This window comes from Methylobacterium sp. E-066 (assembly GCF_022829635.1).
GTDB lineage: Bacteria > Pseudomonadota > Alphaproteobacteria > Rhizobiales > Beijerinckiaceae > Methylobacterium.
Genome location: NZ_JAKSYO010000165.1, coordinates 1 through 57,021 on the forward strand (window position 1 = coordinate 1; position 57,021 = coordinate 57,021).

Annotated in this window: 49 protein-coding genes and 3 pseudogenes (1 of these 52 only partly in view); 32 read left to right on the forward strand and 20 right to left on the reverse strand. The window is 67.5% G+C overall.

Features of this window, described 5'->3' with window-relative positions; all coding sequences use genetic code 11:
• The 3 genes from MKL20_RS22470 to kdgD form a co-directional block, all read right to left on the reverse strand.
• The coding region (locus MKL20_RS22470) for an enolase C-terminal domain-like protein (protein WP_244038525.1) at positions 1–1,223 on the reverse strand (1,223 nt) is incomplete at its 3' end.
• Positions 1,224–1,326: 103 nt separating this feature from the next.
• Positions 1,327–2,685: an MFS transporter gene (locus MKL20_RS22475; RefSeq protein WP_279594936.1), complete on the reverse strand. Its 1,359-nt coding sequence runs from the start codon at positions 2,683–2,685 to the stop codon at positions 1,327–1,329.
• A 98-nt stretch (positions 2,686–2,783) separates the two neighbouring features.
• Positions 2,784–3,698: a 5-dehydro-4-deoxyglucarate dehydratase gene (gene kdgD / locus MKL20_RS22480; RefSeq protein WP_244038526.1), complete on the reverse strand. Its 915-nt coding sequence runs from the start codon at positions 3,696–3,698 to the stop codon at positions 2,784–2,786.
• 107 nt (positions 3,699–3,805) lie between these two features.
• Between kdgD and MKL20_RS22485 the strand changes: the two genes are divergently transcribed.
• Together MKL20_RS22485 and MKL20_RS22490 are read left to right on the forward strand one after the other, a co-directional pair.
• The gene (locus MKL20_RS22485) at positions 3,806–4,708 is read left to right on the forward strand and encodes a LysR family transcriptional regulator (RefSeq protein ID WP_244038527.1); all 903 of its coding nucleotides are present in this window, start codon (positions 3,806–3,808) and stop codon (positions 4,706–4,708) included.
• 43 nt (positions 4,709–4,751) lie between these two features.
• A pseudogene (locus MKL20_RS22490) lies at positions 4,752–5,054 on the forward strand (transposase); the annotation flags it as partial.
• A gap of 278 nt (positions 5,055–5,332) precedes the next feature.
• Here MKL20_RS22490 and MKL20_RS22495 read toward each other — a convergent pair.
• Together MKL20_RS22495 and MKL20_RS22500 are read right to left on the reverse strand one after the other, a co-directional pair.
• Positions 5,333–9,577 carry a diguanylate cyclase domain-containing protein gene (locus MKL20_RS22495; RefSeq protein WP_244038528.1) on the reverse strand — a complete coding sequence of 1,415 codons (4,245 nt, stop codon included), beginning with the start codon at positions 9,575–9,577 and terminating at the stop codon, positions 5,333–5,335.
• 501 nt (positions 9,578–10,078) lie between these two features.
• Complete coding sequence (locus tag MKL20_RS22500; protein WP_244038529.1) at positions 10,079–10,537, reverse strand: MucR family transcriptional regulator; 459 nt, start codon at positions 10,535–10,537, stop codon at positions 10,079–10,081.
• A 697-nt stretch (positions 10,538–11,234) separates the two neighbouring features.
• Here MKL20_RS22500 and MKL20_RS22505 point away from each other — a divergent pair.
• Complete coding sequence (locus tag MKL20_RS22505) at positions 11,235–12,194, forward strand: helix-turn-helix domain-containing protein (RefSeq protein ID WP_244038530.1); 960 nt, start codon at positions 11,235–11,237, stop codon at positions 12,192–12,194.
• Positions 12,195–12,577: 383 nt separating this feature from the next.
• Positions 12,578–13,489 (forward strand): LLM class oxidoreductase, encoded by a 912-nt coding sequence (locus tag MKL20_RS22510; RefSeq protein WP_244038592.1) that lies wholly within the window; start codon positions 12,578–12,580, stop codon positions 13,487–13,489.
• On the opposite strand, the gene MKL20_RS22515 is transcribed toward MKL20_RS22510, so the two are convergent.
• Complete coding sequence (locus MKL20_RS22515; RefSeq protein ID WP_244038531.1) at positions 13,486–14,190, reverse strand: helix-turn-helix domain-containing protein; 705 nt, start codon at positions 14,188–14,190, stop codon at positions 13,486–13,488. The genes MKL20_RS22510 and MKL20_RS22515 overlap by 4 nt on opposite strands.
• A gap of 648 nt (positions 14,191–14,838) precedes the next feature.
• Between MKL20_RS22515 and MKL20_RS22520 the strand changes: the two genes are divergently transcribed.
• Both MKL20_RS22520 and MKL20_RS22525 read left to right on the forward strand, forming a co-directional pair.
• Complete coding sequence (locus MKL20_RS22520; RefSeq protein WP_244038532.1) at positions 14,839–15,351, forward strand: redoxin domain-containing protein; 513 nt, start codon at positions 14,839–14,841, stop codon at positions 15,349–15,351.
• The gene (locus MKL20_RS22525; RefSeq protein ID WP_244038533.1) at positions 15,317–15,847 is read left to right on the forward strand and encodes a DsbA family protein; all 531 of its coding nucleotides are present in this window, start codon (positions 15,317–15,319) and stop codon (positions 15,845–15,847) included. The genes MKL20_RS22520 and MKL20_RS22525 overlap by 35 nt, the downstream gene beginning before the upstream one ends.
• A 201-nt stretch (positions 15,848–16,048) precedes the next feature.
• Here the strand turns inward: MKL20_RS22525 and MKL20_RS22530 are convergent, their stop codons facing one another.
• Positions 16,049–16,192 carry a hypothetical protein gene (locus MKL20_RS22530; protein ID WP_244038534.1) on the reverse strand — a complete coding sequence of 48 codons (144 nt, stop codon included), beginning with the start codon at positions 16,190–16,192 and terminating at the stop codon, positions 16,049–16,051.
• A 15-nt stretch (positions 16,193–16,207) separates the two neighbouring features.
• Here MKL20_RS22530 and dnaK point away from each other — a divergent pair, with 15 nt between their 5' ends.
• The 17 genes from dnaK (at position 16,208) to MKL20_RS22615 (ending at position 34,092) form a co-directional block, all read left to right on the forward strand.
• Positions 16,208–18,118, forward strand: coding sequence for a molecular chaperone DnaK (gene dnaK / locus MKL20_RS22535; RefSeq protein ID WP_244038535.1), 1,911 nt, complete (start codon positions 16,208–16,210; stop codon positions 18,116–18,118).
• 199 nt (positions 18,119–18,317) lie between these two features.
• On the forward strand, positions 18,318–20,906 hold the full coding sequence (gene clpB, locus MKL20_RS22540; protein WP_244038536.1) for an ATP-dependent chaperone ClpB: 2,589 nt from the start codon (positions 18,318–18,320) through the stop codon (positions 20,904–20,906).
• Between the two features lie 28 nt (positions 20,907–20,934).
• Positions 20,935–21,540: a nucleotide exchange factor GrpE gene (locus tag MKL20_RS22545; RefSeq protein ID WP_244038537.1), complete on the forward strand. Its 606-nt coding sequence runs from the start codon at positions 20,935–20,937 to the stop codon at positions 21,538–21,540.
• A 56-nt stretch (positions 21,541–21,596) separates the two neighbouring features.
• Entirely contained in the window at positions 21,597–22,472 is an 876-nt protein-coding gene (locus MKL20_RS22550) for a DnaJ C-terminal domain-containing protein (RefSeq protein WP_244038538.1), read from the forward strand.
• Between the two features lie 11 nt (positions 22,473–22,483).
• The gene (locus tag MKL20_RS22555) at positions 22,484–22,807 is read left to right on the forward strand and encodes a chaperone modulator CbpM (protein ID WP_244038539.1); all 324 of its coding nucleotides are present in this window, start codon (positions 22,484–22,486) and stop codon (positions 22,805–22,807) included.
• A 317-nt stretch (positions 22,808–23,124) separates the two neighbouring features.
• Positions 23,125–23,424: a putative quinol monooxygenase gene (locus MKL20_RS22560; RefSeq protein ID WP_244038540.1), complete on the forward strand. Its 300-nt coding sequence runs from the start codon at positions 23,125–23,127 to the stop codon at positions 23,422–23,424.
• 68 nt (positions 23,425–23,492) lie between these two features.
• Positions 23,493–24,692, forward strand: coding sequence for an alcohol dehydrogenase catalytic domain-containing protein (locus MKL20_RS22565; protein ID WP_244038541.1), 1,200 nt, complete (start codon positions 23,493–23,495; stop codon positions 24,690–24,692).
• A 332-nt stretch (positions 24,693–25,024) separates the two neighbouring features.
• A complete protein-coding gene (locus tag MKL20_RS22570) occupies positions 25,025–25,921 on the forward strand; it encodes a LysR family transcriptional regulator (RefSeq protein ID WP_244038542.1) in 897 nt (298 codons plus the stop codon).
• Between the two features lie 110 nt (positions 25,922–26,031).
• Entirely contained in the window at positions 26,032–26,838 is an 807-nt protein-coding gene (locus MKL20_RS22575) for a putative hydro-lyase (RefSeq protein ID WP_244038593.1), read from the forward strand.
• Between the two features lie 40 nt (positions 26,839–26,878).
• Positions 26,879–28,123: an ABC transporter substrate-binding protein gene (locus MKL20_RS22580; RefSeq protein WP_244038543.1), complete on the forward strand. Its 1,245-nt coding sequence runs from the start codon at positions 26,879–26,881 to the stop codon at positions 28,121–28,123.
• A gap of 40 nt (positions 28,124–28,163) precedes the next feature.
• Positions 28,164–29,042: a branched-chain amino acid ABC transporter permease gene (locus MKL20_RS22585; protein WP_244038544.1), complete on the forward strand. Its 879-nt coding sequence runs from the start codon at positions 28,164–28,166 to the stop codon at positions 29,040–29,042.
• A 1-nt stretch (position 29,043) separates the two neighbouring features.
• Positions 29,044–30,084, forward strand: coding sequence for a branched-chain amino acid ABC transporter permease (locus MKL20_RS22590; RefSeq protein WP_244038545.1), 1,041 nt, complete (start codon positions 29,044–29,046; stop codon positions 30,082–30,084).
• A gap of 3 nt (positions 30,085–30,087) precedes the next feature.
• Positions 30,088–30,831 carry an ABC transporter ATP-binding protein gene (locus MKL20_RS22595; RefSeq protein WP_244038546.1) on the forward strand — a complete coding sequence of 248 codons (744 nt, stop codon included), beginning with the start codon at positions 30,088–30,090 and terminating at the stop codon, positions 30,829–30,831.
• Positions 30,821–31,528 carry an ABC transporter ATP-binding protein gene (locus MKL20_RS22600; RefSeq protein WP_409568186.1) on the forward strand — a complete coding sequence of 236 codons (708 nt, stop codon included), beginning with the start codon at positions 30,821–30,823 and terminating at the stop codon, positions 31,526–31,528. Before MKL20_RS22595 ends, MKL20_RS22600 begins: the two co-directional genes overlap by 11 nt.
• A 52-nt stretch (positions 31,529–31,580) precedes the next feature.
• Positions 31,581–32,342 carry a 5-oxoprolinase subunit PxpA gene (locus tag MKL20_RS22605; protein WP_244038547.1) on the forward strand — a complete coding sequence of 254 codons (762 nt, stop codon included), beginning with the start codon at positions 31,581–31,583 and terminating at the stop codon, positions 32,340–32,342.
• Positions 32,339–33,061 (forward strand): 5-oxoprolinase subunit B family protein, encoded by a 723-nt coding sequence (locus tag MKL20_RS22610; protein ID WP_244038548.1) that lies wholly within the window; start codon positions 32,339–32,341, stop codon positions 33,059–33,061. Before MKL20_RS22605 ends, MKL20_RS22610 begins: the two co-directional genes overlap by 4 nt.
• Positions 33,058–34,092 (forward strand): biotin-dependent carboxyltransferase family protein, encoded by a 1,035-nt coding sequence (locus MKL20_RS22615; RefSeq protein WP_244038549.1) that lies wholly within the window; start codon positions 33,058–33,060, stop codon positions 34,090–34,092. Before MKL20_RS22610 ends, MKL20_RS22615 begins: the two co-directional genes overlap by 4 nt.
• Positions 34,093–34,219: 127 nt before the next feature.
• Here the strand turns inward: MKL20_RS22615 and MKL20_RS22620 are convergent, their stop codons facing one another.
• The 6 genes from MKL20_RS22620 to MKL20_RS22645 are packed head-to-tail and all read right to left on the reverse strand — an operon-like array spanning position 34,220 to position 40,092.
• Complete coding sequence (locus MKL20_RS22620) at positions 34,220–35,521, reverse strand: LLM class flavin-dependent oxidoreductase (RefSeq protein ID WP_244038550.1); 1,302 nt, start codon at positions 35,519–35,521, stop codon at positions 34,220–34,222.
• Between the two features lie 37 nt (positions 35,522–35,558).
• Positions 35,559–36,893 (reverse strand): MmgE/PrpD family protein, encoded by a 1,335-nt coding sequence (locus MKL20_RS22625; RefSeq protein ID WP_244038551.1) that lies wholly within the window; start codon positions 36,891–36,893, stop codon positions 35,559–35,561.
• Positions 36,893–37,687: an amino acid ABC transporter ATP-binding protein gene (locus MKL20_RS22630; RefSeq protein ID WP_243966476.1), complete on the reverse strand. Its 795-nt coding sequence runs from the start codon at positions 37,685–37,687 to the stop codon at positions 36,893–36,895. The genes MKL20_RS22625 and MKL20_RS22630 overlap by 1 nt, the downstream gene beginning before the upstream one ends.
• Positions 37,688–37,704: 17 nt before the next feature.
• Positions 37,705–38,427 (reverse strand): amino acid ABC transporter permease, encoded by a 723-nt coding sequence (locus tag MKL20_RS22635; protein WP_243966509.1) that lies wholly within the window; start codon positions 38,425–38,427, stop codon positions 37,705–37,707.
• A 56-nt stretch (positions 38,428–38,483) separates the two neighbouring features.
• Positions 38,484–39,227, reverse strand: coding sequence for an amino acid ABC transporter permease (locus MKL20_RS22640; protein ID WP_244038552.1), 744 nt, complete (start codon positions 39,225–39,227; stop codon positions 38,484–38,486).
• Positions 39,228–39,243: 16 nt separating this feature from the next.
• Entirely contained in the window at positions 39,244–40,092 is an 849-nt protein-coding gene (locus tag MKL20_RS22645; protein ID WP_244038553.1) for a transporter substrate-binding domain-containing protein, read from the reverse strand.
• 478 nt (positions 40,093–40,570) lie between these two features.
• Between MKL20_RS22645 and MKL20_RS22650 the strand changes: the two are divergent.
• Positions 40,571–40,980: pseudogene (locus MKL20_RS22650) on the forward strand (DUF1236 domain-containing protein).
• 397 nt (positions 40,981–41,377) lie between these two features.
• Positions 41,378–41,776, forward strand: coding sequence for a hypothetical protein (locus MKL20_RS22655; RefSeq protein ID WP_244038554.1), 399 nt, complete (start codon positions 41,378–41,380; stop codon positions 41,774–41,776).
• Between the two features lie 544 nt (positions 41,777–42,320).
• Here MKL20_RS22655 and atzF read toward each other — a convergent pair.
• Both atzF and MKL20_RS22665 read right to left on the reverse strand, forming a co-directional pair.
• Positions 42,321–44,144, reverse strand: a complete 1,824-nt coding sequence (gene atzF / locus MKL20_RS22660) for an allophanate hydrolase (RefSeq protein WP_244038555.1) — start codon at positions 44,142–44,144, stop codon at positions 42,321–42,323.
• An 80-nt stretch (positions 44,145–44,224) separates the two neighbouring features.
• Positions 44,225–45,577 carry a nucleobase:cation symporter-2 family protein gene (locus MKL20_RS22665; protein WP_244038556.1) on the reverse strand — a complete coding sequence of 451 codons (1,353 nt, stop codon included), beginning with the start codon at positions 45,575–45,577 and terminating at the stop codon, positions 44,225–44,227.
• Positions 45,578–45,739: 162 nt separating this feature from the next.
• Between MKL20_RS22665 and MKL20_RS22670 the strand changes: the two genes are divergently transcribed.
• Positions 45,740–46,399 carry a GntR family transcriptional regulator gene (locus MKL20_RS22670; protein WP_244038557.1) on the forward strand — a complete coding sequence of 220 codons (660 nt, stop codon included), beginning with the start codon at positions 45,740–45,742 and terminating at the stop codon, positions 46,397–46,399.
• Positions 46,400–46,551: 152 nt separating this feature from the next.
• Here the strand turns inward: MKL20_RS22670 and MKL20_RS22675 are convergent, their stop codons facing one another.
• From MKL20_RS22675 to MKL20_RS22690, 4 genes and pseudogenes are all read right to left on the reverse strand, one after another.
• Positions 46,552–46,794, reverse strand: coding sequence for a hypothetical protein (locus MKL20_RS22675; RefSeq protein ID WP_244038558.1), 243 nt, complete (start codon positions 46,792–46,794; stop codon positions 46,552–46,554).
• Between the two features lie 81 nt (positions 46,795–46,875).
• Positions 46,876–48,216 (reverse strand): guanine deaminase, encoded by a 1,341-nt coding sequence (gene guaD / locus MKL20_RS22680; RefSeq protein ID WP_244038559.1) that lies wholly within the window; start codon positions 48,214–48,216, stop codon positions 46,876–46,878.
• 7 nt (positions 48,217–48,223) lie between these two features.
• Positions 48,224–49,572: pseudogene (locus MKL20_RS22685) on the reverse strand (NCS2 family permease).
• 302 nt (positions 49,573–49,874) lie between these two features.
• Positions 49,875–50,576, reverse strand: coding sequence for a cysteine hydrolase family protein (locus MKL20_RS22690; RefSeq protein ID WP_244038560.1), 702 nt, complete (start codon positions 50,574–50,576; stop codon positions 49,875–49,877).
• 204 nt (positions 50,577–50,780) lie between these two features.
• Here MKL20_RS22690 and MKL20_RS22695 point away from each other — a divergent pair, with 204 nt between their 5' ends.
• The 5 genes from MKL20_RS22695 to MKL20_RS22715 are packed head-to-tail and all read left to right on the forward strand — an operon-like array spanning position 50,781 to position 56,551.
• A complete protein-coding gene (locus tag MKL20_RS22695; RefSeq protein WP_244038561.1) occupies positions 50,781–51,788 on the forward strand; it encodes a hypothetical protein in 1,008 nt (335 codons plus the stop codon).
• 30 nt (positions 51,789–51,818) lie between these two features.
• Entirely contained in the window at positions 51,819–53,441 is a 1,623-nt protein-coding gene (locus MKL20_RS22700) for an ABC transporter ATP-binding protein (RefSeq protein WP_244038562.1), read from the forward strand.
• 15 nt (positions 53,442–53,456) lie between these two features.
• Positions 53,457–54,533 carry an ABC transporter permease gene (locus MKL20_RS22705; RefSeq protein WP_244038563.1) on the forward strand — a complete coding sequence of 359 codons (1,077 nt, stop codon included), beginning with the start codon at positions 53,457–53,459 and terminating at the stop codon, positions 54,531–54,533.
• Positions 54,530–55,456, forward strand: a complete 927-nt coding sequence (locus tag MKL20_RS22710) for an ABC transporter permease (protein ID WP_243966461.1) — start codon at positions 54,530–54,532, stop codon at positions 55,454–55,456. Before MKL20_RS22705 ends, MKL20_RS22710 begins: the two co-directional genes overlap by 4 nt.
• A 33-nt stretch (positions 55,457–55,489) precedes the next feature.
• Positions 55,490–56,551, forward strand: a complete 1,062-nt coding sequence (locus tag MKL20_RS22715; protein ID WP_244038564.1) for a BMP family ABC transporter substrate-binding protein — start codon at positions 55,490–55,492, stop codon at positions 56,549–56,551.
• A gap of 68 nt (positions 56,552–56,619) precedes the next feature.
• On the opposite strand, the gene MKL20_RS22720 is transcribed toward MKL20_RS22715, so the two are convergent.
• On the reverse strand, positions 56,620–56,886 hold the full coding sequence (locus MKL20_RS22720; protein ID WP_244038565.1) for a hypothetical protein: 267 nt from the start codon (positions 56,884–56,886) through the stop codon (positions 56,620–56,622).
• A 92-nt stretch (positions 56,887–56,978) separates the two neighbouring features.
• Between MKL20_RS22720 and MKL20_RS22725 the strand changes: the two genes are divergently transcribed.
• On the forward strand, positions 56,979–57,021 hold the start of the coding sequence (locus MKL20_RS22725) for a hypothetical protein (RefSeq protein ID WP_244038566.1). Its footprint extends 182 nt past the window's final position; 43 of the gene's 225 nt are visible here — the first part of the coding sequence; its start codon is at positions 56,979–56,981; the stop codon falls past the right edge of the window.

Sequence of the window (57,021 nt, forward strand, 5' to 3'; positions counted from 1 at the left end):
GACCAGTCGAGCTCGATCCCGAGGCCCGGCCGTTCCGGCACCTGCACGAGGCCGCCGCGGATCGCCAGCGGCTCCCGGGTCAGGGCCTCCCCGTCCTGCCAGATCCAGTGGGTGTCGATCGCCGTGACCTTGCCCGGGGCCGCCGCGGCCGCGTGGGTGAACATGGCGAGCGACACGTCGAAGTGGTTGTTCGAGTGCGAGCCCCAGGTCAGGTCGTGATCGCGGCAGAGCTGGGCCACCCGGACCGAGCCGGCGAGCGTCCAGAAATGCGGGTCGGCCAGCGGGATGTCGACGGCGCCGAGCTGGATGGCGTGGTTCATCTGCCGCCAGTCGGTGGCGATCATGTTGGTCGCCGTGGGCAGACCGGTGGCGCGGCGGAACTCGGCCATGATCTCGCGTCCGGAGAACCCGCCTTCGGCCCCGCAGGGATCCTCGGCATAGGCCAGCACGTGGCCCTGGCCCTTGCAGAGCCGGATCGCCTCGTCGAGGGACCAGGCGCCGTTCGGGTCGAGGGTCACCCGCGCCTTCGGGAAGCGCTCGTGGATGGCGGTGACGGCGGCGATCTCGTCCTCGCCGCGCAGCACGCCGCCCTTCAGCTTGAAGTCGTTGAAGCCGTATTGCGCATAGGCCGCCTCCGCGAGTCGGGCCACGGCCTCCGGCGTCAGCGCCTCCTCGTCGCGCAGGCGGAACCAGCCGTCGCGGGCACTCGGCGCCCGGTAGGCGAGGTCCGTGCGCGTGCGGTCGCCGACGTAGAACAGGTAGCCCAGCATCTCGACGGCGTCGCGCTGCTGCCCCTCGCCGAGGAGGGCGGCCACCGGCACCCCGAGGAACTGGCCGAGCAGATCGAGGAACGCCGTCTCGACGGCCGTGACCGCGTGGATGGTGATGCGCAGGTCGAAGGTCTGCAGACCGCGCCCGCCCGCGTCCCGGTCGGCGAAGCGCGTCCGCATGGCGTTGAGGACCGCGTTCCAGGCCCCGAGCGGCCGGCCGATCACGAGGTCCCGGGCATCCTCCAGCGTCTTGCGGATGGCCTCGCCGCCGGGGACTTCACCGAGGCCGGTGGCGCCGGTCGAGTCGGTGAGGATCACAAGGTTGCGGGTGAAGAACGGGCCGTGCGCGCCCGAGAGATTGAGGAGCATGCTGTCGTGGCCGGCGACCGGCACGACCTTCATGTCGGTCACCATCGGCGTGTTGCGCGCGGCGTGGCCCTGGTCGTTCAGCATGGCGTTCCTCCTCGATGCATGGGGTGGTCGAGCCGCGCGGCCGGTCTCCGCCGAGCGCACGCGGTTCTGTCGGAGCGGGACCGGATCGATCCGGTCTCGGAGGTCAGCTCGCCTTGAGCTCGACGCGGCGGATCTCGCCGACAACCACAAGGTAGCAGAAGCAGGCCACGAGGGCGTTCAGGCCGACGAAGACCAGGGCGCCGTTGAACGATCCCGTGCTCTGCACGATGTAGCCGATCACGATCGGCGTGGTGATGCCGGCGGTGTTGCCGAAGGTGTTGAACAGGCCGCCCGAGAGGCCGCCGCTCTCCCGCGGCGAGGTGTCGGCGACGACCGCCCAGCCCAGCGCGCCGATGCCCTTGCCGAAGAAGGCCAGCGCCATCAGCCCGACGACGACCGCATCCGTCTGGACATAGTTGCAGCCGATGATGCTCATCGAGAGCAGCATGCCGCCCACGATCGGGATCTTCCGGGCCGCGGTCAGCGAGAAGCCGCGGCGCAGCAGCATGTCGGAGATCACGCCGCCGAGGATTCCGCCGATGAAGCCGCAGAGCGCCGGCAGCACCGCCGCGAAGCCGGCCTGCAGGATCGACAGGCCGCGCTCCTTGACGAGGTAGACCGGGAACCAGGTCAGGAAGAAGTAGGTCAGCACGGTGATGCAGTACTGGCCGACATAGATGCCGAGCAGCATCCGGTTGGCGAGGAGTTCGCGCAGCGTCTTGCCGGCATGGCCCTGGGTCTGGGTGCCCTGGCCGTCCATGTCGAGCAGCGCGCCGCCGGCCTCGATGTAGTCCCGCTCCGCCTGATTCATGGACGGGTGGTTCTTCGGGCTATCGACCACGCGCAGCCAGATGACCGCGAAGGCGATGCCGAGCAGGCCCATGCTGGTGAAGACGTGGTGCCAGCCGAAATTGTGGACGATCCAGGCCATCAGCGGCGTGAACAGCACCGTCGCGAAGTACTGGGCCGAGTTGAAGAACGCCGAGGCCATGCCGCGTTCGCGGGTGGGGAACCACGCCGCGACGATCCGGGCGTTGGCCGGGAAGACCGGGGCCTCGGTGAGGCCGACTGCCAGGCGCAGGGCGAACAGCATGACGACGGCGGTGAGGCCGGTGAAGAAGCCCACCGCCCCCTGGGCCAGGGTGAAGCCGGACCAGAGGGCCACGGCCGCCGCGTAGACCCATTTGACGCTGTAGCGGTCGAGGAGCCAGCCGCCGGGGATCTGCGCGAGGACGTAGGACCACGCGAAGGCCGAGAAGACGTAGCCCATCTGCACGGGCGTCAGGCCGAGCTCCTTGGCCATATCGGGCCCGGCGATCGAGATGGTGGCGCGGTCGGCGTAATTGATCGTGGTGGCGGCAAACAGCATCACCACGATGAGCAGGCGGACGCGGGTACGGCGCGCCGCATCGGCAGCGTCGAGCATGGTGGTGCTCGCCGTGCCGCTCGTGAGGGCACTCATGGACGTTCTCCCAGGATGGATGCCGCCCGATTGCGCCCGGGCGGCGGGTCGGGCCGCCGTTGGTTCGGCAGCTCCGGTCTTGGCGAGGGTGGAGGGTCTCAGCGGCGATCGCCGATCAGCGCCTTCAGCTCAGCGTGTTCGGCGGCGTCGAGTTCGGTGAGCGGCGGCCGAACCGGACCGGCATGGCGGCCCACGGCGGTCATGCCCGCCTTGACGATCGAGACGGCGTAGCCGCGCTTGCGGTTGCGGATCGCGATGTAGGGCAGGACGAAGTCGCGCAGCTCCCGGTAGACCGCGTCGCGGTCGCGCCGGCGCACCGCCTCGTAGAAGGACAGCGCCCATTCGGGCAGGAAGTTGAAGATCGCCGAGGAGTAGGTGGTGACGCCCATCTCCAGATACGGCAGCGCGAAAGTCTCGGCGGTCGGCAGGCCGCCGACATAGGTGAGGCGGTCCCCCAGGCCGGCATAGATCCGCGTCATCAGCTCGACGTCGCCGACGCCGTCCTTGAAGCCGACGAGGTTCGGGCAGCGGTCGCACAGGCCGGCCAGGGTGTGCTCGTTGAGCTGGGCGTTGGCCCGGTTGTAGACGATGACGCCGAGCGCGGTAGCGCGGCAGACCGCCTCGATATGGGCGGCGAGGCCCGCCTGCTCGGAGCCGACGAGATAGGGCGGCAGCAGCAGCAGGCCGTCCGCGCCGGCGGCCTCGGCCGCCTGGGCGAGCTCAACCGCGAGGGCGGTGCCTTGGCCGGCCGGAGCGATGACCGGCACGCGGCCGCGGGTCTCCTCGACGGCAGCGCGCAGCACGCGGTCGATCTCGGTGGGCGTGAGCGAGAAGAACTCGCCGGTGCCGCCCGCCGCGAACAGGCCCGAAACCTTGTAATCGGCCAAGCGGCTGAGATTGTCCCGGTAGGCGGTCTCATCGAAGGCGAGGTCGTCGCGGAAATGGGTGACCGGGAAGGAGAGCAGGCCGGAGCCCAGCGCGTGGGCCATCTCGGCCGGGGTCATTCTGGACATCCGCTTCACTCCCTGATCTGCGCCATTCAGCGTTGCATCAGGGGTAGATCGGCGATTTAAATGCGTCCAACGCTCATTATAGCTGGATTATCCCGGATCCTGCATCAATGTTCGATCTTGGCCACGCCCGCAGCTTCATAGCCGTCGCCGAGGAGATGCATTTCGGCCGGGCTGCGGCGAAGCTCAACCTGACCCAGTCGCCGCTGTCGCGGCAGATCCAGATGCTGGAGCAGACGCTCGGGGTGACGCTGCTCGATCGCACCACCCGGGCGGTCCGGCTAACCCCGGCCGGACGCACGTTCCTGGCGGAAGCCTACCGGGTCCTGGCGGCGGCCGAGAGCGCCGCGCGCATCACGCAACGCGCGGCCCGGGGCGAAAGCGGCGTGATCCGGCTCAGCTTCACGGCGGCCTCGGCCTATCGCACGCTGCCACATGTCGTGGCCCATGTCCGGGCGAGGCTGCCCGAGGTCGATCTCGTGCTGGCGGAGATGGTCTCCGACGAGCAGATCCTGGCGCTTGAGGAGAACCGCACCGATCTCGCGATCCTGCGGCCGGCCCCGATCCTTCAGGATCCCAAATCGTCGATCGCGACGGCACCGCTGGTGAGCGAGCGGCTCCTGCTCGCGGTGCCCCGCGGCCACCGCTTGGCGACGGGCCGCGTGCCAACGCTTCAGGATCTCGACGGCGAGGCGTTCGTGACCTGGTCGCCGAAGGGCGGCCGATACTTCATCGATCTGCTCGACACGCTGTTCGAGACCGGCGGGGTGACGCCGCGGATCGTGCAGCGGGTGAACCAGGTCCACGCCATGCTGGCCCTCGTCGGAGCCGGCATCGGGATCGCGCTCGTGCCGGCGAGCACCCGGGGCAACAGCATGGCGGACATCCGATTGCGGCCGATCTCGCTCCCCGCAACCGCCCGGCCGGAGCTTTTGCTCGCGTGGCGCCGTGACAATGCCAATCCCTGCCTGGTTTCAGTCAGGACGATCGCACTTGAGACCGTCGAGGGCTAATAAATACATTTGCCACTGCGTCTTCGCGTGTGAGACGGGAATTGCCTGCCTCCGCTGCGCGCTCAAGCCCCGCTGCACGCCGGCGGAGACGCGCTGTGTGCACGAGGGCGTGTTCGATGCGATGCGGGAGCGGCTCGACCGGAGGCCGGACGCCATGAAGATCCGTCACCAGACCGTGGAGCACCTGTTTGGCACGCTGAAGGCCTGGATGGGAGCAACGTAGTTCCTGAACCGGAACTTGGCCAAGGTCAGGACCGAAATGAGCCTGCAAGTTCTGGCCTACAACATGAAGCGGATGATTCAGATCTTCGAGGTCGGTCCGCTGATGGCGGCGATCCGGGCCTGAGGCCCGCGACTTCGATCTGCGACGCTACTCCGCGCGTTCCCTCAAACCCTGAATGATCTGCGTTCTCACACGGCTTGGTTGGATTTCCGCCGGTCAGCTATCGGGAAGCTACATCGAGAAACCGGACGCTCGCTGGACTAGCGACGCATGACAGCTTCGCGCCCAATTCTGCAGTAGCAGGCAGGGCATCCCGTCCCCGATAACGGACGAACAGGAAGTCACCCAAAGCAGTCCTTCCCACGACCAAGCGAATTGATTTCAGCTGCGGAGATAAGCCTTCACGTTGAGCTGATCGCGACCCGCCGGCCGACGCAAGCGTCGGGGTTCCAGGTCTCCAATAGCCATGGCACGCGCGAGCCAGGCATCGGCTTGGCGTAGAGGTAGCCCTGAGCGTCGTCGCAGCCCATCGCCGCAAGGTGCTGCGCCTGCTCCACCGTCTCGACGCCTTCCGCCGTGACTTTCATCCCGAGGTTCCGGCCGAGGCCGATCACGGCCGCGACGATCGCCGCGTTGTCCGGGTCCCGTTCCAGATCGCGCACGAAGCTCTGGTCCACCTTGATGTGGTCGACGGGGAACTGCTTCAGGTGCGTGAGCGAGGCGAAGCCGGTCCCGAAATCATCGAGCGCGATGCTCACGCCGCGGGCGTGCAGCCGTGCCAGCGTCGCGGGCACGGTCTCCGCCCCCGCACCGAGGAACACCGTCTCGGTGACCTCGACCTCGAACTGCGTCGCCGGGACCCCGAAGCGGCTCAGGACATCGAGGATCATGCCGGCCAGATCGGGCTTGCGGAACTCGGCCGCGGCGAAGTTCACCGCCACGCGCCCGAAGTCGATGCCGCGCACGGTCCAGGCGCGCATGTCGGCCGCCGCCGTTTCGAGAATCCTGTCGCCGATCGCGGTGGACAGCTCCGGATCCTCGAAGGCCGAACCGAAATAGCCCGGCGTCAGCAGCCCCCGCTCGGGGTGCCGCCAGCGGGCCAGCGCCTCGAAGCCGACGATCCGGCCCGTCGTGAGGCAGACCTTCGGCTGGTAATACGGCACGATCTGCCCGGCCGCGAGGGCGGCGCGCATCTCCGCGGCGATCCTCAGCCGGCGCAGGGCATCGACCCGCATCGCGGCCGAGAACACGACGACGCGGTCCCGGCCCCGCGCCTTGGCCTGGGACAGCGCGATGTCGGCGTCCTTGAGAAGCTCGCGCAGGTCGCTGTGGTGATCCGGGCAGGCCGCCACGCCGATGCTGGCCTTGCAGGTCAGCGTCTGGTCCCGGATCTGCAACGGCTGGCGCAGGCGCTCGATCAGCGCTTCCGCATGCTGGACGGCGTTGGGCAGGCGCAGCGGGTCGACGAGGATGAGGGCGAACTCGTCGCCCGTGAGCCTCGCCAGCGTATCGCAGGGCCGCAGACCCTCCCGCAGACGATCGGCGACCTCGTAGATCACGGCATCGCCGACGTCGTGGCCGAGGGTGTCGTTCACGTCCCTGAGATGATCGAGGTCGATCAGAAGCAGGCTCACGCAGGTGCCGTCCAGCTCCGCCGTCGCGAGCGCCGCCTCCACGCGCCCACGGAACAGTTGCCGGTTCGGCAGACCCGTGAGCGCGTCGAGGTTGGCCGTCTGCCACAGCTTCTCCTGCGCCAGCTTGCGGTCCGTGATGTCGAAGGTGATCCCCACGATCCGATCCGCATCGACCCGCTCGACCGACGAACACAGCCATTGCATGCGTCCGGCGGGTGAGACGTACCGGAACTCGCGCTCCTCGCGCGCGCCGCAGGTTCGAATGAAGTCCGCCATCTGAGCGCGATCGTCCGGGTGTACGAGATCCAGGAACTCCGATCGCAATTCCGCCGCCAGACCGAGGATGTGGGGGGCATTCTCGGTTTGGGTAACCCGACCCGTCTTGAGGTTGCGCTCCCACGCCACCATCCGGCCGGCGCGCAGGGCGAGACGCAGGCGCTCCTCGCTGGTGCGCAGCGCGGCGATCGCCCGCCGCTGCTCGGTCACGTCGCGCACCGCACCGACCATGCGGACGGGCCGCCCCCGCGCGTCGCGGACGACGAAGGCCTGGTCGATCACCTCCTTGTAGCCCCCGGCACCGCTGCGGTAGCGGTACTCGGCCTGCCACCGATCGTCCGTGCCGGCGACGGAAGCGGCGAAGCTGGCCATCACGCGCGCGCGGTCCTCGGGATGGATCCGGGCCGCCCAGCGCGACCACGACGGCTTGCTCTCATCATCCGTGTAGGTGCGCACCTCGCCGGTCGCCTTGATCCAGGCGACATCATCCGACGCCACGTCCCAGTCCCAGATGCCGTCCTGCGTGGCGCGCACCGCCAGGCGATACCGCTCCTCCTGAATCCGGATGGTCTCGGCGGCCTCGTGACGCTCGTGGATGTCCGTGATCGTGCCGACCCACTCCCGGACCCGGCCCGTCTCATCCTTCAGCGGCACGGTCCGGCCCAGAACCCACCGGTACCTGTCCTGTGCATGGCGGACCCGGTAGGTGGCGCTGCCCGCCTGCCCGGTCGCCATGGTCGCCTGCCAGATTGCGGTGATCGTCTCCCGGTCCTCCGGGTGCACAACCTTCAGCCAGCCATCGCCGAGATAGGCGTCCGTGGCCTGACCCGTGTATGACGCCCATCCGCGGAACTCGATGATGCTGCCGGCAGCGTCCGCGCGCCAGACCATGGTGCCGGTGGCTTCGATCAGGGCCTGATAGCGCCGCACCGTCGTTTGCAGGTCGGCATCCAGCGCGACCTGTTCGGTGATGTCGCGGGACACGGCCAGAATGCGCTCGGGGCCGTGTCGGCCGCCCGCGAGCGGGCTGAGGTTGACCGCCCACCATTTCGGCTGCCCCGAGGGCGTCGGGCAGAAGCCGCGGAAGCTGGCGCCGCGCCCGGCCCTTGCGTTCGCGAGCGCGGCCTGAGCCGCTTCGTGATCCGCCCCGTGCCAGAACCCGAGCCAGGATCGTCCGAGGAGCGGCTGGCTGTCGTCGATCTCCATCAGCGCCTGACCGCCGGCGCTCATGAACAGGAGGTCGCCCCCCGGATCGACGAGGGTCACACAGTCCGTGCTGCTCTGGAGAAGGCCGCCGAAGAGCGCGTCGAACAGCCCGTGCTCGGTCGGATCCAGACGTGCGAGGTCCGTCGTCGGATCGAGGGCTTTCTCTTCCGCGAGTCCGGGAGGCCCAACCTCCTCGGTCCCGTAGATGTGATAGCCGCCCCGCCCGGCGGCCTTGGCGCGATAGAGCGCCTGATCCGCGAGCCAGAACAGGCGGTCGGGGTCGAGCCCATCGTCCGGCGCGCGCGCGATTCCGATGCTGAGGCCGATGCGCGCCGGATAGCCGCCGAGATCGACCGGCGCTGCGACCGCCGCGAGGAGCCGCTCGGCCAGTGCGCCCGCTTCCTCGACGCAGCCCGTCCCGGTCTGGATGATGACGAACTCGTCGCCCCCGAGGCGTGCCACCATATCCTCGGCGCGCACGACGTCGTTCAGCCGCTGCGCCACCGCGCACAGCACGCTGTCGCCGGCCTGGTGGCCGAGGGTGTCGTTGATCGGCTTGAACTGATCCAGGTCGAGGCAGAACAGCGCGAAGCCGCCGCCCCGCTGGGTCCGCGCGATCTCCCGCGCAAGCTGCTCGCGGAAGAGGAGCCGGTTCGGGAGGCCCGTGAGCGGATCGTGACGCGCCATATGCGCCACCTGCCGCTCCGCCTCCTTGCGCTGAGAGATGTCCCGGATCACGGCGACGTAGCCGTCCGACGCCCCCGTTGCCGGGTCGGTGGTCAGATTGAACGAGACCTCGACCCAGACCCACGCGCCGTCCTTGCGGCGGTACCGTTGCTGGCTGACGGCTTGCTTGAGCGTGCCGCATCCCACCTGTTTGAGCAGACGTGCGAAGGCTCTGGCGTCCTGCGGATGGACGGAGTCGATCGGCTTCGTGCCGACGAGCTCCTCCGGCTCGAAGCCGAGCAGCCGTCTTGCTGCGGGCGACACGTAGCGACGCGTCCCATCGAGGTCACAGCGGACGATCACATCGGTCGTGTTGTCGGCCAGCAGCCGGTACAGGGCTGCGCTCTCACGAGCCTCGCGCTCGGCCCTGCTCATGCGCAGCAAGGTGACGGCGATCTGCGCCAAGCTCCGAAGCTGGCCCTGCTGCTCGGCCGAGAAGGTGCGTGGCACCCGGTCGATGATGCACAAGGCGCCGAGGTGGATGCCTGGGGCGAGCACGAGCGGCGCGCCGGCATAGAAGCGGATGTGCGGTTCGCCCGTGACCAGCGGATTTGCGACAAACCGCTCATCACGCGTGGCGTCCTCGACCACCATCACCGCGTCGGACAGGATGGTATAGGTACAGAAGGAGACCTCGCGCGGGGTGCTGAGCGTGTCCAGGCCGCATCGACCCTTGAACCGCTGCTCCCTGTCGCCGATGACGCTGACGAGAGCGATCGGAACTCCGAACATCGCCTGCGCCGTCTGGCAGAGCGCGTCGAACTGCGGCTCGGCGGATGAGCCGAAGACGTTGAGATCATGCAAGGCCTCAAGACGCCTGACCTCATTCGGATGAACCGGGTACATGTCTGATCCACTTGGGTCCGCTTGCACCCCCCGGGGTGCCCCATCTCGCTCAACTCGACGATCAGACTATCGAGCATATTTCGATCGATCGGGCTATTGGATGCCTTTACCAATTGTATCGAATGCAATCTATATTCACAAGAGAAGAATTAATCCAAGAAACGGGCGGAAATGTTTCAGATATGATTGCAATACTGTCAACTCGCATGATGCTCGGATTATAAGAAGCAGCGATCATTGAGCTGGCTGCTCGGAGGAGATGGTCTCCGTCAATCTCGAGAGCGCCCTAGCGTTCGCGGTGCGGTTGACATGAACTTGACTGTATTGCGCCCGGTAAACATCGCGCCCCTCTCGCCCGCTGGGATCCGGACGATCCGGGACGGGGCCCACAGCCGCCAACCGCGTCCGGAGACGCGGGTTCGCCGGCAAGCGGCTGCAGCGGCCCCATCGTTTCCGTCATCACCGACCGCCGCGCATATCCGTCTTGCGTGTCTCGACCGGCGCTCTCGGCGTTCCGAGGCCGATGGCTTTGGCAATCTGGGAGCGTTGCTCGGCGTAGCCCGGGGCGACCATCGGGTAGTCGGCAGGCAATCCGTAGCGCGCGCGGTAGCTGCGCGGGTCTAGCCCGTGGCCCGCCAGATGCCGCTTCAGCGTCTTGTAAGCTTTGCCATCGATGAAGCTGATCAGCGTATCCGACGTGATCGACTTACGGATCTGCGCAGGTGTCGCCTTCCGATCGCTTTCGATAGGCGTGTTGGCTGCAACTCCGTTCAGAAGTCCGCTGACCGCCGCATGAATGCGACCTATGAGTTGCGGAAGCTCGGATATGGGAACCGCATTGTTCGAGACATAGGCCACGACGATATTGCCAGCCAACCCAACCGAATTAACGGGACGCCACCCGTCGCCTTCTAACATAAGCTCTCTCTCCGCGATGAGCCGGACATCGATAGTCCGACTGAGGCCGTTGCAGGACTTATAGTAAGTCTTAGTATTATAGACTCCGGCACTAGCCGCCGCCCCAGCTCAAGCCGCCAGAGACGTAATTTTTGCTCATTGTCTGGTTCAGGCGCATCATTATTGGGACGACGTGATCGATATTTAGCTCTTCATTATTATTTTAACGACGAGCCGTAACTAATTATCCATTATTACAAAGAAAATATGGAAATTTAAGAATTAAATAATCTCTCAGCATTCGTTTTAAAATCGCGATGGTTTAAAGATTTACTTCGCGCATTCAGTTTTTGTCGAGCGCCGGCTCAAACGTGGCTCGGATCGTCGTGTTTCGGACGCGATCCCCCCCTCTGTCCCTCATCTCCACTGCCATTGCGATTGCATTCGGTCGCGACACCTTCAGCACAAAGACCTTGTCGATCGTTCACGGCGACTCGGCGCGGGAGCGGTTGAATTCGGTAGGTCCTGCCAGGCCATGTCCCGTGAATACCCGATCTTCGTATGCGTTGAAGGAGTCGCGTCGCATGCGATTTCTCAAGGCGTGATCTGGCGGAGCCGGGTGCCTTCGGCCTACTGGGGTACAGTAAACCACGACGGTGCGGCTTCGAATCGGCTATGGCAGCGCTTATCGTCGGCTATTCGAACGGGCGAGGGCCAGGTGAAAACCGTTTTCACGACAGAACACGTCCACCCGCGCGATCGGTTCGATTTCTGGCACGACGTTGCCCGAAAGGATGTCGTCGATCACGCCTCCACGCCGCGATGCCGGAACACATTTCGCGCTCAGCTTCGCTCAGGGTCGGTCGGCTCCATTGGGCTTGTTTCGTTCCAGAATTCGGAGATGTCGGTCACTCACACACGCCATCACATCGCGCACGCGAACACCGACGAGCTCTTCGTCTGTCGGCAATTCGGTGGTCGGATCGCTCTGGAGCAAGACGGCCGCCAAGTCGTACTCGAGCCGGGGGACATCACGCTGATTGACCCAAGCTTGCAATACCAGGGACGGTTTTCCGAAGCGTCAGAGGTGCTTGTGTTGAAGGTTCCACGGCAGCTCATGGAGGCCCGGCTCGGGCAGACTCGGGAGATGACGGCGCGCACGATCAAGCCCGGCACGGCCGAGACCGGTCTGCTCTCGGCAAGCCTTGCGATGCTGCCGTTCCACACGCCGGAGGCGGGCTCGACCGCGGAAGCGCTCCTGGAGCCGCACCTGCTTGATCTGATCACCCTGTCGGTCGGTCAGACGATGGGGCAGGACAGGGGGCGGACGTCGTCGTCCCGCTCACTCGTCCGCGTGCGACTGCGGGCCGTGATCGAAGCGCGCTTGGCTGACCGAACGCTCGATGCCGGCTCGGTCGCAAGCGCAGCCGGGGTCAGCGTGCGATACGCCAATGCGGTGCTGGCCGACGAGAGCACGTCGATCGTGCAGCTCATCCAGGCGCGGCGCCTCGCGCGTTGCCGGCAGGCGCTGGAAGACCCCATGCAGAAAGGCCGAACCGTCAGCGAGATCGCCTATGGCTGGGGGTTTTCGGACATGACCCATTTCGGCCGCCGGTTCAAAGCCGCCTATGACGTCTTGCCCAGCGAGCATCGTCGGCGCGCAGCACGGAGCGACTGAAGGTCGGTCTCGCGCTTCGAAACGCATCCCCCGGACGAGCCCCTGTCAGGCCGCAGCAGACGTCTCGGTCTGGCGCCGGCGGAGGTGGTGTCTCGTCAGGTCGGTGGGCTCGGCCCTGCGGCCCAGCTTCGACGGCGACGCCCGCGAGAGCGGGAGCGGCGGCAGGAGCGACAGGGCGCAGGGCGGCCCTCCTTCAGGCCATCGGTTCAGGCTGTTCGTCTGCGCGCCACGAAAAGCGCTCGGATCCGGCTGATATGCGTCAGGGCTCAAGGGCTCGGAACGTGATTGCTGAACGAAGCAAGACGACGGCCGACCTCCGGAGTTTTCTCATGCTTCAGCCCTCCGGCGCAGTGGACCCGAGCGGCACCCCTGGGTTCCGGCGCATGTTCGCCCCGGGCCGCCTGACGGTCGGCGTCTTCTTCCCCATCGAGGCCTTCCAACGCGACCAGCCGACCATGCGCGATCAGGAGCGTCTGGCGGTTCGGGCGGAGGAACTGGGCTACGCGGCGCTCTGGACCCGCGACGTGCCCTTGCGGGATCCCAACTTCGGAGACCTCGGGCAGGTCTACGACCCATGGGTCTGGCTCGGCTGGATCGCCGCGCAAACACGCGCGATTGCCCTGGCGACGGGGTCGATCGTCCTGCCTCTCCGCCACCCGATCCATACCGCCAAGGCCGCCGCCTCCGTGGACCGCCTGTCCGGAGGCCGGCTCGTCATGGGGGTGGCCTCTGGTGACCGGCCAATCGAATTTCCGGCCTTCGGCGTACCCGCGGACGAGCGCGACGTCTTGTTTCGCGAGAGCTTCGCCGTCATCCGGACACTCCTCGAAGAGTCATTCCCAACTCTGCGCTCGCGCTTCGGAGATATGCTCGGCACCGTCGACCTGGTGCCGAAGCCGATCGGACGGCTGCCCCTCCTCGTCACCGGATCGAGCCGGCAGAGTCCGGAGTGGATCGCCGAACACGCGGACGGCTGGATCACCTACCCCCGCTCGATCGAGCGCCAAGCCGAACTTGCGGCGCGATGGCGGGCCACCGCGGCAGAGGTGGCGCCGGGCACCTTCAAGCCCTTCGCTCAATCCCTCTACGTCGATCTGCACACCGATCCGGATCACCCTCCGCAACCCATCCACCTCGGGTTCCGCAGCGGTCGCAAAGTCCTGCTCGACTTTCTCGTCGCGCTCCGCTCGATCGGCGTCCACCACGTCATCCTGAACCTCAAGTACGGCGCCCGCAGCGCGAGCGAGGTCCTTGAAGAGATCGGCCTCGAGGTGTTGCCGCAGCTGAAGGCCTAGCTCGGCCCGCGCATCAGACCGCCGCTCATGCGCTGAAGGGCGCCCGGATTCAGGAGGGTCACGTAGCGACCCTGCGTGGTGATCAGCCCGTCGCGGCGCAGCGTGGTGAATGTCCGACTCACGGTCTCGCTCGAGAGGCCGAGATAGTCCCCGATGTCGGTGCGCGACATCGGCAGATCGATCGATCGCGTGGTGGAAACTCTGCCCATGAAGTCGAGCAGGAAGTACGCGAGCTTCTGAGCGGCGCTGGCGCGACCGATCACTGAAAGATCCTCAGCCCGCTCGGCCATCCGCAGAAGCCATGACCAGAGCGCGTTCGCGATCTGTGAGTCCGATGCCGCAAGCGCGTCCAACTGGGAACGGGAACAGCGTACGGCCCGCGTGTCGCTGACCGCCTCGGCGGACGAGGCATGCCGTTGGGCGCGCTCCATCCCGAAGAACTCCCCGGAGAGATGGAAGCCGCGCACGACCCGATTGCCATCGCGGCTGACATTGATCGTGCGGACCATGCCGGCAACCACGCAGTAGACGAAATCTCCGACATCGCCTTCGGCGTAGAGGGTCGCGCCAGGGGAGAAATGGTCGACCCGCCCGAGCGACGCGATGCGAGCGAGTGTGAGATCGCCGGTGCCCCAAGCCAACGCGGGTGGCCAAGTGCCGTGAGGGCCGGGAGCGGGCAATACGTGACCATACTGCAGCATGATGCTCCCCTGTGGTGGCATTCATAGATCGAGCATTGTCACATTTCGCACAATGCGGAGAACACCTAGGGACTATCCCGGACCCGACCGCATCACCGTGAGCGCCACGCTCTTCGCTGGCGCCCCGGTCCGAGCCGCATGCACCCGAAACGGCAAGGGACTGACGCCCGTCAGGGCGACGCGCGCGGACCGGAGCAACATTCCCCGCGTCTTCGCCCTTCCTGGCAAGGACAGCCCAGTGATCAACGAGCGGATGTCGGATGCAAAGCGCCGGAGCCGTGGCATTCCGGGTGTCGCGCAGCGCCATGTTGAAGCCCGGCAGCAACCTTGCCATCGCAGCCCTGGTCGGGGCGACCGCGCGCGCTCGCACGCCGTCGAACGCCGCGGCGTCGACGTGCCTGCAAGGGCGCTGAAGAAGGGGCTTGAATCCCCTGACCGCGTCCGAACTTCGCGCCGAAACGGCGTAGCTTGCGCCGGTTCAGACGTATCCGAAGGCGCCGGAACTGATGCGTGTCAGTGTTGTGATCCCCCATCTCGTAGTTGGATGCGGAGTGACCGCTCTAGAGCGCTCGCCGCCGAAGTGGATGCCGGTTCGGCGTCAGCGAGCGCGTCACAGCAAGAACTTAGAGGCCTTCAAGGAGATTCGGGATGGGACAAGTCTTGGCACCCGGGGTTACGGCGCCCGATTTCACGCTCCGTGTCACACCCGATCAGACTCTATCGCTCGGCGATCTGCGCGGGCGGCCAGCTGTTCTCGCGTTCTATCCCGCAGATTGGAGCCCCGTCTGTGGAGATCAGATGGCGATCTACAATCAGGTGCTGCCGGAATTCAGGACTTACGACGCCGAAGTCGTCGGAATTTCCGTCGATAGTGCCTGGTGCCATCAGGCCTTCGCCGAGACACGCCACCTTCATTTTCCGCTGCTCGCAGACTTCGAGCCGAAGGGCGCCACCGCCAGGCAATACGGCGCCTACCGCGACGGCGAAGGTGTCTGCGAGCGGGCGCTCTTCGTCGTGGATCGCGACGGGATCATCTTCTGGAGCTACCGCTCCCCGATCGCCGTCAACCCCGGTGCAGACGGCATCCTCGATGCGCTGGAACGGCTTGAGACCCAGGAGAAAAGCCATGGCCGAACTCAGAGTGCCGGTTTCGGCCGCTGACCACACCCGAGGTGGCGCCAACGGGCGGGTGGTGCTCGTCGAATACGGTGACTACGAATGTCCGTATTGCCGTCTCGCGCATGTCCAGGTCCTGCAACTCGGGAAGCACTTCGGCGACGACCTGACCTACGTCTTCCGCCATTTCCCGCTGACTGAAATCCACCCGCATGCGGAGCCGGCTGCGGAAACCGCCGAGTTCGCGGGTGCACAGGGTCAGTTCTGGGACATGCACGACGCGATCTATGCGCATCAGGATCAGCTGAGCCTGCCGTTCCTGATGGAGGCAGCCCGGGCGCTCGGCCTGTCGGCGCGCAGTCTTGAGGCCGCCCTTGTCGAGAAAATCTTTACACCGAAGGTGGCGCAGGATTTCCGCGGCGGCGTGAGAAGTGGCGTAAACGGAACGCCAGCCTTCTTCATCAATGGCCATCGGCATGATGGTCCGTTCGACTACCAGCATCTGGCGGATGCCATCCAATCTGTGCGTTTCAGGTCGTGACCCCCGCTCTTGGCGGCAGAACCACGCCGGCGGGACCAAATTATAGCGCTCGATCTCTTCAAATCCGTTGGCGTCTCGCTGCCCAGCCGCCGGACAAAGCGGTTCGCGTTTTTTTTTGAAGACCAAGGTTCCGACGGCCGTGCCTGCCGGCGCCAATGCCTGCCACGTGCCAAGACATCGCAAATACCAAGTCTTAAAAATTCAAGACATCAGAGCAAAACTGATCGGCGTCATACCCGCGGGCGCCGCAGGATGTAGCATCGACCCGACGCAGCATGCGGCGCCTGCGATAAATACCGGTTCGATTTCGGCCTCGATGTCGATCGGTCTGTCTTGCTCAGACATGAAGGAGTATCTCCCATGGCGAAGGCGATCGGCATCGATCTCGGCACAACGAATTCATGCGTCGCCGCGATGGATGGCAGCAGAGCAAATGTCATCGAGAACGCCGAGGGTGGCCGCACGACGCCGTCGGTGGTGGCCTTCACGGAGTCCGGCGAGGTTCTGGTTGGGCAGCCGGCCAAGCGGCAGATGATTACAAATCCGGGAAACACCGTTTTCGCGATCAAGCGGCTCATCGGGCGGCGTTACGACGATCCGATTACCGAGAAAGACATCGCGATGGTGCCCTACACGATCGTGCCCGGGCGGAATGGCGACGCCTGGGTCGAGATCAAGGGCAAACCCTACAGCCCGAGCCAGATCTCCGCCTATGTCCTGCAGCGCATGCGTGAGACGGCCGAGTTGAAGCTCGGTCAATCGGTCACGCAGGCCGTCATTACGGTCCCGGCCTACTTCAACGACGCGCAGCGCCAGGCCACCAAGGATGCCGGCAAGATCGCCGGCCTCGAGGTGCTGCGCATCATCAACGAGCCGACAGCCGCCGCGCTCGCCTACGGCCTCGACAAGAAGGGCAGCGGCCGCGTCGCCGTCTACGACCTGGGCGGCGGCACCTTCGACGTCTCGATCTTGGAGATCGGCGACGGCGTGTTCGAGGTGAAGTCCACGAACGGCGACACCTTCCTCGGCGGCGAGGATTTCGACAACCGCGTGGTCGAATACCTCGCGGCCGAGTTCAAGCGCGAGCAGGGCATTGACCTGACCAAGGACAAGCTCGCGCTGCAGCGTCTCAAGGATGCCGCCGAGAAAGCAAAGATCGAGCTGTCCTCGGCGACCCAGACCGAGGTCAACCTGCCTTTCATCACGGCCGATCAGGCCGGACCGAAACACCTCACCGTCAAGCTCTCCCGAGCCAAGCTCGAAGCCCTCGTCGACGACTTGATCAAGCGCACGATCGGGCCGTGCCAGGCGGCGCTCAAAGATGCTGGCGTGCTGCCGTCCGACATTGCGGAGGTCGTCCTCGTCGGCGGTCAGACTCGGATGCCGAAGGTCCAGGAGACGGTCCAGAACCTCTTCGGACGCGAACCCCATCGGGGCGTCAATCCGGATGAGGTCGTCGCCATCGGTGCCGCGATCCAGGCCGGCGTGCTCCAGGGCGACGTCAAGGACGTGCTGCTGCTCGACGTGACCCCGCTGTCGCTCGGCCTGGAGACGCTCGGCGGCGTCATGACCAAGCTGATCGAGCGCAACACCACGATTCCGACGAAGCGCAGCCAGACCTTCTCGACGGCGGAGGACAACCAGAACGCCGTCACGGTCCGGGTCTTCCAGGGCGAGCGCGAGATGGCGGCCGACAACAAGATGCTCGGCCAGTTCGACCTCGTCGGCATCCCCCCAGCCCCCCGCGGCCAGCCGCAGATCGAGGTGACCTTCGACATCGACGCCAATGGCATCGTCAACGTGACGGCCAAGGACAAAGCCAGCGGCAAGGAACAGCAGATCCGTATTCAAGCCTCCAGCGGCCTGGACCAGAGCGAGATCCAGCGCATGGTGCGGGAGGCCGAGGCCCATGCCGAGGAGGACAAGCGACGTCGCGAACTGGCTGATGCCCGCAACCAAGCCGATGCTGCGATCTACGCGGCCGAGCGCAGCCAGGAGGAGGCCGGCGAGCGTGTTCCGAGCGACCTCAAGAACGCGTTGCAGCAGGCAATCGCGGCTCTGCGTGACGCGATGGGCGGCGAGGTCGTCGACCGCATCAAGCAGGCAATGGAGCCCTTGTCCAAGCTGGCCCAGCGTCTGGCGCAGGTCATGAGCGCTCCGCCGGAGGGAGCGGGTGCCGCCGGTGCCAATGGCGGCGGAAGCGCCCCGCAGCCGGAGGTGGTCGACGCGGAGTTCGAAGAGCACGGCCGCCAGGATCAGGGCGGGCACTAGAGCCGTTCCCGATCGCGTTGCAATCGGGCTCGCCTCTAAGTCCTTGATATGACGCGCTCGCTTGCGCCGAACCGGAATCCATTTCGGCGGCGAGCGCTCCAGCACAGCTTCGTACGCAGCATCGCAGCGCGAGGTCTTTGTGCCCGAGCAGGTTCAGAGATTTGTCCGCACTTTATGCGGTAACCATCCGAGGTGAGCGATGCGGATCGACACTTACACCGATCATCTCAAGGGCTTGATCCAGGCGGCGCAGAGCTTGGCGCAGCGCAAGGGCCACCAGCGGCTCACGCCGCTGCATCTCCTGGCGGCGCTGCTCGATGACGAAGACGGCCTGGCCAAACGATTGATTCAATCCGCAGGCGGTCGCCTCGATGGGCTCGCGTCGGCTCTGGACCGCGAATTGGCAAAGCTTCCGAGCATCGAGGGCGGGGGGGCCGGTCAGATCTTCATGGCGCCCGAAACCGCGCGCCTGTTCGACCAGGCCGAGGAGCGCGCGCGTGCGGCCGGGGACAGCTTCGTCACGGTCGAATACCTGCTCCTCGCCATAGCGGAGGCCTCGGACAGGCCCGGCGAACTGCTTCGGGAAGCTGGCGTGACGCCGGCGGCCCTCCATGGCGCCATCGCCGAACTCCGCAAAGGGCGCCGGGCCGACACCGCGTCGGCCGAAGACGGCTACGATGCGCTGAGGAAGTACACGCGCGATTTCACCGAGGATGCCCGCCAGGGCAAGCTCGATCCGGTCATCGGACGCGACGAGGAGATCCGGCGAACCATCGAAGTTCTGTCACGCCGGACGAAGAACAATCCCGTGCTGATCGGCGAGCCGGGCGTCGGCAAGACCGCGATCGTCGAAGGGCTTGCCCAGCGCATGGTCAACGGCGACGTCCCCGACACCCTGAAGGATCGGCGTCTGCTGTCCCTCGATCTCGGGGCTCTCCTGGCCGGCGCGAAGTATCGGGGCGAGTTCGAGGAGCGGTTGAAGGCTGTCCTTCAGGAAGTCACGGCTTCGGGGGACGTGATCCTGTTCATCGACGAGCTGCACACCCTCGTCGGCGCCGGAAAAGCCGAGGGGGCGATGGATGCCTCCAACATGCTCAAGCCCGCCCTGGCCCGGGGCGAGCTGCACTGCATCGGAGCCACCACCCTGGATGAGTATCGCAAGAACATCGAGAAGGATGCCGCGCTCGCCCGCCGCTTCCAGCCCGTGTTCGTCGGCGAACCCTCCGTCGAGGAGACAATCTCCATCCTGCGCGGTCTCAAGGAGAAGTACGAGCTCCATCACGGCGTGCGGATCACCGACAGCGCGATCGTCGCGGCCGCCACGCTGTCCCACCGCTACATCGCGGACCGGTTCCTCCCCGACAAGGCGATCGACCTCGTCGACGAAGCCGCGAGCCGGCTCCGGATCGCAGCGGAATCCAAGCCCCGGGAACTCGACGAGATCGACCGCCGCGTGATCCAGCTCAAGATCGAGCGGGAGGCCCTGAAGAAGGAGACGGATCCGGGCGCACGGGAGCGCCTGAAGAAGGTCGAGGCAGAGCTTGCGACCTTGGAGGCGCAGCAGGCCGAGCTGACGGCACGATGGGAGGCCGAGAAGGCGAAGCTCGGAGAAACAAAGCAGCTGAAGGAGCAGGCTGAGCAGGCCAGGATCGAACTTGAGCAGGTCGAGCGACGGGGCGACCTCAGCCGCGCAGGCGAACTGCTCTACGCCGTGATCCCACAATTGGAGAAACGCCTCGCGCTTGCGATGCAGGCGAGCCAGGGCCGGCTGATCAAGCAAGAGGTCGCGGCCGAGGACATCGCCGCCGTGGTCGCGCGCTGGACGGGCATTCCCGTCACGCGGATGCTCGAAGGCGAGCGCGACAAGCTGATGGCGATGGAAGACAAGCTCGGGCAGCGCGTGGTCGGCCAGGGACCGGCGGTCGTGGCCGTGTCCGACGCGGTCCGGCGGGCTCGCGCGGGCCTCCAGGACCCGAACCGGCCGATCGGCTCCTTCCTGTTTCTCGGGCCGACCGGCGTCGGCAAGACCGAGTTGTGCAAGGCACTGGCTGAATTCCTGTTCGACGATGAGCGGGCGATGCTGCGCGTCGACATGTCCGAATTCATGGAGAAGCACGCGGTCTCACGGCTCGTCGGCGCGCCGCCCGGCTATGTCGGCTATGAGGAGGGCGGCGTCCTGACGGAGGCGGTCCGGCGGCGACCCTATCAGGTGATCCTCTTCGACGAGGTCGAGAAGGCCCACCCGGATGTCTTCAATATCCTGCTGCAGGTGCTCGACGACGGGCGGCTGACGGACGGGCAAGGGAACACGGTCGACTTCCGCAACACGATCATCGTCCTGACCTCGAACCTCGGCGCCGAGTTCCTGGCCGCCCTGATGGAGGGCCAGCCGGCCGAGGCGGCCCGCGAGCAGGTCATGGAGGTCGTGCGCAGGGCATTCCGGCCGGAATTTCTCAACCGGCTCGACGAGATCATCCTGTTCAACCGACTGGGCCGCAGCGACATGCGCCGGATCGTCGACATCCAGCTCGAAGGCCTCGAAGTACGATTGGCCGAGCGGAAGATCGCCTTGCGCATCGAGGACGCGGCCAAGGACTGGCTCGCCAATGCCGGTTACGATCCGGTCTACGGCGCGCGTCCCCTTAAGCGCGTGATCCAGCGCCATCTGCAGAACCCGCTGGCCAAGATGCTGCTCACAGGTGCGATCAAGGACGGCGGCACGGTCCCGGTTTTGATCCTGAACGGACAGCTCACCGTCAACGGCTCGAGCTTGGCGCAGGCAGCCTGACATCACCGGCGTTGGAAGGAGGCATGGGATGGCTGAGAAGCCTTTGGATCACGCGAGCACTCCGCCCGCATCCGCCCGCCAGCCCTCACCTCTGGAGGCTCCCGAAGCGAGCGCGGCCCCCGAGTCGGGCACGGGCAAGACCGCAGCACTGCAGGCCGAGAATGCTGCGCTTCAGGACCGCGCCCTGCGGGCCTTGGCTGAAGCCGAGAATACGCGGCGTCGAGCGAAGCGCGACTTGGAGGACGAGCGGCAATTCGCAGTGACAGGCCTCGCCCGCGAGCTTCTGCCCGTCCTGGACAATCTGCGCCGGGCCATCGTCGCGGCGGAGCAGACGTCATCTCAGGGCGCGTCGCTCATCGACGGTGTGCGGGCCACGGAGCGTCAACTCATGGGGGTCCTGCAGCGCGTCGGCGTACAGCGGGTCGATGCCCTCGGCGCGCCGTTCGACCCGTCGCGGCATGAAGCGATCATGGAGGTCGACGACCCGTCGACCACGCCTGGGGCCGTCGCTGACGTCATGGAGGAGGGCTACGTCATTCACGACCGGCTGCTGCGGCCTGCCCGCGTCATCGTTACCCGCCGCGGAACGTCTCCGGACGATCATCAAGAGCCCAAGTCATCGCAGCAGCAGTAAGGCGTCTTGCCCGGCGTGTTGCGCGGCTCGCCACAAGACGGCGCAGGGAGGAAGCCTTGAGCGACGATCCCTATGCAATTCTCGGCGTGAAGACCGATGCCGCCCCGGATGAGATCCGGAAAACCTACCGCAAGCTCGCGCGCAAACTGCATCCCGACCTGAACCCCGGCAACACGGAGGCAGAAGAGCAGTTCAAGAACGTCTCGCGCGCCTATCATCTGTTGAACGATCCGGAGAAGCGCGCCCGCTTTGATCGCGGCGAGATCGACATCTCCGGCGTTGAGCGGCCCCGACAGCGCTACTATCGTGACTTTGCCGAGCCATCAGCCGACCACGCTTATACGAGCGATGCAGGCTTTGCGGATTTCGATGCCGACGACATCCTCTCCGAGTTCTTCGGACGCCGGGGTCGGTCGAATCTCAGGCGCCGGGGCGCCGATCCCCGCTATCACCTGAGCCTCGACTTTCTCGATGCGGTCAACGGCGCCACCCACGCGGTGACGCTGCCGGACGGCGCGACGCTCGACGTCCGGATCCCGCCGGGCACACGCGATGGGCAGATGCTTCGCCTGCGCGGCAAGGGGGAACCGGGTCAGGGCGGCGCGCCGCCTGGCGATGCCCTGATCGAGATCGGCGTCCGTCCGCATCCGGTCTTCCGGCGCGAGGGCGACGACATCCATTTCGAACAGGGCGTTCCGCTGCACGCGGCGGTGCTCGGTGGCCGGATCGCGGTGTCGGCCCCGGCCGGGCCGGTGACCCTGACGATCCCGAAGTGGAGCGATTCCGGAAAAGTGCTTCGCCTCAAGGGCAAGGGCGTTCCGCGGACGGACGGCACAGCTGGCGACGCCTACGTCAAGCTGCTGATCAAGCTTCCGGACAGGCCCGATCCCGAGCTCGAACGCGTGGTCGCCGCGTGGCATCGGCGTGTGTGAGGAGGGACGGTATGGACGAGCGCGAATTCCTGGCCCGGGCGGACCTGCGCCCCGATCGACTTCAGATCTGGCTTGAGACCGGCTGGCTCGCACCGGCCTTCCGGGAGGGCGCCTGGCATTATGTCGAGATCGATCTGGCCAGGGCTCAGCTGATCCAGGATCTGCAGCACGATCTTGGGATCAACGACGAGGGCATCGCGGTCGTGCTCGACCTCGTGGATCAGGTCGGCGGCTTGCGGCACGTGCTGCAGGCGGTTCTGCGAGCCTTGCGGGCACAGCCCGCCGCGATCCGCCGGCAGATTGCCGATGACTGCGCGGCGCATGGTCGAACGTGAAGTCAAACTGACCGGCGTCAGGGTTGAGATGTGCTCGATCCCCTAATCCAACGCTCTTCCGCCGCCCCGACCGAGGACACGAGCTGGGACGAATTCCGCAAGGCTGGCGGAGGCCCCCGACCCGCACGTGTCGGCCGGACATCGTCCGATCCGGCAATCTTGAAGCATTCGCCGGCTTAGAACCGGTGCACGATCGTCATCCGGGGCGTCATCGCAATCGTCTTCGGCATTCTGGCGGCCCCAGGACCAGTCCCGACGTGGTGCAACAACGGCGTTCACGCCTGCTGTCCCCCGGCCCACCCGGAAGGAATACGCACATGGTCACGTCAGCATTGCTCGTCATCCTGGACGCCACGCCCGGGAAGGAAGCGGAGGTCGAGGCGTTTCTGAGAAACGGCCAGCCCATCGTTCAAAACGAGCCGGGAACCGTCGCGTGGTTCGGCGTCCGCTTCGGCCCCTCGACGTTCGGGATCTTCGACGCGTTTCCCGATGAAGCGGGACGGCAAGCGCACCTCTCCGGCCTGCTGGCGGCGGCCCTGAGCGAGCGGACGCCCGAGCTTTTCGCCTCGCCGCCCCGGATCGAAGCGCTCGACGTGCTCGCGGCGAAGCTGCCCTGAGACGCCGCGCCGAGGGGAGCGCTGAACCCCAACCGTTCGATCCAGAACTGAGAGAAGGAGAAACCGTCATGGCATCAAGCAATCGCGTCATCACGTACATTGGTCCGAGAAAAGTCGAGGTCCAAAACTTCGAATATCCGAAGCTCGTCGACCCCAAAGGCAACAAGACGCCGCACGGGGCGATCCTCAAGATCGTCACCACCAACATCTGCGGCAGCGATCAGCATATCTACCGCGGCCGGTTCCCCGCGCCCGCGGGCATGGTGCTCGGCCACGAGATGACGGGCGAAGTGATCGAGACCGGGCCGGACGTGCATTTCATTAAGAAAGGCGACCTGTGCTCGGTCCCGTTTAACGTCTCATGCGGGCGGTGCCGCAATTGCAAGGAGCGCCATACCGACACCTGCATGAACGTCAACGATGCGGTCGATTGCGGCGCCTACGGATTCAATCTCGGCGGCTGGCAGGGCGGACAGTCGGACTATCTCATGGTCCCGTTCGCCGACTGGAACCTGCTTCGCTTCCCCGACAAGGATCAGGCCATGGCCAAGATCAAGGACCTGACCCTGCTCTCCGACATTCTGCCGACCGGCTTTCACGGTTGCATTCAGGCCGGCGTCAAATACGGGTCGACGGTCTATATCGCGGGCGCAGGCCCCGTCGGCCGGTGCGCCGCCGCCTCCGCCCACCTCCTCGGCGCCTCCTGCATCATCGTGGGCGACACCAACAGCAAGCGTCTCGCGCTCGTGAAGGGCGCCGGATATGAGACCGTGGATCTGTCTTCCGAAACACCGCTCGCCGACCAGATCGAGGCGATCCTCGGCGAACGGGAGGTGGATTGCGGCGTCGATGCCGTCGGCTTCGAGGCGCACGGGAATGGACCGGGCGCCGGAGTGGATCCGGCCGCCGTCCTCAACGCGATGATCACGGTCGTTCGGGCCAACGGCGCCGTCGGCGCGCCCGGCATCTATACGGCGGGCGATCCCGAGGCCGTCGACCCGGAGGCCAAAGCCGGTACGTATCGCATCGATTTCGGCAAGGCCTGGATCAAGTCGCCCCACATCTCGGCGGGCCAAGCACCCATCATGCACTACAACCGCGATCTGATGATGGCGATCCTCTGGGATCGCATGCCGTATCTCGGAAAGGTCGTGAACGTCGAGGTCATCCCGCTCGAACGAGCGCCCGACGCGTACCGGATGTTCGACCAGGGCTCGCCCAAGAAGTTCGTCATCGATCCGCACAACACGACGAAACTGTCGGCCTGAGTTACTGGCGGATTCCGAGGGCTACTCTGACCTGACCGGTATTTTGGACCTGCTCCTCTGGTCCTAGCTGATCCTCTCAATCAGCCCGGTCCAAGGCCAGCCGGTCAGGTCGTCACTTGCCAACTCGACGCCTCATACCGTTGCTGGGAAGGTCGTGAAAGCCTTCGAGGCTGGTTGATCGGGCTGGCAGCATCCAAGTGGCGTAGGTGGCGATGGCGTCAGGCACGTCGTGGCGAGCGCGGATTCATCGACAAGCCGACGACGAGGGAATGCATCGCACATGTTCGATGAGTGCCCGTCCTGAACGGTCCACGCCCTGCATCCGAGGCGCCATGCCGGATTTGAAAAGCCTCGACGTCTATTACTGGGCCGCGACCCTCGGCAGCTTCAGCCGCGCGGCCGAGCGATTGAACATGACGCAGCCCGGGGTCTCACAGCGGATCGCCGCGCTGGAACGGGAGTTCGGCCTGCCGCTGTTCGAGCGCGGCGCCCGTGCCGTCGTCCTCACGCCCAAGGGCCGCGAACTCCTGGGCTATGCCGAGCGCTTCCTGCGCCTACGCACTGAGATGATGGGCGCGGTCGCCAATCCCGCGGCGACGACCGGTGTGCTGCGGCTCGGCGCTTCGGAGACCCTGGTCCACACGTGGCTCATGCGGTTCATCGAAGCGATGAGCCGAACCTATCCCGGCGTGGCCGTAGACCTCTCGGTCGATGTCTCACCGAATATGCGCGACGCCCTCGCCCGGCACGAACTCGACCTCGCCTTCCTCGTTGGGCCCATCACGGCGCCGAACCTGATCAACCTCCCGCTCTCCCGATTCGCGATAGCCTGGATCGCCGCGCCCGGCCTCGATTTCGGCGACGGCGAGATCGGCTTGGCCGAACTGGTCCGATACCCCGTGATCACTTACCCCCGTAACACCAATCCCTATGCTCAGCTACGCGAGCTCCTAGCGCGCTCGAACCTGCCGCCGCCGCGGCTCTACAGCAGCGCCTCGCTCTCGACGATCGTACGTATGGCGGTGGAGGGCATCGGAGTCGGGGTAATCCCGGCCGAGACCGTGCGGGCTGAACTGGCGGACGGACGCTTGCGCGTCGTCGAGACGGCGGTGCGCCTGCCAGACATCGATTTTACCGCGACCTACGAGAACGTTCCGGACAACCGCCTCACGGCGGCGGCCGCCGAGATCGCACGCGACATCGCCCTCGACTGGTGTAGAGACCCATAAGCCAGGTTTATGAACTTCGATGAGAAAAGATAATTCGACCTCCGCTGCCTAAAGGATAGGCTTGCCGCATAGAGAGGCAGAGGAGGCTGAACATGGCGTCCACGGCGACAATGCGCGCGAGCGATCTGGGGGCCCGGGCGACGTGGAGTGGGCGCGAAAGCCGACTCGCCTGCCGCGCTGGAACGATCGCCGGCAGCACCGCGGGTGTCGCCGACGGCTACGTACAGGGAAATCTTGCCGTCTTCCCCGAGCGACTGGCCGACGATTTCCGCCTGTTCGCCGAGCGCAACCCGAAATCCTGCCCGGTGATCGGCGAGTCGCAGCCCGGCAGCCGCACGATCCCTGAACTCGGTCTCGACCTCGACCTCGCCACCGATGTGCCGGGCTACCGCGTCTGGCGCGATGGCACGGTGGTCGGGGAGCGGACGGAGGTCGCCGACCTCTGGCGCGACGACCTTGTGGCCTTCGTCATCGGCTGCTCGTTCTCGTTCGAGGCGGCCCTCGTCGAGGGCGGACTGCCCCTGCGCCACGTCGAGATGGGCGTGCGCGTGCCGATGTACCGGACGAGCATTCCTTGCACCCCGGCCGGCCCGTTCGCGGGGCCGATGGTGGTCTCGATGCGCCCGCTCACCCCCGCGCAGGCGATCCGTGCCGTTGAGATCACCGCCCGCTATCCCCGGGTGCACGGCGCCCCTGTCCACCTCGCCCGGCCAGACCTGATCGGCATCCGCGACCTCAGTGCCCCCGATTACGGCGACCCGGTGCGGATCGGCGCGGACGAGATTCCGGTGTTCTGGGCCTGCGGGGTCACCCCCCAGTCGGTGATCGCGTCGGCCCGGCCGGACTTCGCAATCACCCACGCGCCGGGCTGCATGCTCATCACCGACCGACTCAACGCCGAATTCGCGATGGCGTGATTCCCGCATTCCGGCTCCCGCACCTTTCGGAGAACGCCCCATGCTGCGTCGTCGCGAAATTCTGGCCGCTGGCGCCCTGGCGCTCGCGGGCCTCGGGTCCCACCGCGCGATCGCTGCCGACGAGGTGGTGGTCGGCGTGCTCTACGCCCTGTCCGGCGCCAGCGCCCAGAACGGCGTCGATGCCCGCCGCGCCTTCGAGACGGCCCTCGACGTGATCAACGAGAGCCACGACCTCGACCTGCCAGCCGCCAAGGGCGTCGGCCTCGAAGGTCTCGGTGGCGCCAAGATCCGCCTCGTCATCGCCGACCACCAGGGGGACCCGCAGAAGGGCCGCGCCGAGGCGGAGCGCCTGATCACCCAGGACAAGGTCGTGGCGATCGTCGGCGCCTACCAGTCCAGCGTCTCGGCCACGGTGAGCGCGGTATGCGAGCGCTACGGCGTGCCCTTCGTCTGCGCCGATTCCTCCTCGCCGAGCCTGACCCGGCGGAACCTGAAATACATCTTCCGCCCGGCCGCCAACGACGAGATGTTCTCCGCGGCGATGTTCGATTTCATGGACGGCCTGCGCAAGCAGGGCACGGCGATCGACTCGGTGGCCCTGTTCTACGAGGACACGATCTACGGCATCGATTCGTCCAACGTGCAGCGCAAGCTCGCCAACGAGCGCGGCTACAAGGTCGCCGCGGACGTGAAGTACAAGAGCAACTCCCCCTCGCTGACCGCCGAGGTGCAGGCGCTCAAGACTGCCGGCGCCGACGTGCTGCTGCCGACCTGCTACACCAACGACGCGATCCTCCTCACCAAGACCATGGGTGAGCTCGGCTACAAGCCGAAAGCGATGATTGCCCAGGCCGCGGGCTTCTCCGAGAAGTCGGTGTTCGATGCAGTGGGCGAGCGGCTGCAGGGGCTGATCTCGCGGGCGAGCTTCTCGCTGGATCTGGCCGCCAAGCGCCCGTCGGTCGGCATCGTCAACGACATGTTCCGCAAGCGGGCCGACCGCGACCTCAATGACAACACCTCGCGCCAGTTCACCGCGATGCTCGTGCTGGCCGACGCCCTCAACCGGGCGGGCTCCACAGACGGCGCGAAGCTGCGGGCGGCGCTGGCGGCCACCGACATCCCCGGCACGCGCACGATCATGCCTTGGAAGACGGTGGCCTTCGATGCCGGCGGCCAAAACCCGGACGCGACGCCGGTGCTGATCCAGTACGTCGGCACCAAGTTCGTGACGGTGTTCCCCAAATCCGCGGCCGTCGCCCCGGCCGTCTGGCCCATGAACGCTTGAGCGTACGCCTCACCCCCTCGGCAGCCGCGGGAACCCACCAATGACGATGCAAGCGCTGGTGCAGGTGCTGGCGAGCGGCCTGCTCACCGGGCTGATCTACGGCCTCGTCGCGGTCGGCCTATCGCTGATCTTCGGCCTGATGGACGTGGTCAACTTCGCCCATGGCGAGTTCCTGATGCTCGCCATGTACGCGACCTTCGGGCTGGTGATGGTCTCGGGCCTCGATCCCGTCGTGCTGATGCCCCTGGTCGCTGCCCTGATGTTCGTGCTCGGCGGCACGGTCTATGTCGGCGTGGTCCGCTTCGCGATGCGCGCCCGGGCCAACCAGGGCATGGTGCAGATCTTCGCGACCTTCGGGCTGGCGACCCTGCTCCAGGGCGTCGCGCAATACCTGTTCACCCCGGATTACCGCAGCCTCTCCAACTCCTGGCTCGGGGGCAAGACCCTCGACCTCGGCGGCATCTTCCTGCCCTGGCCGCAGATCTTCGGAGCGCTGGTGTCGCTCGCCGCCTTCGGTGGCCTGTTCCTCCTGATGACGCGGACCGATTTCGGCCGGGCGCTGGAGGCGACCCGCGAGGACCAGGGCGCCGTCGCCCTGGTCGGCATCGACTGCAACCGGGTCTTCGCCCTCGGCTGGGGACTGGGCGCCGCCCTGGTCGGGCTCGCGGGCGCCGTGCTCGCGGTGTTCTATTACATCCATCCCGGCGTCGGCGGCGCCTTCGCGCTGATCGCCTACGTCACCGTCGCGCTCGGCGGCTTCGGCAGCGTGTTCGGCGCCCTGGCAGCGGGCCTGATCGTCGGGCTGGTCGAGGCGGCAACCGCCCTGATCCTGCCGCCCTCGCTCAAGTCGGTGGGCGTCTACGCCCTCTACCTCCTCGTGGTTCTGGTGCGGCCCCAGGGCCTGTTCGGGAGGCTCTGAAATGGCCGGCACGACGATCACCGCAGCCCCGACCGGATCGCTGCCCCTGGACGAATCGGCCCGCCGCTTTACCGCCAAGCGCCGCCGCAGCCTCTATGTGGGCGCGGTGGTCTTCGCGGCGCTCGCCGCCCTGCCCTACGCGATCCGGGACGTCTACCTCCAGAACGTGCTGGTGCTGACCCTGCTCTACGCGGCCCTGTCGCAGAGCTGGAACATCCTTGGAGGCTATTGCGGCCAGATCTCGCTGGGCCACGCGCTCTACTTCGGCATCGGCGCCTACGCGACCAGCATCCTGTTCGTGAATTACGGGATCACCCCCTGGGCAGGGCTGGGTCTCGGCGCGGTGATCGCCGCCCTGGTGGCCCTGGCGATCGGCTGGCCCTGCTTCCGCCTCGGCGGCCACTACTTCTCCATCGCCACCATCGTCATCGCCGAGGCCGGGCTGCTGCTGGTGCAGAACTGGGACTTCGTCGGCGGGGCGATGGGCGTGCAATGGCCGTTCAACCCCGATGCCTGGGCGACCCTCCAGTTCGCCCAGGACAAGGTCCCTTACGTCCACCTCGCCCTCGGCCTGTTCGTCGCCACCTGGCTCGTGACCTACGGAGTGGCGGAATCCCGCTGGGGCTACGGCTGGCGGGCGGTGAAGGACGACCCGGCCGCCGCCCAGAGCCTTGGTGTCGAGGTGTTTCGCTCGAAGATGGCGGCGGCGGCGATCTCGGCCTTCTTCACGGCCATCGGCGGCGGGCTCTACGCGGCCTACGTCTCCTATATCGACCCGGAGAGCGTGATGAGCTTCCGCTTCTCCCTGCTCTTCGCCCTGCCGGCGGTGCTTGGTGGGGTCGGCACGCTGTGGGGCGCGCTGGTCGGGGCGGTGATCCTCATCCCGATCACCGAGATCAGCCGCTCCTATCTCGGCGGCACCGGCAGCGGGATCGACCTGATCTTCTACGGTGCCCTCGTGATGATCGTGTCTTTGGCCCGGCCCGAGGGCGTGCTGAGCCTGTTCAAGCGCACGCGCAAGGCGCGCAACGCGGAGATCTGACCGGTGAGCGCGAATACGAGCGGTCCGATCCTGCGCGTCGACGACGTGACGCTGGCCTTCGGCGGCCTCGTCGCCAACCGCGACGTGACCCTCGACGTGGCCCGCGGCGAAATCCTCGGGCTGATCGGCCCGAACGGGGCCGGCAAGTCGACCCTGTTCAACCTGATCTCCGGTGTCTACCGGCCGAACCGGGGCCGAATCCTGTTCGAGGGCGCCGACATCACCCGGCTGCCCCCGGCCGAGCGCTGCCGGCGGGGAATCGCCCGCACCTTCCAGGTGCCGCGCTCGTTCGACTCGATGAACGTGCTGGAGAACGTCACCGTCGGCGCGCTGGCCCGCCATCCGACCGCCGCCGCCGCCCGCCGTGCCGCTCTGGAGACCCTGGAACGGGTCGAGCTCACTCACCGCACCGAGGCGGTGGCCGGGGAGCTGACGCCCCCGGAGAAGCGCCGCCTCGAGGTCGCGCGGGCGCTCGCCACCGGCCCGAGCCTGCTCCTCCTCGACGAGGTGCTCACCGGCCTTACGCCCTCCGAGGCCAAGGCCGGCGTGGGGCTGATCCGGCGTGTAGCGGAAGCCGGCGTCACCGTGATCATGGTCGAGCACGTGATGGAGGTGGTGATGCCGCTGGTCGACCGCGCGGTGGTGCTCCACCTCGGCAGCGTGCTGGCCCAGGGGCTTCCGGCCGAGTTGGTCCGGGACGACGCGGTGATCACCGCCTATCTCGGGGAGCGTCACCGTGCTGCTTGAGGTCGCGGGTCTCTCCACCGCCTACCAGGGGCTGCTGGCGATCCAGGACGTGTCGCTCGCCGTCGCCGAAGGCGAGATCGTCGTGGTGGCGGGCGCCAACGGGGCGGGCAAGTCGACCCTGCTTAAGTCGATCGCCGGCCTGGAACGCCCACGGGACGGCGCCGTGACCTTCGACGGCGCCCGCCTCGACGGCCTGCCCGGCCACGTCATCACCGCCCGCGGCGTCGCCTACGTCCCTGAGAACAAGCGGCTGTTCCCACGCCTCTCGGTCGCCGACAACCTGCGCCTTGGCAGCTATCTGCACCGGGGCAAGGACGACCGTGAGGCCCCGCTGGCCCAGGTCTTCGCGCTGTTCCCCCGGTTGAAGGAGCGTCTGCCGCAGCGAGCCGCGACCCTCTCCGGCGGCGAGCAGCAGATGCTGGCCATCGGCCGGGCGCTGATGACCCGCCCCCGGCTGCTGATGCTCGACGAGCCCTCGCAGGGCATCATGCCCAAGCTCGTCGACGAGATCTTTGCCGCCGTCACGGCGATCCGCGACGCCGGCGTGACCGTTCTGCTGGTCGAGCAGCGGCTCGCCGAGAGCCTCGCCATCGCCGACCGCGCCTACGTCCTCCAGACCGGGCGCGTCATCCTCTCCGGGCCGGCAGCGCAGGTGCGCGACGATCCTGAGGTGCGGCGGGCCTATCTCGGAATCTGATAGCGTCCCACGGCCGGCATCGCCGGCACACGGTAAGTCGGGAGCCCGTTCGATGACCAGCGTGGACCTCAACTCCGACCTCGGCGAGGGCTACGGCGCCTATGCCTGCGGCGACGACGCGGCGATCCTCGACGTCGTGACCTCGGCCAACGTCGCCTGCGGCCTGCACGCGGGCGATCCCGAGATCATGGCCCGCACCTTCGCTCTGGCGAAGCAGAGGGGGGTCGCGGTGGGCGCTCATCCGGGCTTCCCCGACCTGTGGGGCTTCGGCCGCCGCCGCATCCCGTTCAGCCCGGGCGAGATCGAGCGGCTGGTGGCCTATCAGGTCGGCGCCGCCCAGGCATTGGCGGCCTATGCCGGGCACCGGCTCACCTACGTCAAGACGCATGGGGCGCTCGGCAACGTCGCGGCGGAGGAGCGTTCGGTGGCCGACGCGGTCGCGCGCGCGGTCAAGGCCGTCGATCCGAACCTCGCCCTGCTCGCCATCGCGCTGAGCGCGCAGGTGGCGGCGGGGGATGCCGCGGGGCTTGAGGTCCACCAGGAGATCTTCGCCGACCGCGGCTACACCGAGGATGGGCTGCTGATCCCGCGCAGCCAGCCCGGCGCCTTCGTCACGGACCCGGACTTGGCGGCCGACCGGGTGCTGCGCATGGTTCAGGGGGGCATCATCCTGACCGCGTCGGGCCGGGAATTGCCGACCCCGATCCGCTCGATCTGCGTCCACGGGGACACCGCCCACGCGGTGGCCACCGCGCGTGCCGTCCGCGCCATTCTGGAGGGCGGCGGCGTGACGCTCGCCCCGTTCCGGCCATGAGCGCCCCCCGCCTCCTCGACGCGGGCGAGGCGGCTCTGATCGTGGAGTTCGGCACCACGGTCGATCCGGCGCTCAGCGACCGGGTGCTGGCGCTCGACGAGGCGCTTGCCGCCGATCCGCCACAGGGTCTGCGCGAGCGGGTGCCGACCTACCGCTCCCTGATGCTGCACTACGACCCTCTCGTTCTCGACCGGGCGCGGCTCGCCGACCACGTGATGCGGCTGGCCGGGAACGCTGCGGAGCGCGCAGGAGCGGCCAGCCTGTGGACGCTGCCCTGCTGCTACGACGCCCCGCACGGGGAGGACGTCGCCGAACTCGCCGGGCGTGCTGGGCTGTCGCCCGAGGCGGTGGTCGCGCTCCATGCCGGGGCGACCTACCGGGTCTACATGTACGGTTTCGCTCCGGGCTTCGCCTATCTCGGAGGTCTCCCGAAGGACCTCGCGACACCGCGGCGCGCGAGTCCGCGACCGCCGCACCCACGCAACGCCGTGGTGGTGGGCGGCGGCCTCGCCGCGGTCGCCACCGTGCCGATGCCCACCGGCTGGTACGTGGTCGGCGCCACGCCGTCCCGGCTCTACGCCCCCGAACGCGCGGAGAGCTTCTTTGTGGCGGCCGGCGACGCGATCCGGTTCGAGCCGGTGGACGCGGCGACCTTCGATGCACTCACAGCTCGCGAGGCGTCGGGCGAGCGTGTGGCCCGGAAAGGGGCCACCGCATGAGCGCCCTCATTATCGAGGCCGCCGGTCCTGCCATCACCCTGCAGGATGGCGGCCGGCACGGCTACCTGCGCTACGGCTTCACCGCCGCAGGGCCGATGGACCCGCTGATGCACGCCACCGCCAACCGGGCGGCTGGCGCCCCCCTCGACGCGGCGGCGATCGAGATCTCCACCGGCGGGGTCACGGTCGCGGTCGAGGGCGGTCCCGTTGGGCTGGCGCTCGCCTCCACGGGGTTCCGCATCGCCCTCGACGGCGAGCCGCTGCCGGCCGCCGTCGCGCTCACGCTGGAGCCGGGCCGGAGCCTGGTCGTGCGCGCCGGAGACATCGGGTCCTGGGGCTACCTCGCCGTCCAGGGTCGGCTCGACCTCGCCCCGGTGCTGGGCTCACTGGCGACCCACACCCGCTCCGGCGTCGGCGGCCTCGACGGCCGGGGGCTGGCTGCCGGCGATCGCCTCCCGGTGGCCGAGCCCCGGGCCGGCGAGGTCTCGCCACATCGCCTGATCGTCCCGTGGCTCGACCGGAATCCCGAAACAATCCGGGTCGTGCTCGGCCCCCAGGACGATTACTTCGCTCCCGACCAGATCGCCGCTTTCCTCGCCGGTCCCTGGACCGTCTCGCCCCGCGGCGACCGCATGGCCTGCTTCCTGGACGGCACACCGCTCAAGCACGCCAAGGGCCACGACATCGTCTCCGACGGCGTCGCGATGGGCGCGATCCAGGTGCCCGGCAACGGCCTGCCGATCATCCTGATGGCGGACCGGCAATCCACCGGCGGCTATCCGAAGATCGCCACGGTGATCGGCCCCGATCTCGGACGGCTGGCCCAGGTCCGCGGCGGCACGCGGATCGCCTTCTGGGCGGTATCGGTCGCTGATGCGGTCGCGGCCCGGCGCGCCGAGGCGGAATTCCTGCGTGGCCCGGTCCCGCGCGAGCCGGTGGTGCGAACCGATTTCTCGTCCGACTTCCTTCTCGGCCTCAACCTCGTCGACGGAGTCACCGACGGGCGGGGTTGGGGATACGATCATCGATAGGCGTGTCTCAGTCCGGTTGCACTTGTGTGCCGCCGCCGTGTTCCGAAGCGAGATCAGGCTGCCAGGCCGGACGCCTCGGATGAAGCCGGCGCATGGACTAGGAACTCGTTCCTACGAAGGCCACCTACTACCTTGGCTCCGGCTTAGACAAGCCGAGGTGCGCTCGCAGGGTCGAGCCTTCGTAATTCGTCCGGAACAAGCCACGTTCCTGAAGCAGCGGCACCACCTCACGTACGAAGTCGCTGAGGCCGTCCGGGAAGAAGGGCGGCATCACGTTGAAGCCGTCCGCCGCACCGCCCTCGAACCAGGCCTGCATCCGGTCGGCAACGTCGGTGGCCGTGCCGACGATCATGTGGTGTCCGCGTCCGGCCGCCACCCGGAGGGCGAGCTGCCGGATCGTGAGTTTTTCCCGGCGGGCCAGCTCGGTGAGGAGTTCGGCCCGGCTGCGCAGCTGATCCGAGATCGGTAGGTCCGGGAGCGGGCCGTCGAGATCGTAGGGTGCCAGCGAGTGGCCGAGCCGTTCCTCGAGAAGCGGCATCGCGCTGGCGATATCGGTCCATTGGTCCAGCTCGATCAGCTTGGCGCTCGCCTCTTCCAGCGTCCGGCCGATGACCGGCAGGAGGCCCGGCATGACCGCCACCGTGGACGGATCGCGGCCGAAGCCGGCGACGCGCTGCCGAAGGCTCGCGTAGAATGTCTGCGCCTCCTCGATGGTCTGCTGCGCGGTGAACACCACGTCGGCCCGGCGGGCGGCGAGATCCTGGCCCGGCCCGGACGACCCGGCCTGGATCAAGATCGGGTGGCCCTGCGGCGAGCGCGGGATGTTGAGTGGGCCCTTGGCGCGGAAGTAGCGGCCGACATGGTCAAGCACCCGCACCTTTGCGGGGTCGGCGTAGACGCCGCGCGCCTTGTCCTTCACGAAGGCGTCGTCGTCCCAGCTGTCCCAGAGGCCGCAGACCACGTCGACGAATTCCTCGGCGACGGCGTAGCGCTCGTCATGCGCCGGATGCTCCTTGGAGAAGTTGTTGGCCGTGCGTGCGTACGAGGTGGTGACGACGTTCCACGCCGCGCGTCCGCCGCTCAAATGGTCGAGCGACGCGAAGGCGCGGGCGGTGTGGTAGGGCTCGCCGTAGGTGGTCGAGGAGGTCGCGGCGAGGCCGATGCGGCTCGTCACCATGGACAGCGCGCTCAGCAGCGTCAGCGGCTCGAAGCGGGCGATCATCGAAGGGTGGGCGTCCACGGCACTGGTCAGTCCGTCCGCCAGGAAAACCATGTCGAACTTGGCGTCCTCGGCCATCTGCGTCACCCGGCGCAGGAGATCGAAATTCTCGCTGCCGGCCTCGGCGCGCGGGTGGCGCCAGCCCGAGACGTGATGGCCGGCTCCCTGCAGGAACAGGCCGAGATGCATCTGTCGCGGAGTCGTCGTCATGGGCGGGCTCACGGCTGGGGTTCGGGGGCGGCCGGGGTCACGTCCGCCGCGGTTGCGCGAGACAGGCGAGGAGGCGGGCGAGATCGCTGACGTCGTGCATGCTGCGCACGAGGTCGGGCACCGGACGCAACGCCTCGGATCCGGCGGTTGCGTCCCGGAACTTGTCGTCGGGATCTGTGAGCCCGGGCAGGCCGTCGATGCGCTGGCGGTGCGTCTGGCCCTGGGCGTCCGTCATCTCCACCACGACGAAGCGCGTGCTTGGATCCGACGAGAGGCGGCGGGCGGCCTGATCGGTCTGGCGCTCGACCCGTGCTGCGAGGGCCACGAGGTCGGGGCGGACAGGACGCGCGTCGAAATGGTCGATCCGAACCGCCCCGTCCACGAGGGCGGCGGCCAGGATGTATTCCGGGCTGAACCGAGCCTCGATGCCGGTGCGCGGCGTCCGGACCACCAGCGCGGCGTCGCCCCCCAGCGGGAAGGTGATCGTCGCCCGCGTCAGGTCGCGGATGCCCTCGCGGTGGAGGGCGAGGCCGGCTACCGCCACGGGATGGGCCGCCGTGCAGCAGGGGAACGCTTTCAGGGTCAGGCCGGGCCGGACGATCTGCCAGGGGGCACCCCAACCTTCGAGCACGCGCTCGGGCGCCTCTTCGCCGAAGCCGTAGGCCTGCAGGAACCCGTTCGCGCCGTCGAGGCAGTCGTCCGCGCCGGACAGGCCGGCTTCGGCCAGGCGCGCCGCCGCCAAGCCGTTGCGGGCGGCAAACCCGGCGTGGAGCGGCTTCGCGTCGGATCCGAATTGCAGCCGTAAGCCCGCCGCCTGCGTCGCGCCGAGCCCCAGGGCGATCGCGGTCGTCCCGACGCTGAAGCTGCGCAGATGCGCGACCGCCGCCGCGGCCCCCAGAGGTCCGAGGGTGGCGGTGGCGTGGAAGCCGCGCTCGTAATGGGCGGGGCCGATCGCGCGTCCGAGATGCGCCATGGTCTCCAGCCCGACCAGGTAGGCGGCCAGGAACGCGTCCGCGGTAGGGAGCGCGTCCGGATCGAGAGCGGCCAGCAGGGCCGGGACGATCACCGTGGTCGGGTGTCCGCGCACGCTGGCATGCACGTCGTCGTAATCGAGCACGTGGCCCGCATGGCCGTTGAGGAGGGCGGCCAGGAACGGGTCGGCCGGCTGCGCAGCGCCGATCACCAGGGCGCGGCCGGGCGCATCGCCGAACACGCTGCGCAGCGTCGCGAGCGACGGGTCGGTGCTGCCCGCCAGCGCGCAGGCCAGAAAATCCACGAGGGCGATCCGCGCCGCACGCATGGCGGCGGGGTCCGTCTCCGGGCGAGACGCGACGATCGCCTCGGCGAGGGCGGCGGTGCGCGGGTTCGCCATCAGATTCCCTCCCGGTCCTGCACGGCGTCCCGATAGCCCTGGAAGCCGCCGATGAACTGGCGGATGCGCGGATTGCCAGACCGGTAGAACAGCTCCGCGGGCGGTGCCTGGGCGACGATCCGGCCGTTCTCGGTGAACGCGATCGTGTCGCTGATCTCCTCGGCGAAGCGCATCTCGTGGGTGACGAGAATGCTGGTCAGCCCATCGCGGACGAGCTCGCGGATGACGGCGAGTACCTCGCCGACCATCTCGGGATCCAGAGCGGACGTGACCTCGTCGAACAGGACCAGTTCCGGCCGCATGGCCAGCGCCCGGGCGATGGCGACGCGCTGCTGCTGGCCGCCGGACAATTCGCCCGGATAGGCCGAGACCTTGTCGGCGAGGCGGACCCGGGCGAGCAGGTCGCGCGCCAGGGCTTCGGCCTCGGCCCGCGGCACCTTGAGGATGCGGGTCGGCGCGATCGTGATGTTCTCCAGCACCGTGAGGTGCGGGAACAGGTTGTATTGCTGGAACACGATGCCGATACGCTTGCGCAGGGCGATCCGTTCGGCCTCGGTGCGCAGGGTGTCGACCCGCGTGCCGGCCACCGTGATCCGCCCCGCCTTCGGCTGGGCGAGGCCGTTGATGCAGCGCAGGATCGTGGACTTGCCCGATCCGGACGGACCGATGATCGAGACGGCATCCCCCTTCGCCACCGTCAGATCGATGCCCTTGAGCACCTCGGCTGCACCGAAGGACAGGTGGACGTCCTGGAGTTCGACGAGGATCGGCCGAGGGATGTGGTCCTGTGCCATGGGGCGGCGTTCAGCTTTCAGCGCGGGGCGAAGCGGCGTTCGAGACGCCGCGTCAGGCGCGAGATCGGGAAGCAGAAGAGGAAGAAGGCAGCGAGCACTGTCAGGTAGATCGCGATGGTGAAGTCGTCGCGGCGAACCGCCGTGCTCGCATCGGTGGCGGCGTGCAGGAGCTCGTGGACGCCGACCAGGGAGGCCAGCGCCGTGCTCATGGTGATCGAGGCGTAGAGATTCATCCAGGGCGGCAGCGCGCGGCGCAGGCACTGGGGCAGGATGATCCAGCGCAGGGTCTGGCCGCGGGACATGCCGACGCCCTTGGCGGCGTCCCATTGCGTGGTCGGGACCGACTGGATCGCCCCGCGGACGATCTCGGCCACATAGGCGCTCGCCGGGATCGCGAGCCCGAGCACCGCCTTCAGCCAATCGGGAAAGGGCAGGTAGTTGCCGGCCACAACGATCTCGAACGGGAAGATGTAGGTGGTGGCGAAGATCAGCACGAGATGCGGCGCGTTGCGGAAGACCTGGACGTAGGCCACAGCCGGCCCGCGCACGAGCCGCGAGGTGGATAGCTCCATCGTCCCCAGCGTGACGCCCGCGAGCGTGCCAGCACTCATGGCGAGCACGCTGATCAGGATGTTCATGGCAAAGCCCGAGGCGAGGTAGGGCAACCAGTCGAGCAGATCGCGGGCAAGCCGCGCGTCAAGCATGAACCACAGGAGCCAGCCGGCCGCGGCGAGCGCCAGCCAGGCCCAGGCCGGGCCGAGGGCGGCGCGGCCGCGCGCGGAGAGCGCCGCGGTGCTCAAACGCCGTATCCCGGAACCGCCAGCCGGCGCTCCACGTAGCGGCCGATCTGCGACAGCACCGTGTTGATCAGCCCGAAGAACAGCAGGATCACGATCATCAGCTCAAGGACGTTGTCGCGCTGCGTCCAGATCATGATCGACGCGTAGGTCACCTCGCCGACCGCGATCGCCGACCCGATGGTGGTCAGCTTCACGAGGTTGACCAGGTTGTTCACGATGGCCGGCATGGCCGTGCGCAGGGCGAGCGGGAGCGTCACGTAGCGCAGGATCTCGAAGGCGGAGAAGCCGATGGCATGGGCGGTCTCGACCATCGCCGTGGGCACGGCCTCGATCCCGCCGCGCAAAGCCTCCGCGTGGAAGGCGGCGATGTGGAGCCCGGTCACCGCCACCACCCAGAAGAACGGCGTGAACGGGTTGTTTGCTGCGCCGCCGAGCGCCTTCGACAGCAGCATGTTGAGCGCGAAGAATGCGAACATGAGCTGGACGAGGGTCGGGGTGTTGCGGGTCAGCTCGACATAGGCCCGCACCGGGCCGGCGAGCCAGGGTCGACCCGAGGTCAGGGCTGCAGCGAAGGCCACGCCGGCGGCGAGGCTCAGCGGGATCGCCAGGAGCACGAGCAGGAGCGTCGTGCCCATGCCGGCGATCCAGGGCCGGACCTCGGACGCGCTCAGGAGGAAATCGTAATGCAGGCCGACCTCACCCGCGAGGGCGACGAAGGTCCGGACGGCTTGGTCGATCATGCCGGCAGCGAGGCGGTCACGGCTTGGCGGGCGCGGCGTATGTGCGCCGCGCCTCCTCCAGGAAGGTCGGATCGACCAGGCGGTTCGCCTTGGCCATTTCCAGCATCGCCCCCGACGCGTGCAGCTCTCGCACCGCCGTGTCGAAGGCCGCGCCGGTGTCGCGCTCGCCCTTGCGCAGCCAGATCACCGAGTCGGCCGGCTCCAGCTCGGTCGGGATGACGATGGCGTAATCCTTCCAATCGTTCGGGCGGTCGGCGAGCAGCAGCTTGATCGTCGGGGCGACGTGGACGGCGACGACACAATTGCCGCCCTGGAGCGCCAGCATCGATTCCGGCTGGCTCGGGATGCCCTTCACCGCGGCGCCGTAGGTGTCGGCCAGAGGCTGCGCGTAGTTGGATCCCTGCGAGATGCAGACCGGCTTGCCCTTTAGGTCCGTCCAGTCCTTGATCCCGCTGTCCTTGCGGCCGAGCGCGGCACCGCCGGCCCGGTCGTACGGGGTCTGCACGTGATCCATGATCTTCGCGCGATCCTCGGTGAACTGCATGTTAGCGATCAGGATATCGACCTTGCCCTGCTGCAGGAACTGCACGCGGTTGGGTGGCGTGACCGTCACGAGTTCGACCTTGACGCCGAGCTTCTCGGCCAGCGCCCGTGCCAGATCGATGTTGAAGCCCTTCTCGGCGCGGCTCTGCGGGTCGATGTAGCCGAACGGGGCGCCGGAGAGGATAATGCCGACCGTGAGCTTCTGCCGACCCTTGATCCGGTCGAGTGTCGCGTCCGCCTGTGCCGCCCGGCCGGTGACCAAGCCGAGGGATGCCAGCGCGACGACGCTAAGACAGGATCTGAACGATGAGGTGCGCGCCATGACGGCTCCGGTGTGATGCGCGAGGCGAGCCCATCCATAGTGGGCACAGGCACGCGCGGAAAGCCGGAACGCTTCGCGACACCGAGTTCGTCCGAACCAAAGAAGAATTTGCCATCGCCGCCGGCTGTACAAATAGACAAAGCGTCGGTCCGCTATAGGCGTGCACCGCCGGGCCAGGCACCTGGGCCACCTGGGATGCGCTAGGCTGGACTGGGGCGACCGTGCGCTGGTGCTGGTCGCGACGGTGCTATGACTGTCGCGTGATCGTCGCGGACTGGGTGCCGTGGCGATGGCGATGCTGATCACGGCCGGGGCTGCGATGCCGGCGGTGAGAGCCGGGCAATGGACACCTGGATTCACGGGCCAATGGCGCATTTTGCCGTCACGGTCCATTGATCAGGCGTCGATCCGATGGTGCGGAGCCGCTTCTTGGTGCAGTTGACCCCGGATACCCGTCACGCGGCCTGATGAGGACACCATGCGACTTTGGATCTCTCTGCCGGTCGTGCTGATGCTCGGCGCCGTGGCACCGGCTCATGCACAGGGCTTGGCGCGCGGCGCACAGGATGGTCGCGAGCGTGGTGAAGCCATCGCAGGGCCGCTCGGCGCAGTGGTCGGAGGGGCGATCGGAGCGGCCGTCGGTACGGCCAACAGCATGCTCGGCATCGACCGGCGCGAGCGCTTCCGCATCTACGTGATCGGCGAGCGACGTCCATCGTTCGCCTACGCGGGACTGGTGCGGGTCGGAATGGTGCTGCCAGAAGACGGCGTCGTCTACTACGACGTGCCCCCCGAATTCGCATTGCCAAACTACACTACACCATCGTCAACGATCATCCCGTGCTCGTCGAACCGCAGACGCGCCGCATCGTCGAGGTGATCGAGTAGGCTGGTTCTGGATGCTTCGACTTCGGCGCAGCCTGGATGCGACCCGCAAACGCGGGCGCGCTGCTGTCGTTGTTAGCGACCGTCTGTGAGGCGTTTGGCTTCCCAATCGCACATTCATCCACTTGGTTCAGCAGTCGCGCCAGAAACCGCACATCGTTCGATAGGATCTTCGCGTCCCAGGCGACGTCCCGAGCCTTGCTCGCTCCATCCCTGCGCCAGATGACGGTCGCGTTCACCTTGCGCGTGGCAGGATCTATGAGGGGAGCCGCGTTGGCCCCAAGAACGGGCCGGGACGGTTCGGCGACGGCCGGCCCAACCATGATGGTAACGGCGAGCATTGTCGAGCGCAGCATGGTGACAGGGGCCTAGCCTAAAGCCCGACAAAAACGAGCCGCCGATGAGAAAGCCAAAGAATGCAACTGTAATGCTAGAGGAGAATCGCCAAACAATTGCCGAGGCCTTGGCTACCCCCGATGTCGATAAGGTGGCCGTCATGAACCATGCGTTGTTCGCCCGGCACACAATGAACAAGCGTCTGCGGCGAACCACCATGTCCGTTCACCAGTCGGACGGATATAGCTCCGAGCATGTCAGGAACGTCGATTGGTTTCTGACCGCGGTCAGGCAGTGCCGCGAGTTCGATGACGTCTCGGAAATGCGTATGGTGGTCGCCGTTCAGGCAACACTGGGAATCGCACGTGCCTTGACGGACAATGCTTATGACCGTGACCCGCTAACACTCGGGATGATTGAAAACGAAACGGTAGCTCTCATCAAAAAGGCGCGGCTCCCGTAAAACGATCTTTATGAAGAGCGGGGGTGCGAGGGCATTGCACGGGGCTACCTGTGGCGAAATCACCCCTTTCAACAAACTAAGGTCGAACGGGCAAACCGGGGCGTGACGGTGGTGTCGTTGCCGCCGAATGAGCCGCTTTCCCAAAACCTGTTCCTGATTGAGTTTTCCCGAAATTGCCTGCCGGACATGGAGAAACGGGAATCGTGTGGGCGGCTCGAATGGCCGGTTTCAGGATTGTGCTCGAATAGACTGAACGACCGGGAGGGGTCGTGAACGAAACGTCCGCTTCTGAATGCAGCACCGCGGTCGGATTGCGACGCTCAGACTGATCGTTCGCATAACGCGCGCTTATGGAGCATGCTCCCGCGGTTCGGTCAGGAGCGTCTATAAAGCTTGGATTGGATTTATAGACTTTTCGTAGCGGCGCTCGTCCACAAACCGCTGTGCAACCCCTGCTTTCTCGTCGATAGCGAATCGGAATGCCACCTCCTGCGCCGACAGAGCATAGTCCGAGAGCGAGGCCATCGCCTTGTGCATCTTGTCATCACACGGCCTGCTGAGCCTCCAGATAGCCACGCCATCCACCGTGCTCGGTGATGTCTTGCGCTGCGGCGACACTCTCTGCCTCGGCCAGAAACCCCTTTGGGGTCGTTCCATCCGAGAGCCGCAGGGTTCCGATCGTGAGCGGCATCGGGATGGCCGCCACGAAGGCACCGAACCCGGCGGTCGAAAGCGCCCAGACCTCCGTCTCGATCGAGGCGCCGATATCGGGCGCGACCCGAACCAAGCCCGGCCGCGCCGGCGGACCGCCCGGAAGTGCGTGGAGCCGATACTCCGCACGCGTCCTGACCGCGCGAAGGAAGCGCCCGCCGAGCCCGACGAGCTCGCCGTTCAACGGCAGCCCGGACATATGCGCTCCGACCACGGCGATCTCGATCTCGTCATCCTGGGCACGCGCGACATTCGTCTGCCCTGCTGTCTCGAGGGAAACCGGCATGGTGCCGACGCCGAGCCTCAGGTCCGCCGCCGCGTGCAGCCGTGCGCCGAGGTCGGCGATCAGACCGTCTGCGCCACGCTGAGCGATCAGCGTCACGCCCGATGGGAACCCATCGCTGCGGAAGCGCCCCGGCACCGCGAGAGCGCAGAGATCCAGCAAGTTCACAAAATTGGTGTAGGTGCCCAGTTCGCTGTTCGGGCCGATCGGGTCGGCGGTCAGATCGGCGATCGTGCGGGGCCGCGGGTAGGTCGGCACGATCAGCACGTCGATCCGCGTCCAGACTCGCTCGGCCGCGCGGCGCAGCTCTGCCAAGCGATAGAGCCCCGCGAAGGCGTCGGCTGCCGAGCGTGTCGTCGCCGATGCGATGATCGCGCGCGTCGTCGGATGCAGTGCCTCGGGCTGATCCTCGATGAAGGTGCGGATCGCCTGGTAGCGCTCGGCGACCCAGGGGCCCGCATAGAGGAGATCCGCGACAGCCATGAACGGTGCCAGGTCGATCGGCACCGTCTCGCCGCCCATCACGGTCCTGAGATCGGTCAGCGTGGCCTCGAAGGCCGCCTCCGACAGGGCGTCGCCGCCGAAGTGCCGGCTCGCTCCATCCGGTACGCCCACGCGCAGCCCAGGCGGGCACGCGCCAGGCCGCGGCGGGACCGGCAAGGCGCGGGAGAACGGGTCGTCGGGATCGTAGCCGAGCATCACCCGGTAGACCGCATCGGCATCGCCGACGGTCCCGGCAAACACGGACATGGTGTCGAGGGTGCGGCAGGCCGGCACCATGCCGCGCGTCGAGATGCTGCCGAGGGACGGCTTCAGGCCCACGACGTTGTTGAGACCGGCTGGCACGCGGCCGGATCCCGCCGTGTCGGTGCCGATCGCGAACGTGACCAAGCCATGCGCGACCGAGACGGCCGAGCCCGATGAGGAGCCTCCCGGGACCATGGTCGGGTCGAAGGCGTTCCTCGGGACGGCGTAGGGGGTCCGAATACCCACGAGGCCGGTGGCGAACTGGTCGAGGTTGTTCTTGCCGATCAGGATCGCCCCGGCTGCGATCAGTCGCGCGATCGCCGGTGCGGTGGCCGCCGGCAGGTAGGCAAAAGCGGGGCAGGCGGCGGTCGTCGCAAACCCGGCGACATCGATATTGTCCTTGACGGCGAAGGGCACGCCCCAGAGCGGCTTTGCGACCGGGTCGAAGGCCCCGAGCGCCCGCGCGGCCTCCTGGGCCTGTGCCTCCGGCACGAGCGCGAGGAACAGACCGGGATCGTCGACCTCCGCGATCCGCCGGTAGGTCTCGGCGATTACGGTCTCGGGCGCGAGACCCTCGGCGTAGGCGGCATGAAGTGCGGGCAGGGTCGGGAAGGGAGGAACCGGCATGTGCGCTCTCCAGCGACGGATGGCCTACAGGCGTGTCCGCGACGGCATTCCGCCCCGGAGACGCTCGGGGTGGTGCCCGTTCAGATGTGGCCGGCGCCCTGCGCCGCGAGCACAGCGTCCTCGTTCGCCTCGTCTTCGGTGGTGCGGTTGAAGTAGGCGTTCAGGAGCACGGCCGCGATCGAGGTCAGGATGATGCCGTCACCGAAGATCGGCTTCAATTCCGCAGGAAAAATCCGGAAGAAGTTCGGCGAGACGATCGGGATCAGACCGAAACCGATCGCGATCGCCACGACGATCGTATTGTGCGGCGCCTTGGCGTAGTCGACGCTCTTCAGGATCTTGATGCCTGTGGCGGCGACCATGCCGAACATGATGAAGCCGGCTCCGCCGAGCACACATTGAGGCACCGAGGCGACGATGAAGGCGAGCTTGGGCACGAGGCCCAGAGCCAGCATGATCACGCCGCCCGCCGCGCAGACCCAGCGGCTGTAGACGTTCGTCACGCCGACCAGCCCGATGTTCTGCGAGTAGGACACATAGGGGAAGGTATTGAAGAGGCCGCCGATCAGCGTGCCGAGCGAGTCCGCGCGCAGGCCGCGCTTGATGTCCTCGGGACCGACCGTACGGCCGGTCATCGCCCCGAGTGCCAGGAACATGCCCGTGGCCTCGATGAACACGATCGTCATCACCAGGCACATCGTCAGGCACGGGATCAGGTAGAAGGTCGGGAAACCGAACTGGAGCGGCAGCACGATGCGGAGCCAAGGCTCCTCCTGGATGCCGGAGAAGTCGGTCCAGCCGAGCGCGATGGTGACGAGGTAGCCGGCGGTCACGCCGAGCAGGACGGCCATATTGGCCAGGAAGCCGGTCCCGAAGCGGATGATCAGGAGGATCACGGCCAGGACGAGCCCCGCCACCGCGAGGTACCCGCCAGCGCCGAAATCGGCCGCCGCAGCTCCGCCACCGGCCCAGTTCACGCCGACGCGCATGAGCACGACGCCGATCATCGTGATGATCGTGCCCGTGACCACGGCCGGGAAGAAGCGCAGCACGTATTTGACGAACGGCGCGACGCACAGCCCGAACAGACCGCCGACGATCACCGCACCGTAGATGCCATTGAGCCCGACGCCCGGCATGGCGGCCATTGCGAGCATCGGCGAGATCGAGACGGCGGTCACGCCCATGATGACCGGCAGGCGAATGCCGAACGGCCCGAAGCCGATCGTTTGCACCAGCGTCGCGATCCCGCAGGCGAACAGGTCCGCGTTGATCAGCATGGCGATTTGATCCTTGGGCAGCTTGAGGGCCGCGCCGAGGATGAGCGGCACGGCCACGGCGTTGGCGTACATGACCAGGACGTGCTGCAGGCCGAGCACGAAAAGACGCGGTGCTGGCAGGACTTCATCGACAGGGTGCACGGGCTCGGCCATGGCCTTCTCCAACGGCATGCGACCCGGGCAATATTGCATGCAGTTTCTATATTCTGCATGCCACAATGTTGTGCGGCATTGCACAAATCATGACTGCATACAGGACTTGCGTTGGGCAGTTGCTGGATCGATGATCATCCCCATCGTGAACGAGACCGCTCGATGACGTCGTCGAACAAGCAGACGCAGACGGACAAGCTGGCAGCCGAGATCGGCGACGCGATCCTCTCCGGGGTGTTGACGCCGGGAACGCGCCTCGACGAGCATCGGCTGGCGGAGCAATACGCGGTCTCGCGTACACCGGTCCGCGAGGCGATCCGCTCCCTGGCCGCCACGGGTCTGGTCGAACTGAGACCGCGACGGAGCGCCGTCGTCGCCGAGATCACGCCCGCGCAACTGGAGATCATGTTCGTCGCGATGGGCGAGCTGGAAGCGACGTGCGCCCGGCTATCGGCGATGAGCATGACGCCGATCGAACGCAGGCGCCTTCAGAACCAGCACGAGCGCATGGGCGCACTCGTCGAGAGCGACGATGTCGCCGGGTTCATCGAGGCGAACCTGACCTTCCACGGTCTGATTTACGCAGGCAGCCACAATGGCATCCTGGCGGATATGGCCGTTGGCCTGCGCCGGCGCCTCGGCCCCTATCGTCGCGCCCAGTTCCGGAGTCCCGGACGCTTGCCGCGCTCCCAAGCCGAGCACGACCGCATCATGCAGGCGATCGTATCGGGCGATGCCGCGACGGCGCATGCGGCCATGCTGAACCATGTCAGCTTGGTAGAAGATACGTTCATCGGTCTCACCGCGACGCGTGCCGCCTGATCCGGTCGAGCGGACCTGGCTGCATCACAGACGCGTCTGCTCAAGCGAGGCCGCGGAGATGATGGCGCTCATCGCTCTCGCGACATGCGCGCCGGCCTGAGAAGAGTTCCCGCCTGACCGCGGCACGGTACGCCGCCCCGGGAACTGCCAAGTCAGGACTTGACGCGCTTCGGTATCGCGCGGCCGCGACAGGCGGCGCGGTATTGCTGGCGCGGCAGGCCGCGCATGTTGCGCCGGTCCGCCTCCTGCGTGCAGGCGGTCTTGCGATCAGCCTTGTTCAGCTCCCGGGTGCCGGAGGACGGCACGTCGGTCGGCGCGGGCGCGGTGTAGCTTTGCGCGGCTGCGGCACCTGGAAGAGCAATGAGAAGGGCGAGCCCGAGATACAACCGGCGCATGATCTTCCCTATGAACGACAGCTAAGCTTAAGCAAGCGCCGCGCCAGGACGAATACTCAACGGCGGCGCGCGGTCGCCCGTTCAGGCCATGGCGTCCGGCGCGGGATAGCGCAGCGGGTCGCCCGGGCGGCGATTGTCGTAGACGCATTCCCCCGCGACCCAGGTGGCGCGGACCGTGCGGTGGTCCCCCAGCGTCATCAGCACGAACAGGAGTTCCTCGATGCCGCCGCAGGTGCCTGTGCGGAAGCCGAGAAGCGGCGTGGCCGCGAGGTCGAGCACGCAGAGGTCGGCGTCATGGCCCGGCGCGATCCGCCCGATCCGGTCGTCGAGGCGGAGGGCTTCGGCACCGCCCAGGGTGGCAAGCCAGAACGCCCGGACCGCATCGAGCTTGGTGCCCCGCAGGGCCGCGACCTTGTAGGCTTCCCCGAGGGTCTTGAGCAGCGAGAGCGTGGTGCCCGCGCCGACATCGGTGCCGAGGCCGACCCGCACGGGGCGCTTCGGATCGAGGGCGTCGAACAGCCGGAACAGGCCGCTGCCCAGGAAGCCGTTCGAGGTCGGGCAATGGGCGAGCGCCGCCCCGCTGGCGTGGCAGGTGCAGAAATCGGCCTCGCTTACGTGGATCGCGTGGCCGAGGACCGAGCGCGGACCGACGAGGCCGGCATGGGCGTAGACGTCGAGGTAGCTCTTCCGCTCCGGAAACAGCTCCCTGACCCAAGCGATCTCGTCGGTGTTCTCGCAGAGATGGGTCTGAAGGAAGAGTGCGTCGTGCTCCCGCAGGAGCGCACCGGCCGCATCGAGCTGCGCCTCGGTGCAGCTGGGTGCGAAGCGCGGCGTGACGCAGTAATGCTGCCGACCGCGTCCGTGCCAGCGCGCGATCAGCGCCTTGCTCTCGTCGTAGCCGCGCTGAGCCGTATCGAGGAGAGCCGCTGGGGCGTTGCGGTCCATCAGAACTTTGCCGGCGACCATGCGCGTATTGAAACGCTCCGATTCGGCGAAGAACGCCTCGACCGAGCCAGGATGCACCGTGCAATACACCACCGCTGTGGTGGTGCCCGCGCCCAGGATCTCGCGGAAGAACAGCTTGGCGACCGCTTCCGCATGCGCCGCGTCGGCGAACTGAAGCTCGGCCGGGAAGGTGTATTTGTCGAGCCAGGCGAGCAGTTGCTCACCGTAGGAGGCGATCATCTGCAGCTGCGGGTAATGAACGTGGGTGTCGATCAACCCCGGCAGGATCAGGGCGTTCTCGTACGCCACGACCTCGACGTCGGCGGGGAGCATGCCCGCGAGCTGCGCATACGGGCCGAAGGCCGTGACGCACCCGTCCTCCATGAGGATGAGCGCGTCGGCGACGTGTTCGAGGCAGTCCTCGCTCAGGAACGGGTTGCCCCGCAGGCTGACGGCCTGTCCGCGGATCGCCTTCATCGCCCCCTCAATGTGCGCCGCCGGTCTCGACGAATTTGAACAGGAAGACCGCCGCGATCACCCAGACCACGGGCTTCACGTCCCGCGCCCGCCCGGTGAGCAGCTTGAGGAGCGCGTAGGTGATGAAGCCGAACGAGACCCCCGTGGCGATCGAGTAGGTGAACGGCATCAGCACCGCCGTGACGCAGGCGGGGATGACCTCGGTCAGGTCGTCCCAGTCGAGGCCGACGAGTTCGTGAAGCATCAGACAGGCGACGTAGAACAGGGCCGGTGCGGTGGCGTAGGGCGGTACCGAGCCGGCCAGGGGCGAGAAGAACAGGCAAGCCAGGAACAGGCCGGCGACGGTCACCGCGGTGAGCCCGGTACGGCCCCCCTCCTCGACGCCCGATGCGCTCTCGAGATACGCCGTGGTGCTGGAGGTGCCCAGGAGGGAGCCGAAGAAGATCGACGCCGAATCGGCCATCAGGGCCTTGTTGAGACGCCCCGAATGACCGTCGGTGACGAGGCCGGCGCGGGTCGCCACGCCCATCAGCGTCCCGGTGGCATCGAACAATTCGACCAGGAAGAGGACCAGCACGACGTTGAGCAGGCCGCCCGACAGCGCGCCCTTGATGTCGAGGGCGAACAGCGTCGGCTCGATCGACGGCGGCATCGAGATCACGCCGCCGAAGCTGTTCCCGGCTACCAGGAAGCTCAGCATGGTAACCGTCAGGATCGAGGCGAGAAGCGCCCCCTTGACCTTCCGCACGGAGAGCACCGCGACCATGATGAAGCCGATCACCGCGAGCACGGTGGACGGCTTGTGCAGGTCGCCGATGGTGACGAAGGTCGCCGGGCTTGCCGCCACCACGCCCGCGTTCTTGAGAGCGATGATCGCGAGAAACAGCCCGATGCCGACCGTGATGGCGATGCGCATCGAGCGCGGGATGCCGTCGACGATGATCGACCGCAGGCCTGTCAGCGTCACGAGCAGGAAGCAGCGCCGGAGATGAAGACCGCGCCGAGCGCGGCCTGCCACGTGTAGCCCATCCCCAGCACGACGACGTAGGTGAAGTAGGCGTTGAGCCCCATGCCGGGGGCGAGCGCCACCGGCCAGTTGGCGTAGAGCCCCATGATCAGTGAGCCCAGCGCCGCCACGAGGCAGGTCGCCACGAACACCGAGCCCTTGGGCATGCCGGCATCCGCCAGGATGTTGGGGTTGATGAAGACGATGTAGGCCATGGTCAGGAAGGTGGTCAGCCCGGCGAGCATCTCCGTGCGCACGGTGGTCCCGTGCTCGGAGAGCCTGAACACGCGCTCCAGCAAGCCGGCCTTCCGGAGTTCCGGGCCCTCGATCGCGTCCCGCTTCATGTCCATGCCCACCCCTCCTTCAGATCCGGATCCGGCGCGCACGCCGTCGCCGTGAGCGGGGCACCGATGGCGCCGCGGATCGCGTTGGCGAGCGGCGCGCGCGAGGTCCACCAAGCGTCGCAATTCGGGCTGCGGCTCGGAGAACGGCCGTCTCCCAACCGCGCGGCCGGCGTCGTCGTCCCGCAGCCGTGGAGTTCCGTCCGGCGACGGGGCTGCAGAAGGGTGTCGATCGTATCAAGGTCCATCGCTACCCGAACGCGAAGCCTCCATCCCGGCAGGCATAGCAATATGCCTGCCGGGATGGAGGCTTAGGGCTGTGCCGATCCGTCGAGGGCGGCGACGACGGCAGCGGAATCGGTGACCCAGCCGAAGATCCCGCCCTGCGCCTTGATCATCGCGAGCCCGGCGGCGTGGAAGTCCGGGATATACGAGCCGCAGGCGTCTGCGACGACGGCGCAGCGGTAGCCGCGGTCGTTGGCCTCGCGCACGGTGGTGTGGACGCAGACCTCGGTCGTCACGCCGCAGACGAGGAGGGTGTCGATGCGCCGGGCGCTCAGGATGCCGGCGAGGTCGGTGGCGTAGAAGGCGCCCTTGCCGGGTTTGTCGATGATCGGTTCGCCGGGTTCGGGCCGCAATTCCGGGATGATGTCATGGCCGGCCTCGCCGCGGATCAGGATCCGGCCCATCGGGCCGGGATCGCCGATGCGGGCGGACGGCTCGCCGCGGGCGAGCTTGGCCGGCGGGGCATCCGACAGGTCCGGCCGGTGACCTTCGCGCGTGTGCACCACCAGCAGCCCGGCGCGGCGGGCCGCCGCGAGCAGTGCCCGCGCCGGCGGGACCGCGCTGGCCAGGAGCGAGACGTCGTTGCCGAGGCTCGCCCCGAACCCCCCTGGCTCGAGGAAGTCGCGCTGCATGTCGATGATCACCAGCGCCGTGCCGGCCGTCTCGAACGCGAGCGGCGAGGGCTCGGCTGCGAGGTGGCGGGTCACCGTGGCCGTGGCGGAGGTCATGGAGGGCACCCTCGGGGAGCGCCCGAATCACCGGCCACCCGGGGGAATGATGCTGTGTGTCGAGAGAGAATGCATGTGTGTCCGCCTGTCCGGTAGCTGTTGCAATTTTATGACGCGTGCGGCGGTCCGCGCTCAGGACCGGAGCGTTGGCATATCGGTTGCGGTCGCTCTCCCAATGCTTTGCGAAGCCGGGGGACCGAGACGATGTTCAGGCGCGGAATCGCGGCTGCTTTAGTGCCAGCCTTGATCATCGGGGCCGCACATGCGGCAGACCTTGAAACCGGGACGAAGGCCAAGGCGCCCGATGCCGCGGCCGTGGCCGATGTGCCGTTCTTCCTGTTTGCCGACACGCAGGTCAGCTATCGCTACCAGTTCCCGACGGTCTCGCCCGGCGTCCAGATCCAGCGGGCGGACGGCAGCTTCGTCTCCCGGGAGGCGCCCAAGCAGATCCTCAACATCGCGCATGCCGACGCATGGGCCTACGGCACCAACTTCTTCTCCCTCGACATCCTGAAGTCGGGCTCGCAGTTCCCGGCCGGCACCACCAACCCGCCGGGCAGCGTCGGCTCGCCGGCCTTCTCCGATTACGGCAATACCGAAGCCTACGGCTTGTATCGCGGCACCCTCAGCCTGAACGCGCTCACCGGCACCAAGGCGTTCGCGATCCCCGGCCTCGTCAAGGATGTGTCGCTCGCCTTCGGTTTCGACGCCAATTCGCAGAACGACGCGTTCGGCTCGAAGAAGCGCGATATCGTCGGCGGCCTGAACTTCTCCTTCGACGTCCCGGCGGGATTCCTCAATCTCAGCACGCACGTCTACAAGGAGTGGAACCGCAACGGCTTCAACCTCCAGCCGGATCGCGACCAGAGCTTCGACGCCGTTCCGGAATTCGAGCTCGTCTACAACTTCCCACTGTCGTTCACCGGGCTGCCGCTCAGCCTGACCGGGTTCAACAACATCGTGCTGCCCAAGGGCCGCGGCGTGCGCAACGTCGCGGCCTTCCAGTTCAACCCGCCGCGCGGCCTCGAGTTTCTCTCGCGCACGAACCTCGTGCTCGACCTCGGCAAGCTGATCTACGACCAGCCGAACAAGGTCGATGTCTTCATCGGCTTCCAATACTGGCTGAACAAATTCGGCAACGTAGAGACCACGACCTTCAAGGGGACCGAGGAGAAGAGCTTCCTGGCCGGGTTCGCCTTCCACGTCTTCTGAGGCGGCGACCTGGAATCGCGGAGCGGCTGGATGACGATCGCGGCGACTGAGCCGACGCCCGCCTCGAACGATCCGAGGCCGCTGTTCGGCGCCTACGGCATCGTGAAGCGCTTCGGCGCCTTCACGGCCAACGACCGCATCGACCTCGAGATCCGGGCGGGCGAGATCCACGCCCTGCTCGGCGAGAACGGGGCCGGGAAATCCACGCTGATGAAGATCCTCTACGGCCTCCTGGAGCCGACGGAGGGCGTCGTCACGCATCGCGGCGAGACGGTGAGGCTCGCCAGCCCGGAGGCGGCCCGCCGGCTCGGCATCGGCATGGTGTTCCAGCACTTTTCCCTGTGCGCGAACCTGACAGTCGCCGAGAACATCGCCCTCGTGATGGGCAGAAGCCTCGGCCGCAGGGCGCTCGCCGAGCGGATCGCGGCCCTCGGCCGGACCTATGGCCTGCACCTCGAACTGGATTGGCCGGTCTGGTCGCTGTCGGCGGGAGAGCGTCAGCGCATCGAGATCGTGCGCTGCCTGCTCCAGGACCCGAAGCTCGTCATCCTCGACGAGCCGACCTCGGTGCTCACGCCCGGCGAAGCCGAAATGCTGTTCACGGTGCTGGAGCGCCTGCGGGATGAGGGCCGGGCGTTGCTCTACATCTCGCACCGGCTCGACGAGGTGCGCCGCCTCTGCGCCCGCGCCACGATCCTGCGCGGCGGCCGGGTCGTCGGCGCCTGCGATCCGCGTGTGGAGAGCGCCGGCTCGCTCGCCGCCATGATGGTCGGCGCGCAGGTCCGCGCGCTGACACGCGAGGCTGCCCCCGCACGGTCGGCGCTGGCGGGACCCGAGCGCCTGCGCCTCGACCGGCTGTCGCTGCCCGCCCCCGGCCTGCACGCCACCGGCCTGCGTGACATCTCGCTCGGTGTCCGCGGCGGCGAGATCTTCGGCATCGCCGGGATCGCGGGCAACGGCCAGTCGGAACTGTTCGCGGCACTCTCCGGCGAGGCCCGAGCGCCGGAGGCCGGCGCCGTCTGCATCGACGGGACGCCCGCCGGCCGCCTCGACATCAACGCGCGGCGGCGTCTCGGGGCGGCTTTCGTGCCCGAGGAGCGCAACGGCCATGCCGCGGCGCCCGGCCTGAGCCTCTCGGAGAACGCCGTGCTCTCCCGGTACGCCACCGCCTCGCTCACGCGCTTCGGACTCGTGCACCGGGCAGCGGCCCGGGCGCTGGCGGCCCGGGTGATCGAGGCGTTCGATGTCCGCAAGGCCGGCCCGGACCCGGCCGCCGGCACCCTGTCGGGGGGCAACCTGCAGAAGTTCGTGGTCGGACGCGAGATCCTGGCCGAGCCCGGGGTGCTCGTCGTCGATCAGCCGACCTGGGGCGTCGACGCGGCGGCGGCCGCGCGCATCCGCCAAGCGCTGATCGACCTCGCCGCGCGCGGGAGCGCAATCCTGGTGATCAGTCAGGACCTCGACGAACTGTTCGAGATCGCCGGCTCCATCGCGGTCCTCCAGGCCGGCACCCTGTCGCGGGCCGTGCGGCGTTCCGAGACCTCCCGCGAGGCGGTCGGCCTGCTGATGGGCGGATCCGGCGGCCCGCCCCCGGGGGGCCACACGGTCGCCCCGCCCGGCCGCCTTCGCGAAGGAGCCGTCCATGCCACGTAATCACGCGAGGTAACCATGCGCCTCGACCTCGTGCCGCGCGCCGGCCGCTCGCCGCTCGCCGCCATCCTTGCGCCCGCCCTGGCCTTCCTCGCCTCCGTGCTGCTCGGCGGCGTGGCCGTGTCCCTGCTCGGCGTCTCGCCGGCAGCGGCCTTCGCGGCCTATTTCATCGCGCCGCTGTCCGAGCTGTGGTCCCTGCAGGAGATCGCCCTGAAGGCCGCGCCGCTCGCCCTGATCGCGACGGGCCTGGCCTTCTGCTACCGGGCGAACCTGTGGAATATCGGTGCCGAGGGCCAATTCGTGGTCGGGGGCCTCGCCGGCGGCTGCGTCGCCCTCGCCACCCAGGGCAGCGCGGGCTTCACCCTGTGGATCCTGCCGGCGATGCTGGTCGCCGGAACGCTTGCCGGCGTCGCCTACGCGATGATCCCGGCCGTGTTGAAGGTGCGGCTCGGCGTCTCCGAGATCCTGACCAGCCTGATGCTGGTCTACGTCGCGGAACTGCTCCTCGACTACATGGCCCGGGGACCGTTGCGCGACCCGGCCGGATACAACTTCCCGCAGAGCGTCCCCTTCGATGCCGCGGCGCGCCTGCCCTACCTGATGGAGGGGGAAACCCTGCATGCAGGCGTGCTCGTCGCCTTCGCGGCCGTCGTGCTCGCCACGATCGTCCTCGGGCGGACCCTGTTCGGGTTCGAGGTGCGGGTCGTCGGCGCGAGTCCGCGCGCCGCCCGGTTCGCCGGCTTCAGCGAGGCCCGCCTGACGCTCGCCGCCTTCGCCGTCTCGGGCGGGGCGGCGGGGCTCGCGGGGATCGCGGAAGTCGCGGGCAAGATCGGCCAGCTCCAGCCGACGATCTCGCCGGGCTACGGCTTCACGGCGATCATCGTCGCCTTTCTCGGCCGGCTCTCGCCGCCGGGCATCCTCGTCGCGGCGCTCGTGATCGCGCTCACCACGATCGGCGGCGAGGGAGCGCAGATCGACCTCAGGCTTCCCCTCGACCTGACGCGGGCCTTCCAAGGCTTGCTGCTCGGCCTCGTCCTGGGGGCGGACGTCCTCACCCGCTTCAAGGTCCGCCTCGTCCCGGGAGGCGCGCGATGACCCTCGACATGGTCCAGATGATCCTGGTCACGGTGCTGACGGCAGCGACTCCGCTGATCATCGCCGCGATCGGCGAACTGGTGGTCGAGCGCGCGGGCGTGCTCAACCTCGGCGTCGAGGGCATGATGATCTGCGGGGCGGCCGTCGGCTTCGCCGCTGCTATCGAGACCGGCTCGACCCTCCTGGGCGCCCTGGCCGGCGCCGGCGCCGGATTGGGCCTGGCGGCCCTGTTCGGGCTGCTGACCGTCGGGCTCGCGGCCAATCAGGTCGCCTCGGGCCTCGCGCTCACGATCCTCGGCCTCGGCCTGTCGGGTCTCGTCGGCGCCCCGTATGTCGGCCTGAAGCGGGATCCCGCACCGCATCTCGATATCCCCGGCCTGAGCGACCTGCCTGGGATCGGCCAGCTCCTGTTCGGCCAGGACGCCTTCGTGTACGCGGGCCTGGCATTGACCGTCGCCGTCTCGTGGTTCCTGTGGCGGACGCGCGGCGGCCTGATCCTGCGCGCGATCGGCGACGACCACACCGCCACGCACGCCCTCGGCCTGCCGGTGCGCAAGCTCCGCTTCCTGGCCGTGCTGTTCGGAGGTGCCTGTGCGGGGCTCGCCGGATCCTACCTCTCGCTGGCCTACACCCCGTTCTGGGCCCCGGCGATGACCGCGGGCCGCGGCTGGATCGCCCTGGCGCTCGTCGTCTTCGCCTCGTGGCGGCCGGCGCGGCTGGTGGCCGGCGCGATCCTGTTCGGAGGCGCCACGGTGCTGCAACTCCACGCCCAGGCGGCGAGCATCGGCCTGCCCGGACAAGTGCTCTCGGCGCTTCCCTACCTCGCGACGATCGTCGCCCTCGTCCTGCTGTCCCTCGGGCGGCGGCAGGGCGGCTCGCTCGCACCCGCCGCCCTGGGGCGCGACTTCACCCCGCACCGCTAGCGGTGCCGTCCACCGGAGAGGACACGAGCGACCATGCGACATTCCTTCTGCGCCGGCCTCGGTGCATTCCTGCTCCTGCTCGGCCCGGCACAGGCCGAGGGCAAGCTCAAGGTGGGCTTCGTCTATGTCGGGCCGGTGGCCGATTACGGCTACTCGTTCCAGCACGATCTGAGCCGCAAGGCCCTGGCCGAGGCCATGCCCGATAAGGTCGAGACCACCTACCTGGAGAACGTGCCCGAGGCCGACAGCGAGCGGGCGATCGAGAAGCTCGCGCGCTCAGGGATGGGCCTGATCTTCACCACGTCGTTCGGCTTCATGGAGCCGACCCTGAAGGTCGCCAAGAAATTCCCGACGGTGAAGTTCGAGCACGCCACCGGCTACAAGCGCGCGGCCAACGTCTCGACCTACTCGGCCCGGTTCTACGAGGGCCGTTACGTCTGCGGGAAGATCGCGGCCAAGCTGTCGAAGACCGGGACGGTCGGCTACATCGCGTCGTTCCCGATCCCCGAGGTGGTGAGCGGCATCAACGCCTTCATGCTCGGCGCGCAGTCGGTCAACCCGAACGTGAAGGTCAAGATCGTCTGGGTGAACACGTGGTTCGACCCGGGCAAGGAGGCCGAAGCCGCCAAGGCCCTGTTGGCGCAGGGCGCCGACATCCTGACCCAGCACACCGATTCAGCCGCCCCGCTGCAAGAGGCCGAGAAGCAGGGCAAGCTCGCGTTCGGGCAATCCTCCGACCAGTATCGCTTCGCCCCGAAGGCACAGCTCACGTCGATCGTCGACGATTGGAACGGCTACGTGATCAGCGAGGCCAAGGCCGTGCTCGACGGCTCGTGGAAGAGCCACGACACCTGGGGCGGGATCAAGGACGGCCTGGTCGTTCTCGCCCCCTTCACCAACATGCCCGCCGACGTGAAGGCCATGGCCGAGGACACCGTGAAGGCGATCGCGGCAGGCCGGACGCATCCCTTCGCCGGTCCGGTGACGAAGCAGGACGGGACCATCGCGGTCAAGGACGGCGAGACCGCCCCCGACCCGATGATCCTCGGCATGAACTGGTACGTGAAGGGCATCGACGACAAGCTGCCCCAGTAGGGCGGCCGGCACGCCGGGTTCGCGCCGATCCCGACGCGGTTCGGGATCGGCGCCGTTCGATGCGGGCGTCAGCGGCCTGCGGGCACCTCGTTGGTACGGGGCGGCGGCATGACGGGCTCCTCGATGGCGACCCCGCCGCGGTTCGGGGGCACCTCCAGGGCATCACCCGACCGGATCGATTCGGCCTCGTTGCGCGGTCCGGCGAGGCCCTCCGTGCCCCCTGGGGCGGTGGAAGGATCGCGCCCGGCCGGCGCGCCGTAGGACTGAGCCGAGGCGGCACCGGCAGTGCCGAGCAGCCCGCAGAGAGCCAGTATGACGGTTGTCTTCTTTCGCATGGCCGCCTCGTTCCCGATGAATTCTGTAATCGGGACGAATGGCGCAGTCGTCGGCTGGTTCCGTCGTGTCAACGGCGATGATGCGGATGCCTATGGAAGAGGCGAAAACCGCGGCGGCGGGCGCTGCGACCGCGC

Excerpts from the sequence above, each read along its gene's own strand:
- atzF (WP_244038555.1), bottom strand. The coding sequence starts at position 44,144 with ATGCCGGTTCCTCCCTTCCCGACCCTGCCCGCACTTCATGCCGCCTAC.
- MKL20_RS22485 (WP_244038527.1), top strand. The coding sequence starts at position 3,806 with ATGTTCGATCTTGGCCACGCCCGCAGCTTCATAGCCGTCGCCGAGGAG.
- MKL20_RS22525 (WP_244038533.1), top strand. The coding sequence starts at position 15,317 with ATGGCCGAACTCAGAGTGCCGGTTTCGGCCGCTGACCACACCCGAGGT.
- MKL20_RS22700 (WP_244038562.1), top strand. The coding sequence starts at position 51,819 with ATGACGATCGCGGCGACTGAGCCGACGCCCGCCTCGAACGATCCGAGG.
- MKL20_RS22645 (WP_244038553.1), bottom strand. The coding sequence starts at position 40,092 with ATGGCGCGCACCTCATCGTTCAGATCCTGTCTTAGCGTCGTCGCGCTG.
- MKL20_RS22520 (WP_244038532.1), top strand. The coding sequence starts at position 14,839 with ATGGGACAAGTCTTGGCACCCGGGGTTACGGCGCCCGATTTCACGCTC.
- MKL20_RS22665 (WP_244038556.1), bottom strand. The coding sequence starts at position 45,577 with ATGGCCGAGCCCGTGCACCCTGTCGATGAAGTCCTGCCAGCACCGCGT.
- MKL20_RS22715 (WP_244038564.1), top strand. The coding sequence starts at position 55,490 with ATGCGACATTCCTTCTGCGCCGGCCTCGGTGCATTCCTGCTCCTGCTC.
- MKL20_RS22570 (WP_244038542.1), top strand. The coding sequence starts at position 25,025 with ATGCCGGATTTGAAAAGCCTCGACGTCTATTACTGGGCCGCGACCCTC.
- MKL20_RS22670 (WP_244038557.1), top strand. The coding sequence starts at position 45,740 with ATGACGTCGTCGAACAAGCAGACGCAGACGGACAAGCTGGCAGCCGAG.
- MKL20_RS22560 (WP_244038540.1), top strand. The coding sequence starts at position 23,125 with ATGGTCACGTCAGCATTGCTCGTCATCCTGGACGCCACGCCCGGGAAG.
- MKL20_RS22630 (WP_243966476.1), bottom strand. The coding sequence starts at position 37,687 with ATGGCACAGGACCACATCCCTCGGCCGATCCTCGTCGAACTCCAGGAC.
- MKL20_RS22655 (WP_244038554.1), top strand. The coding sequence starts at position 41,378 with ATGAGAAAGCCAAAGAATGCAACTGTAATGCTAGAGGAGAATCGCCAA.
- MKL20_RS22640 (WP_244038552.1), bottom strand. The coding sequence starts at position 39,227 with ATGATCGACCAAGCCGTCCGGACCTTCGTCGCCCTCGCGGGTGAGGTC.
- MKL20_RS22580 (WP_244038543.1), top strand. The coding sequence starts at position 26,879 with ATGCTGCGTCGTCGCGAAATTCTGGCCGCTGGCGCCCTGGCGCTCGCG.
- MKL20_RS22565 (WP_244038541.1), top strand. The coding sequence starts at position 23,493 with ATGGCATCAAGCAATCGCGTCATCACGTACATTGGTCCGAGAAAAGTC.
- MKL20_RS22695 (WP_244038561.1), top strand. The coding sequence starts at position 50,781 with ATGTTCAGGCGCGGAATCGCGGCTGCTTTAGTGCCAGCCTTGATCATC.
- MKL20_RS22500 (WP_244038529.1), bottom strand. The coding sequence starts at position 10,537 with ATGTTAGAAGGCGACGGGTGGCGTCCCGTTAATTCGGTTGGGTTGGCT.
- MKL20_RS22545 (WP_244038537.1), top strand. The coding sequence starts at position 20,935 with ATGGCTGAGAAGCCTTTGGATCACGCGAGCACTCCGCCCGCATCCGCC.
- MKL20_RS22515 (WP_244038531.1), bottom strand. The coding sequence starts at position 14,190 with ATGCTGCAGTATGGTCACGTATTGCCCGCTCCCGGCCCTCACGGCACT.
- MKL20_RS22705 (WP_244038563.1), top strand. The coding sequence starts at position 53,457 with ATGCGCCTCGACCTCGTGCCGCGCGCCGGCCGCTCGCCGCTCGCCGCC.
- MKL20_RS22675 (WP_244038558.1), bottom strand. The coding sequence starts at position 46,794 with ATGCGCCGGTTGTATCTCGGGCTCGCCCTTCTCATTGCTCTTCCAGGT.
- MKL20_RS22690 (WP_244038560.1), bottom strand. The coding sequence starts at position 50,576 with ATGACCTCCGCCACGGCCACGGTGACCCGCCACCTCGCAGCCGAGCCC.
- MKL20_RS22575 (WP_244038593.1), top strand. The coding sequence starts at position 26,032 with ATGCGCGCGAGCGATCTGGGGGCCCGGGCGACGTGGAGTGGGCGCGAA.
- kdgD (WP_244038526.1), bottom strand. The coding sequence starts at position 3,698 with ATGTCCAGAATGACCCCGGCCGAGATGGCCCACGCGCTGGGCTCCGGC.
- MKL20_RS22590 (WP_244038545.1), top strand. The coding sequence starts at position 29,044 with ATGGCCGGCACGACGATCACCGCAGCCCCGACCGGATCGCTGCCCCTG.
- MKL20_RS22605 (WP_244038547.1), top strand. The coding sequence starts at position 31,581 with ATGACCAGCGTGGACCTCAACTCCGACCTCGGCGAGGGCTACGGCGCC.
- MKL20_RS22620 (WP_244038550.1), bottom strand. The coding sequence starts at position 35,521 with ATGACGACGACTCCGCGACAGATGCATCTCGGCCTGTTCCTGCAGGGA.
- MKL20_RS22710 (WP_243966461.1), top strand. The coding sequence starts at position 54,530 with ATGACCCTCGACATGGTCCAGATGATCCTGGTCACGGTGCTGACGGCA.
- MKL20_RS22585 (WP_244038544.1), top strand. The coding sequence starts at position 28,164 with ATGACGATGCAAGCGCTGGTGCAGGTGCTGGCGAGCGGCCTGCTCACC.
- guaD (WP_244038559.1), bottom strand. The coding sequence starts at position 48,216 with ATGAAGGCGATCCGCGGACAGGCCGTCAGCCTGCGGGGCAACCCGTTC.
- MKL20_RS22530 (WP_244038534.1), bottom strand. The coding sequence starts at position 16,192 with ATGTCTGAGCAAGACAGACCGATCGACATCGAGGCCGAAATCGAACCG.
- MKL20_RS22615 (WP_244038549.1), top strand. The coding sequence starts at position 33,058 with ATGAGCGCCCTCATTATCGAGGCCGCCGGTCCTGCCATCACCCTGCAG.
- MKL20_RS22475 (WP_279594936.1), bottom strand. The coding sequence starts at position 2,685 with ATGAGTGCCCTCACGAGCGGCACGGCGAGCACCACCATGCTCGACGCT.
- MKL20_RS22720 (WP_244038565.1), bottom strand. The coding sequence starts at position 56,886 with ATGCGAAAGAAGACAACCGTCATACTGGCTCTCTGCGGGCTGCTCGGC.
- clpB (WP_244038536.1), top strand. The coding sequence starts at position 18,318 with ATGCGGATCGACACTTACACCGATCATCTCAAGGGCTTGATCCAGGCG.
- MKL20_RS22625 (WP_244038551.1), bottom strand. The coding sequence starts at position 36,893 with ATGGCGAACCCGCGCACCGCCGCCCTCGCCGAGGCGATCGTCGCGTCT.
- MKL20_RS22510 (WP_244038592.1), top strand. The coding sequence starts at position 12,578 with ATGTTCGCCCCGGGCCGCCTGACGGTCGGCGTCTTCTTCCCCATCGAG.
- MKL20_RS22610 (WP_244038548.1), top strand. The coding sequence starts at position 32,339 with ATGAGCGCCCCCCGCCTCCTCGACGCGGGCGAGGCGGCTCTGATCGTG.
- dnaK (WP_244038535.1), top strand. The coding sequence starts at position 16,208 with ATGGCGAAGGCGATCGGCATCGATCTCGGCACAACGAATTCATGCGTC.
- MKL20_RS22555 (WP_244038539.1), top strand. The coding sequence starts at position 22,484 with ATGGACGAGCGCGAATTCCTGGCCCGGGCGGACCTGCGCCCCGATCGA.